Origin of the sequence: Actinacidiphila glaucinigra, from assembly GCF_035918135.1 — a bacterium.
GTDB lineage: Bacteria > Actinomycetota > Actinomycetes > Streptomycetales > Streptomycetaceae > Actinacidiphila > Actinacidiphila glaucinigra.
The window spans coordinates 4305750-4360794 of the sequence record NZ_CP109144.1 but is presented as its reverse complement, the minus strand read 5'-3'; the positions used below and the strand labels follow the sequence as shown (position 1 = coordinate 4360794).

The 55045-nt window shown below is 71.7% G+C and carries 60 protein-coding genes (1 of these 60 running past the window's edge); 32 read left to right on the top strand and 28 right to left on the bottom strand.

Annotated features, from left to right (window positions below; translation table 11 throughout):
• The first annotated feature begins 25 nt into the window (after positions 1 to 25).
• The gene (locus OIE69_RS19435; protein ID WP_326573196.1) at positions 26 to 535 is read left to right on the top strand and encodes a GNAT family N-acetyltransferase; all 510 of its coding nucleotides are present in this window, start codon (positions 26 to 28) and stop codon (positions 533 to 535) included.
• A 10-nt stretch (positions 536 to 545) separates the two neighbouring features.
• Here the strand turns inward: OIE69_RS19435 and OIE69_RS19430 are convergent, their stop codons facing one another.
• From OIE69_RS19430 to OIE69_RS19405, 6 genes are all read right to left on the bottom strand, one after another.
• On the bottom strand, positions 546 to 2117 hold the full coding sequence (locus OIE69_RS19430; protein WP_326573194.1) for a type IV secretory system conjugative DNA transfer family protein: 1572 nt from the start codon (positions 2115 to 2117) through the stop codon (positions 546 to 548).
• Between the two features lie 14 nt (positions 2118 to 2131).
• Positions 2132 to 3511 (bottom strand): ATP-binding protein, encoded by a 1380-nt coding sequence (locus OIE69_RS19425; RefSeq protein WP_326581273.1) that lies wholly within the window; start codon positions 3509 to 3511, stop codon positions 2132 to 2134.
• 157 nt (positions 3512 to 3668) lie between these two features.
• The gene (locus OIE69_RS19420) at positions 3669 to 5219 is read right to left on the bottom strand and encodes an SCO6880 family protein (RefSeq protein WP_326573192.1); all 1551 of its coding nucleotides are present in this window, start codon (positions 5217 to 5219) and stop codon (positions 3669 to 3671) included.
• Complete coding sequence (locus tag OIE69_RS19415) at positions 5216 to 6496, bottom strand: hypothetical protein (RefSeq protein ID WP_326573190.1); 1281 nt, start codon at positions 6494 to 6496, stop codon at positions 5216 to 5218. Before OIE69_RS19415 ends, OIE69_RS19420 begins: the two co-directional genes overlap by 4 nt.
• Entirely contained in the window at positions 6486 to 7304 is an 819-nt protein-coding gene (locus OIE69_RS19410; RefSeq protein WP_326573188.1) for a hypothetical protein, read from the bottom strand. The genes OIE69_RS19415 and OIE69_RS19410 overlap by 11 nt, the downstream gene beginning before the upstream one ends.
• Positions 7305 to 7434: 130 nt before the next feature.
• On the bottom strand, positions 7435 to 7743 hold the full coding sequence (locus tag OIE69_RS19405) for a hypothetical protein (protein ID WP_018559685.1): 309 nt from the start codon (positions 7741 to 7743) through the stop codon (positions 7435 to 7437).
• Between the two features lie 391 nt (positions 7744 to 8134).
• Here OIE69_RS19405 and OIE69_RS19400 point away from each other — a divergent pair, with 391 nt between their 5' ends.
• The gene (locus OIE69_RS19400; protein WP_326581271.1) at positions 8135 to 9073 is read left to right on the top strand and encodes a C40 family peptidase; all 939 of its coding nucleotides are present in this window, start codon (positions 8135 to 8137) and stop codon (positions 9071 to 9073) included.
• 200 nt (positions 9074 to 9273) lie between these two features.
• Positions 9274 to 9966 carry a phosphatase PAP2 family protein gene (locus OIE69_RS19395; RefSeq protein WP_326573186.1) on the top strand — a complete coding sequence of 231 codons (693 nt, stop codon included), beginning with the start codon at positions 9274 to 9276 and terminating at the stop codon, positions 9964 to 9966.
• 25 nt (positions 9967 to 9991) lie between these two features.
• On the opposite strand, the gene OIE69_RS19390 is transcribed toward OIE69_RS19395, so the two are convergent.
• On the bottom strand, positions 9992 to 11551 hold the full coding sequence (locus OIE69_RS19390) for an FAD-binding oxidoreductase (protein ID WP_326573184.1): 1560 nt from the start codon (positions 11549 to 11551) through the stop codon (positions 9992 to 9994).
• Positions 11552 to 11654: 103 nt separating this feature from the next.
• The gene (locus tag OIE69_RS19385; protein WP_018559680.1) at positions 11655 to 11810 is read right to left on the bottom strand and encodes a hypothetical protein; all 156 of its coding nucleotides are present in this window, start codon (positions 11808 to 11810) and stop codon (positions 11655 to 11657) included.
• A gap of 91 nt (positions 11811 to 11901) precedes the next feature.
• Here OIE69_RS19385 and OIE69_RS19380 point away from each other — a divergent pair, with 91 nt between their 5' ends.
• Positions 11902 to 12756: a hypothetical protein gene (locus OIE69_RS19380; RefSeq protein ID WP_326581269.1), complete on the top strand. Its 855-nt coding sequence runs from the start codon at positions 11902 to 11904 to the stop codon at positions 12754 to 12756.
• A 71-nt stretch (positions 12757 to 12827) separates the two neighbouring features.
• Entirely contained in the window at positions 12828 to 13034 is a 207-nt protein-coding gene (locus OIE69_RS19375; protein ID WP_089229420.1) for a hypothetical protein, read from the top strand.
• On the opposite strand, the gene OIE69_RS19370 is transcribed toward OIE69_RS19375, so the two are convergent.
• Entirely contained in the window at positions 13031 to 13417 is a 387-nt protein-coding gene (locus OIE69_RS19370; RefSeq protein WP_089229419.1) for a metal-sensitive transcriptional regulator, read from the bottom strand. The genes OIE69_RS19375 and OIE69_RS19370 overlap by 4 nt on opposite strands.
• A gap of 194 nt (positions 13418 to 13611) precedes the next feature.
• Here OIE69_RS19370 and OIE69_RS19365 point away from each other — a divergent pair, with 194 nt between their 5' ends.
• Both OIE69_RS19365 and OIE69_RS19360 read left to right on the top strand, forming a co-directional pair.
• On the top strand, positions 13612 to 14232 hold the full coding sequence (locus OIE69_RS19365; RefSeq protein ID WP_026251102.1) for a DUF47 domain-containing protein: 621 nt from the start codon (positions 13612 to 13614) through the stop codon (positions 14230 to 14232).
• Between the two features lie 5 nt (positions 14233 to 14237).
• Positions 14238 to 15236 carry an inorganic phosphate transporter gene (locus OIE69_RS19360; RefSeq protein ID WP_326573178.1) on the top strand — a complete coding sequence of 333 codons (999 nt, stop codon included), beginning with the start codon at positions 14238 to 14240 and terminating at the stop codon, positions 15234 to 15236.
• Between the two features lie 204 nt (positions 15237 to 15440).
• On the opposite strand, the gene pstB is transcribed toward OIE69_RS19360, so the two are convergent.
• From pstB to OIE69_RS19315, 9 genes are all read right to left on the bottom strand, one after another.
• Complete coding sequence (pstB, locus tag OIE69_RS19355; RefSeq protein ID WP_089229416.1) at positions 15441 to 16217, bottom strand: phosphate ABC transporter ATP-binding protein PstB; 777 nt, start codon at positions 16215 to 16217, stop codon at positions 15441 to 15443.
• 43 nt (positions 16218 to 16260) lie between these two features.
• On the bottom strand, positions 16261 to 17334 hold the full coding sequence (gene pstA / locus OIE69_RS19350) for a phosphate ABC transporter permease PstA (protein WP_326573175.1): 1074 nt from the start codon (positions 17332 to 17334) through the stop codon (positions 16261 to 16263).
• The gene (pstC, locus tag OIE69_RS19345; protein ID WP_326573173.1) at positions 17331 to 18320 is read right to left on the bottom strand and encodes a phosphate ABC transporter permease subunit PstC; all 990 of its coding nucleotides are present in this window, start codon (positions 18318 to 18320) and stop codon (positions 17331 to 17333) included. The genes pstA and pstC overlap by 4 nt, the downstream gene beginning before the upstream one ends.
• A 101-nt stretch (positions 18321 to 18421) precedes the next feature.
• Positions 18422 to 19567, bottom strand: a complete 1146-nt coding sequence (pstS, locus tag OIE69_RS19340; RefSeq protein WP_326573171.1) for a phosphate ABC transporter substrate-binding protein PstS — start codon at positions 19565 to 19567, stop codon at positions 18422 to 18424.
• 213 nt (positions 19568 to 19780) lie between these two features.
• Positions 19781 to 20158, bottom strand: a complete 378-nt coding sequence (locus tag OIE69_RS19335; RefSeq protein ID WP_326573169.1) for an NUDIX hydrolase — start codon at positions 20156 to 20158, stop codon at positions 19781 to 19783.
• A gap of 112 nt (positions 20159 to 20270) precedes the next feature.
• Positions 20271 to 21482 carry a CHAD domain-containing protein gene (locus OIE69_RS19330; protein WP_326573167.1) on the bottom strand — a complete coding sequence of 404 codons (1212 nt, stop codon included), beginning with the start codon at positions 21480 to 21482 and terminating at the stop codon, positions 20271 to 20273.
• A complete protein-coding gene (locus OIE69_RS19325) occupies positions 21445 to 23757 on the bottom strand; it encodes an RNA degradosome polyphosphate kinase (protein WP_326573164.1) in 2313 nt (770 codons plus the stop codon). Before OIE69_RS19325 ends, OIE69_RS19330 begins: the two co-directional genes overlap by 38 nt.
• A gap of 285 nt (positions 23758 to 24042) precedes the next feature.
• A complete protein-coding gene (gene mshD / locus OIE69_RS19320; RefSeq protein ID WP_326573162.1) occupies positions 24043 to 24987 on the bottom strand; it encodes a mycothiol synthase in 945 nt (314 codons plus the stop codon).
• Positions 24984 to 26180, bottom strand: a complete 1197-nt coding sequence (locus OIE69_RS19315) for an MFS transporter (protein ID WP_326573160.1) — start codon at positions 26178 to 26180, stop codon at positions 24984 to 24986. The genes mshD and OIE69_RS19315 overlap by 4 nt, the downstream gene beginning before the upstream one ends.
• A gap of 220 nt (positions 26181 to 26400) precedes the next feature.
• On the opposite strand from OIE69_RS19315, the gene OIE69_RS19310 reads away from it, so the two are divergent.
• From OIE69_RS19310 to OIE69_RS19295, 4 genes are all read left to right on the top strand, one after another.
• On the top strand, positions 26401 to 28200 hold the full coding sequence (locus OIE69_RS19310; RefSeq protein ID WP_326573158.1) for a bifunctional metallophosphatase/5'-nucleotidase: 1800 nt from the start codon (positions 26401 to 26403) through the stop codon (positions 28198 to 28200).
• A gap of 145 nt (positions 28201 to 28345) precedes the next feature.
• Positions 28346 to 28642, top strand: a complete 297-nt coding sequence (locus tag OIE69_RS19305) for a hypothetical protein (RefSeq protein WP_326573156.1) — start codon at positions 28346 to 28348, stop codon at positions 28640 to 28642.
• Positions 28642 to 29826: a glutathionylspermidine synthase family protein gene (locus OIE69_RS19300; RefSeq protein ID WP_326573154.1), complete on the top strand. Its 1185-nt coding sequence runs from the start codon at positions 28642 to 28644 to the stop codon at positions 29824 to 29826. Before OIE69_RS19305 ends, OIE69_RS19300 begins: the two co-directional genes overlap by 1 nt.
• Before the next feature lie 181 nt (positions 29827 to 30007).
• Positions 30008 to 31657 (top strand): ricin-type beta-trefoil lectin domain protein, encoded by a 1650-nt coding sequence (locus tag OIE69_RS19295; RefSeq protein ID WP_326573152.1) that lies wholly within the window; start codon positions 30008 to 30010, stop codon positions 31655 to 31657.
• 13 nt (positions 31658 to 31670) lie between these two features.
• On the opposite strand, the gene OIE69_RS19290 is transcribed toward OIE69_RS19295, so the two are convergent.
• The 6 genes from OIE69_RS19290 to OIE69_RS19265 form a co-directional block, all read right to left on the bottom strand.
• On the bottom strand, positions 31671 to 33122 hold the full coding sequence (locus OIE69_RS19290) for a sensor histidine kinase (protein ID WP_326573150.1): 1452 nt from the start codon (positions 33120 to 33122) through the stop codon (positions 31671 to 31673).
• The gene (locus OIE69_RS19285) at positions 33122 to 33859 is read right to left on the bottom strand and encodes a response regulator transcription factor (RefSeq protein ID WP_326573148.1); all 738 of its coding nucleotides are present in this window, start codon (positions 33857 to 33859) and stop codon (positions 33122 to 33124) included. The genes OIE69_RS19290 and OIE69_RS19285 overlap by 1 nt, the downstream gene beginning before the upstream one ends.
• A gap of 72 nt (positions 33860 to 33931) precedes the next feature.
• A complete protein-coding gene (locus tag OIE69_RS19280; RefSeq protein ID WP_089227694.1) occupies positions 33932 to 34117 on the bottom strand; it encodes a hypothetical protein in 186 nt (61 codons plus the stop codon).
• Positions 34118 to 34146: 29 nt separating this feature from the next.
• Positions 34147 to 35181 (bottom strand): S1C family serine protease, encoded by a 1035-nt coding sequence (locus OIE69_RS19275; RefSeq protein WP_326573145.1) that lies wholly within the window; start codon positions 35179 to 35181, stop codon positions 34147 to 34149.
• 179 nt (positions 35182 to 35360) lie between these two features.
• Complete coding sequence (locus OIE69_RS19270) at positions 35361 to 36383, bottom strand: LacI family DNA-binding transcriptional regulator (RefSeq protein WP_089227692.1); 1023 nt, start codon at positions 36381 to 36383, stop codon at positions 35361 to 35363.
• Between the two features lie 66 nt (positions 36384 to 36449).
• The gene (locus tag OIE69_RS19265) at positions 36450 to 37214 is read right to left on the bottom strand and encodes a response regulator transcription factor (RefSeq protein ID WP_326573143.1); all 765 of its coding nucleotides are present in this window, start codon (positions 37212 to 37214) and stop codon (positions 36450 to 36452) included.
• Between the two features lie 177 nt (positions 37215 to 37391).
• Between OIE69_RS19265 and OIE69_RS19260 the strand changes: the two genes are divergently transcribed.
• The 8 genes from OIE69_RS19260 to OIE69_RS19230 all read left to right on the top strand — a co-directional run bounded on the left by OIE69_RS19260 (position 37392) and on the right by OIE69_RS19230 (position 42152).
• Positions 37392 to 38234: an alpha/beta hydrolase gene (locus OIE69_RS19260; RefSeq protein WP_392567530.1), complete on the top strand. Its 843-nt coding sequence runs from the start codon at positions 37392 to 37394 to the stop codon at positions 38232 to 38234.
• 99 nt (positions 38235 to 38333) lie between these two features.
• The gene (locus tag OIE69_RS19255) at positions 38334 to 38597 is read left to right on the top strand and encodes a MoaD/ThiS family protein (protein WP_018559654.1); all 264 of its coding nucleotides are present in this window, start codon (positions 38334 to 38336) and stop codon (positions 38595 to 38597) included.
• Positions 38598 to 38601: 4 nt separating this feature from the next.
• A complete protein-coding gene (locus OIE69_RS19250) occupies positions 38602 to 39483 on the top strand; it encodes a hypothetical protein (RefSeq protein ID WP_326573140.1) in 882 nt (293 codons plus the stop codon).
• 43 nt (positions 39484 to 39526) lie between these two features.
• Positions 39527 to 40240 carry an LmeA family phospholipid-binding protein gene (locus tag OIE69_RS19245; RefSeq protein WP_326573138.1) on the top strand — a complete coding sequence of 238 codons (714 nt, stop codon included), beginning with the start codon at positions 39527 to 39529 and terminating at the stop codon, positions 40238 to 40240.
• Positions 40241 to 40400: 160 nt separating this feature from the next.
• Complete coding sequence (locus OIE69_RS44760) at positions 40401 to 40481, top strand: putative leader peptide (protein ID WP_354797803.1); 81 nt, start codon at positions 40401 to 40403, stop codon at positions 40479 to 40481.
• A gap of 145 nt (positions 40482 to 40626) precedes the next feature.
• Entirely contained in the window at positions 40627 to 41472 is an 846-nt protein-coding gene (locus OIE69_RS19240) for a sulfurtransferase (protein ID WP_326570145.1), read from the top strand.
• Between the two features lie 34 nt (positions 41473 to 41506).
• On the top strand, positions 41507 to 41797 hold the full coding sequence (locus OIE69_RS19235; protein WP_326573135.1) for a DUF1416 domain-containing protein: 291 nt from the start codon (positions 41507 to 41509) through the stop codon (positions 41795 to 41797).
• A gap of 85 nt (positions 41798 to 41882) precedes the next feature.
• Positions 41883 to 42152: a DUF3099 domain-containing protein gene (locus OIE69_RS19230; RefSeq protein WP_326573133.1), complete on the top strand. Its 270-nt coding sequence runs from the start codon at positions 41883 to 41885 to the stop codon at positions 42150 to 42152.
• A gap of 38 nt (positions 42153 to 42190) precedes the next feature.
• Here the strand turns inward: OIE69_RS19230 and OIE69_RS19225 are convergent, their stop codons facing one another.
• A complete protein-coding gene (locus OIE69_RS19225) occupies positions 42191 to 42553 on the bottom strand; it encodes a DsrE family protein (RefSeq protein ID WP_326573130.1) in 363 nt (120 codons plus the stop codon).
• Between the two features lie 341 nt (positions 42554 to 42894).
• Here OIE69_RS19225 and OIE69_RS19220 point away from each other — a divergent pair, with 341 nt between their 5' ends.
• From OIE69_RS19220 to ygfZ, 7 genes are all read left to right on the top strand, one after another.
• Positions 42895 to 43425, top strand: a complete 531-nt coding sequence (locus tag OIE69_RS19220; RefSeq protein ID WP_326573128.1) for a hypothetical protein — start codon at positions 42895 to 42897, stop codon at positions 43423 to 43425.
• Positions 43426 to 43504: 79 nt separating this feature from the next.
• The gene (locus OIE69_RS19215) at positions 43505 to 44293 is read left to right on the top strand and encodes a hypothetical protein (protein WP_326573126.1); all 789 of its coding nucleotides are present in this window, start codon (positions 43505 to 43507) and stop codon (positions 44291 to 44293) included.
• Positions 44290 to 45234: a hypothetical protein gene (locus tag OIE69_RS19210; RefSeq protein WP_326573124.1), complete on the top strand. Its 945-nt coding sequence runs from the start codon at positions 44290 to 44292 to the stop codon at positions 45232 to 45234. Before OIE69_RS19215 ends, OIE69_RS19210 begins: the two co-directional genes overlap by 4 nt.
• Entirely contained in the window at positions 45231 to 46244 is a 1014-nt protein-coding gene (locus OIE69_RS19205) for a hypothetical protein (RefSeq protein ID WP_326573122.1), read from the top strand. Before OIE69_RS19210 ends, OIE69_RS19205 begins: the two co-directional genes overlap by 4 nt.
• A 260-nt stretch (positions 46245 to 46504) precedes the next feature.
• Positions 46505 to 47068, top strand: a complete 564-nt coding sequence (locus tag OIE69_RS19200; RefSeq protein ID WP_326573120.1) for an FABP family protein — start codon at positions 46505 to 46507, stop codon at positions 47066 to 47068.
• Positions 47069 to 47172: 104 nt separating this feature from the next.
• Positions 47173 to 47625, top strand: coding sequence for a Fur family transcriptional regulator (locus tag OIE69_RS19195; RefSeq protein WP_326573118.1), 453 nt, complete (start codon positions 47173 to 47175; stop codon positions 47623 to 47625).
• A gap of 10 nt (positions 47626 to 47635) precedes the next feature.
• The gene (gene ygfZ / locus OIE69_RS19190) at positions 47636 to 48616 is read left to right on the top strand and encodes a CAF17-like 4Fe-4S cluster assembly/insertion protein YgfZ (protein WP_326573117.1); all 981 of its coding nucleotides are present in this window, start codon (positions 47636 to 47638) and stop codon (positions 48614 to 48616) included.
• A 5-nt stretch (positions 48617 to 48621) separates the two neighbouring features.
• Here the strand turns inward: ygfZ and dtd are convergent, their stop codons facing one another.
• Positions 48622 to 49047, bottom strand: coding sequence for a D-aminoacyl-tRNA deacylase (dtd, locus tag OIE69_RS19185; RefSeq protein WP_326573114.1), 426 nt, complete (start codon positions 49045 to 49047; stop codon positions 48622 to 48624).
• Positions 49048 to 49260: 213 nt separating this feature from the next.
• Between dtd and OIE69_RS19180 the strand changes: the two genes are divergently transcribed.
• Positions 49261 to 49791, top strand: coding sequence for an RsiG family protein (locus OIE69_RS19180; RefSeq protein WP_037731813.1), 531 nt, complete (start codon positions 49261 to 49263; stop codon positions 49789 to 49791).
• Positions 49792 to 49849: 58 nt separating this feature from the next.
• Positions 49850 to 51091: a GNAT family N-acetyltransferase gene (locus OIE69_RS19175; protein ID WP_326573112.1), complete on the top strand. Its 1242-nt coding sequence runs from the start codon at positions 49850 to 49852 to the stop codon at positions 51089 to 51091.
• A gap of 6 nt (positions 51092 to 51097) precedes the next feature.
• Here OIE69_RS19175 and OIE69_RS19170 read toward each other — a convergent pair whose 3' ends face one another.
• The gene (locus OIE69_RS19170; protein WP_326573110.1) at positions 51098 to 51277 is read right to left on the bottom strand and encodes a hypothetical protein; all 180 of its coding nucleotides are present in this window, start codon (positions 51275 to 51277) and stop codon (positions 51098 to 51100) included.
• 58 nt (positions 51278 to 51335) lie between these two features.
• Entirely contained in the window at positions 51336 to 51503 is a 168-nt protein-coding gene (locus OIE69_RS19165; protein ID WP_179280085.1) for a hypothetical protein, read from the bottom strand.
• Positions 51504 to 51839: 336 nt separating this feature from the next.
• Here OIE69_RS19165 and OIE69_RS19160 point away from each other — a divergent pair, with 336 nt between their 5' ends.
• The 4 genes from OIE69_RS19160 to OIE69_RS19145 form a co-directional block, all read left to right on the top strand.
• Positions 51840 to 52700 (top strand): GntR family transcriptional regulator, encoded by an 861-nt coding sequence (locus OIE69_RS19160; RefSeq protein ID WP_326573107.1) that lies wholly within the window; start codon positions 51840 to 51842, stop codon positions 52698 to 52700.
• A 10-nt stretch (positions 52701 to 52710) separates the two neighbouring features.
• Entirely contained in the window at positions 52711 to 53460 is a 750-nt protein-coding gene (locus OIE69_RS19155) for an HAD family hydrolase (RefSeq protein ID WP_326573105.1), read from the top strand.
• A gap of 302 nt (positions 53461 to 53762) precedes the next feature.
• Positions 53763 to 54839, top strand: a complete 1077-nt coding sequence (locus tag OIE69_RS19150; protein ID WP_326573102.1) for a phosphotransferase — start codon at positions 53763 to 53765, stop codon at positions 54837 to 54839.
• A gap of 19 nt (positions 54840 to 54858) precedes the next feature.
• On the top strand, positions 54859 to 55045 hold the beginning of the coding sequence (locus OIE69_RS19145) for an HAD family hydrolase (protein WP_326573100.1). The gene runs 497 nt beyond the window's last position; the window shows 187 of its 684 coding nt (coding positions 1-187); the start codon lies at positions 54859 to 54861; its stop codon lies off the right edge, out of view.

Sequence of the window (55045 nt, the reverse complement as noted above, 5' to 3'; positions counted from 1 at the left end):
GGGCTTTTTTGCGTACGATCGCGGTATGAGCAGCTACACGATACGCACGTCCCGCCCCGACGAATGGCGTGCGCAGCGGGCCCTGCGGCTGGAGGCGCTCAAGGATCCTGCCGCAGCCCTCGCCTTCGTCAACACCCATGACACCGAGGCGGCGTTCGGCGACGAGGTGTGGCAGCAGCGGGCGCGGACCCAGTCGTTCATCGCGGAGGACGAGGCCGGCGAGCGCGTCGCCAATGTGTCCGTACTCGTCGAGACGGGCGAGGAGTTCGACGTCCCGCAGACGCATCTGGTCGGCGTGTACGTGCGGCCGGAGTTCCGGGGTGGCGGACTGGCCGCGGAGTTGCTGGGTGCGGCGATCGCGTGGTCGTGGGAACTGCCCGAGCAGGTGCGGCGGGTGCGGTTGTGGGTGCACGAGGACAACCACCGCGCGCAGGTCTTCTACAAGCGGCTCGGTTTCGTCAGGACGGGGAGGACGATGGCGTTCCCGCTGGACGAGTCGCAGACCGAGTACGAGATGGAGCTGGGGCGGCCGTAGGGCGTGGCCGCTAGGGCAAGCGCACGGCGTCCGGGACCTCGTCGAGCAGGGCCGGGGGCTGGGTGCCGAGGACGAGGCGGGTGTCGGCGCGGTGCCAGAGCGGGCCGCGCCAGTGGTCGCGGGCCTGTTCGGGGGATCGCAGCACGGCCAGGGTCGGCAGGCCCGCGGCCGTGCCGGTGGCCAGGAGGTCGGGGAGTTCCGGGATCGGCGCGAGGGCGGCGATGTCGTCCAGCACGAGGGTCATTGGTGGGTCGAGCCGACCGGAGGATGACCCTGCGGCCATGCGCCGGCCGTGCTCGACCACGCTGGAGACGAGTGCGGTGAGCAGCGGCATCGCACCCGGGTGGGTCCGCGGGTCCTCGTTGGGCTCGCCCACCACATAGAGCGTGCCCAGATCCTTGAGGAATGACTCCAGCTCGAGGCCGTCGGCGCGTCCCGGATTGCAGGCGTCCCGGATGTGGACGGAGTTGAGGGACTCCAGGGCGCGGTGGACGAGGGCCTGGGCGGCGTCGCGGCGGTGGGTGTGGGCGTGGAGGACGGACTCGAGTTCACCGCTCCAGCCCGAGGCGGCCTTGGGATGCGTGCGCAGGATGCGGACGGCGTCCTGGCCCGAGCTTCCGCCCGCCCAGCGGTGGACCTGGCGGAACGGCTGGCCGTCGACGGCGGCCGCGTGCAGCCAGCAGCGCAGGAGGGTCTCGGCTGCGTCGAACATCGCGGCGTCGACCGCGGCGCGCGGCCGCACCGGGAAGAGCAGGGCGCGGGCGCGCGTGACGGCGGTGGGGACGTCCGCGCACCCGGAGTGCGGTGCCCAGCGGAGCCGGGCCGGGGTGTCGACCAGGTGGGCCGGGTCGTAGACGTGGACCGGGCCGAGCTTGGCGCGGTTGCCGACGGTCTGGTGGAAGGTGTCCGGATCGGCGGTCGTGACGAGGACCGGGCCCGCCGCGTTGAGGACGGCCGGCTGAACGAGGCGCTTGCCCTTGTCGCTGCGGAGGGCGGCGAAGGCCGCGTAGGTGCGGGTGAGTTCGTGGTCGGTGGTGACGGAGGGTCCTGCCGGACCGGCCGTGGGCGCGGCGGCGGCCGGGCCCACCGGTACGGGTTCGGGTTCGGGAGTGACAACCGCCGCGGGGGCCTCCACGGGCCGCTGCGGGGCCTGGCGGGGCCGGACCGGGGTCTCGGGCTCAAGGGCCGCCTCCGCGGCCTTCAGGGCGGCCGTACGGCGCGCCGCGTGGCGCAGCCGGGTGCGGGCGATGACGCCCATCACGAAGACCGTGAGGACGAAGAGCACCATCAACTGCCCGATGAACACGCCCCAGAACAGCCCGGAGCCGGGCAGCCCCTCCGGCGGGGCGGGGCGCCAGGCCCCGGCGATGTCGTGGGGCTCGGCGATGAGGTGGCGCATGGCCACGGGGGTGCGGGTGAAGTGGACCTCGGCGGGCCACGCCCCGTGGGAGACGAGACCGGCTATCCCGGTGCCCGTCCACACCAGGACGGTCATCCCGAGCAGGAAGCCCATGACGCCGAGGATCAGCCCGTCGGGGATCCCGCCCTCGCGCTCCTGCCCGTGGTGCTGCGCTCTCGCCATGGTCAGGTCCCCGTTCAGGCCACCGCGTCGTCGGCCAGTTGCTTGTCGAGGGAGACCCGCGGCTCGTCGTACCCGTCCGTGCCGTCGTCGTCCGAGGCCTCGGTCATGGCGCGGTCGGTGTAGACCAGCGGCCGCTCGCTCTCGGTGATGAGGTGCTTGACGACCTGCACGTTGCCGTTGACGTCCCAGACGGCGATGCCGGGGGTGAGGGTGGGGATGATCTCCACCGCCCACCGGGGGAGGCCGAGCACGCGGCCGGTGGCGCGCGCCTCGTCGGCCTTCTGGGCGTAGACGGTGCGCGTGGAGGCCATCTTGAGGATCGCCGCGGCCTCCTTTGCGGCGGCTCCGTCCACGACGTCGGACAGGTGGTGGACGACGGCGACGAAGGACAGGCCGAGACGGCGGCCGAACTTCAGGAGGCGCTGGAAGAGCTGGGCGACGAAAGGGCTGTTGATGATGTGCCAGGCCTCCTCGACCAGGAAGATGCGCTTCTTCCGGTCGGGGCGGATCCAGGTGTGCTCCAGCCAGACGCCGACGATCGCCATGAGGATCGGCATGGCGATGGAGTTGCGGTCGATGTGGGACAGGTCGAAGACGATCAGCGGGGCGTCGAGGTCGATGCCGGCGGTCGTCGGGCCGTCGAACATGCCGCGCAGGTCGCCGTCGACGAGCCGGTCCAGGACGAGTGCGACGTCCAGGCCCCAGGCGCGGACGTCCTCCAGGTCGACGTTCATCGACTCGGCGGAGTCGGCCATGGGGTGCCGCAGCCGGTCCACGATGTCGGTGAGGATCGGCTGGCGGTCGTCGACCGTCTCGTGGACGTACGCGTGGGCCACCTTGAGCGCGAAGCCGGAGCGCTCGTCCAGGCCGCGGCCCATCGCGACCTCGATGATCGTGCGGAGCAGCGCGAGCTGGCCCGTGGTGGTGATCGCCGGGTCGAGCGGGTTGAGCTTGATGCCCCCGTCGAGGGCCGCCATCGGGTCCAGGCGGATGGGAGTTATTCCGAGGGCCTTGGCGATGAGGTTCCACTCGCCGACGCCGTCCTCGCCCTGCGCGTCCAGGACGACGACCTGGCGGTCGCGGAAACGCAGCTGCCGCAGGACATAGGTCTTCTCCAGGGCGGACTTGCCGTTGCCGGACTCGCCCAGGACCAGCCAGTGGGGGGCGGGGAGTTGCTGCCCGTACAGCTGGAACGGGTCGTAGATGTAGCCCTTGCCGGAGTAGACCTCGCGGCCGATGATCACGCCCGAGTCGCCGAGGCCCGGTGCGGCGGTCGGCATGTAGACGGCCTGGGCCTGGCCCGTGGAGGTGCGGACGGGGAGCCGGGTGGTCTCCACCTTGCCGAAGAGGAAGCTGGTGAAGGCGTCGGTGATCGCTGCGAGGGGGTCCAGCATGGGCATGGGTGGAGCGCCTCCTCGGCGTCAGCGGTCGTCGCGCCCGGGGCGCAGGCTCCGGCGTGGCATCGTTGTCCCTGTCGTCCTTCCCATTAGCGCCGTCCCTGGAGACGGAGCGTCAAGTGCGCACAGGCGCATGGTGCTACCTCCCGGTCCCTCAGCGGCGGATGCCGGTCGCGAACGGGAGCGTGTTGACGAACGCCCGGTGGTGCTCCCGGTCGCACCACTCCAGCTTGAGGTACGACTTGCCCGCCGAGGCGCGGATCGTGCGCTTGTCGCGGGCGAGGGCCTCCGGGGAGCGGGAGGAGACCGTGATGTAGCCGACCAGGTTCACGCCCGCCGCGCCGGAGGCGAGGTCCTCGCCGCGCTGGTCGATGCGGGAGTGGTGGGCGATGTCGCGGGGGTCGACGACGCGGTTCATCTTGGCGGCGCGGCTGGCCTCGGCGTCGTCGTTGGTCTTCTCGGTGAGCATGCGCTCGATGGCGACGTCGGTCGGCTCGAGGTCCATGCAGACCGCGACGGTGCGGATCACGTCCGGGGTGTGGACCAGCAGCGGTGCCATGAAGTTGACGCCGACGGGGGTCAGCGGCCACTCCTTGACCCAGGCCGTGGAGTGGCACCAGGGGGCGCGGGTGGCCGATTCTCGGGTCTTGGCCTGGAGGAAGGTCGGCTCGGTGGCGTCCAGTTCCGCGGGCCAGGCGTTGCGGCGGGTCATCGCCTGGATGTGGTCGATCGGGTGGTCCGGGTCGTACATGGAGTGGATGAGCGACGACAGCCGCGCCTGGCCGAGCGGCTGGCGGACCCGGATGTCGGCCTCGGTGAGGCGGGCGCAGATGTCGGTGAGCTCGCGGGCCATGACGGCGGCGATGCCGGCGTCCTTGTCGAGGGTCTTGCGGCCGCCGCCCGCGGCGCGGGCGATGGCGCTGCCCTCGGCGGCGAGTTCGCGGCTGTAGTGCATGCACGCGACGAGGTAGGCGCGGTGCTGCTCGGACGAGGTCGACACCATCGACTGCAGCTGGTCGTAGGAGTCCTTGAGCCACTGCTCGGCGCGGTCGTCGCCGCGCTGGGTGACGTCCTTGGCGTGGGCGTCGGGGTCGGCGGGCAGGGTGCGGGCGAGCATCTGCAGCCGGGTGACGAAGCCGTCCCCGTTGGCGACGTGCTTGAGCAGGGTGCCGAAGCGCTCGACGAGGGCCTCCTGGTCCTCGCTGTCGCGCAGGCCGACGCCGGGGCCCTCGATCTCGATGGCGGCGGTCACGGTGCGCCGGTCCACGTGCAGCAGCACGGCGATCTCGTCCGGGCCGAAGGGCGCCGACAGCCAGGTGATGCGGCCGATGCCGGGCGGCGACCCGATCTCCACCTCGCGGCCCTCCAGCCGGGTGCCGGCCTCCGCGGCGGCGGAGCGGTACGTCGCGGCGGAGCGCAGCGTGCGGCGGTAGCTGCGGTTGATCTCGAACCAGCGGTAGAAGGTGCGGCGGCGGTACGGCATGTAGACGGCGGCGAAGGCGAGCAGCGGCCAGCCCGTCAGGCCGAGGATGCGCAGCGGCAGTACGGGGATCAGCAGGCCGCACATCATGCCGAGAAACGCGCCGGCGATGATCAGGGTGATCTCGCCGGTCTCGCGGTTCTTGCCGACGATGGCGTTGGGACGCGCCTTGCCGATCAGGTACGTACGGCGTTGCTGCGGTGGGGCGTAGGGCTGGGACGTCACCGGCTTTCGCCTCCTGCTGTCTTGCTGGGCCCGCCGCCGTTGCCGCGGTCAGGGTTCGTGCGCGGCGCGGGGGCCGGTGCCGGGGCGGTGCCGTTGCGGCTGCTGTGCGCGGCGATGCCGCTGGGTACGGCGTTGGCGGGCTGTGCGCCGCCGCCCGTGGCCTGCTCCTGGGGGCCGCCGCGGGTGCTGTGCGTCTTGATGCCCTGCTTCACCAGCGCGGCCGGGGAGGAGATGACGGCGGCGGCCTGGGACTCGGCACTCGCCTTGCGGTTGCTGCGGAGGCTGGCCACGTCGTCGCCGAAGCCGGGGACGAAGCGGTAGATCATCGCGCTGGCGAAGATGGCCAGCAGGATGATGGCCAGACCCGACACGACCGCGCCGAACGCGGTGGGCCCGTCGGAACCGCTGAGCGCGCCCGCGAGGCCCAGCACGACCACGATCACCGGCTTGACCAGGATCACCGCGATCATGATCCCGGCCCAACGGCGCACGTGGTGCCACATGTTCTTGTCGACCAGGCCCGAGTACACGGCGGTGCCGAGCAGGGCGCCGACGTACAGCAGCGCGGCGCGGATGACGAGTTCGAGCCACAGGACGCCGGCGGCGAGCACGGACACCAGGGAGACCACGATCAGCATGATCGGGCCGCCGCCGATGTCGGAGTCCTTGGTCAACGCGTCCTGGAACGAGCCGAAGAAGGTGTCCGTACTGGCGGACGTGCCGGAGGCGATGACCTCCGTGATGCCGTCGGTCGCCGACACGACGGTGTAGAGGATCAGCGGCGTGAAGGCGGAGGCGATCACGGTGAGCCAGAGGAAGCCGACCGCCTCGGTCAGGGCCTCCGTGAGCGGCACCCCGCGCACGGCGCGCTTGGCGACGGCCAGCAGCCACAGGAGGAGCGTGAGGAAGGTGGAGGCGGCGAAGACGACGGCGTACTGGGTGAGGAACGCCTTGTTGGTGAAGTCCACGGCGGCGGTCTTGTTGACCGCTTCGGAGAGGCCGTCGATGACCCAGGCGGCGGCGTCGGCGCAGCCGCGCGCGAGCGAGTCCAGGGGGTCGAGGGAGTCCGCGACGGACGGGGTGTGGCCGGAGCCGTTGCCGCTTTCGCAGTAGTCGCGTGCGGGGCCGACGATGAGTTCGCACTCGTCCTTGCCGCCCGACGGGGAGGGGGTCGGGGACGGAGCCGCGAAGGCCCGTGCCGACAGGAGTACCGCCGCCGTCTGCAGGGTGACCAGGGCGGCGCCGATCGTGGTGGCACGGCGCTGGCTACCGGGCATAAGTGAACCCCCCGTACTGCTTCACGGCGTTGGCGATCTCGTCGGCGGTCGATGCGGTGCGGTCGCTGTTGACCGGCGCGGGGCCGTCCTTCTGGGAGAAGCTTTCGACCTTCCAGTCATTGTCCGCCCAGCGCAGCTTGAGCGTCATCGTGAACCAGTCGTTGACGACCGGGTTCGTGGAGCCCTCGCCTGCGGTCCCGAACACTCCCGTGCACCAGACCTCCACTGTCGCGGTGTCGCCGCGGAAGTCGGTGGTCGTGGTCCCCACGGGGACGGTCCGCGAGACGTAGACCATGCCCTCGGCCGCGTTGCCGTTCTCGTCGAGGCCGAGCTTCGCGAGGAAGTCCGTCGAGTAGGCGTTGTCGAGCTTGGCCTGCAGTTCGTTCACCGTGCCGTCGGTGAAGAGCCGCTGCACGATCTGGTGCCGTCGGTCCGGGTTGAGGATGTCGGCGGACACCAGGGCCACCGCGTAGTTGGCCCCCGCGGATTCCGCGCCCTGGTCGGTGCGGGCGTAACCCGTCGGGATGCCCGCGTTCTTGCCGTCCACCGGCTTCGTGCCGGTGGGGGACGTGGGCTGGGAGCGGGCGCCGTTGGAGGTGCCGCCCTGGGCGCCGCTGCCGGGGGAGTCGGAGGGGGAGCCGCCGCCGCGGTTGGCGAAGGCGATGGCGGCGATGAGGAGCACGACGACACCGACGACCGTGACGAGGCTGCGGCTGGAGCGCTGCGGGCGGCGGGCGGGGCCGCCCGTGCCGGGCGGGGGCTCGGGGAGACGGGTACGGGTCGGGGGGCCGTCCTGGCCGAGGCTCATCGGGGGCTCGCCCCCTCGGGGGTCATCGGGTGAGTGGGCATCAGCAGACAGCCTCGGGTGGGGTGCGGGGCCGGGACGGGCCCCTTGGGGACAGTGCGCGGGGGATGGTGCGGAGTCCGACGCGTGGTCGCTAGACCGCCATCCCGTAGACGATGGTGAAGAGCGTGCCGAGGGAGCCGATGATGAACACGCCGGTCAGGCCGGCGATGATCAGTCCCTTGCCCTGCTCCGCACTGAAGGTGTCGCGGAGCGCCGTCGCTCCGATGCGCTGTTTCGCCGCGCCCCAGATCGCGATGGCCAGGCAGAGCAGGATCGCCACTGCCATGACCACCTCGATCATGACGCGTGCTTCGTTCCCCAGGGAACCGAAAGGCCCCCAGTCCGGGGCGATACCACCGATGATGGTGTTGATGTCGCCCTTCTCGGCTGCCAGGAACATGAGAACTCACCACCACGCTAGATCAGTTGACGTCCTCGCCGGGGCGCAAGGAGCCAAGGTCTATCTTGGCGGAGGATGTCGCCGTCGTATGTCGACTCGGCGACTTTCTCAGCCGATTCCCCAATGTGATCCGGGCCGCAACCGTCAGACTGGACACACTGGCGTGCGATCCGGTGTTCGATGAGACTTTGTTGACTACTCTGTGTATCACGGTGGTGAGCGGAGGGCAACGATTGGCGGCGCTGCGGGTGGGGATGCTCCCCAGGGCCTGGCGCACCGTCACCTTCCGCGCCGGGCAGGGTGATGTGACGAAGGGGTGGGGCGGGTGACGGCGGCTTCGCGGACCGCGCGGAAGGCCTGGCTGGTGTCGGGGGTCGTGGGCGGCCTCTTCATGTCGTTCGTCATGCTGCTCGTCGTCGGCACGTACCTGGTGGCGGCGAAGCTGACGGGCGGGGGCGGGGCGGTGACGCTCGCCAGGGGGGCGGTGCCGGCGGCGTACCAGGACCTGGTGCAGAAGTGGGGGAACCTCTGCGACGCCATCGACCCGGCGCTGCTGGCGGCCCAGCTCTACCAGGAGAGCGGCTGGAACCCGAGGGCGCAGAGCACCGCGCAGGCGCAGGGGATAGCGCAGTTCATCCCCGGCACGTGGGCGACGCACGGCGTGGACGGCGACGGTGACGGCGACCGCGACGTGTGGGACCCGGCGGACGCCATCCCCTCGGCGGCCTCGTACGACTGCGAGCTGGCCCGCTACGTCAAGGATGTCCCGGGGAACCCGACGGAGAACATGCTCGCCGCCTACAACGCGGGCGCGTACCGGGTCATCCGGTCCGGCGGGGTGCCGAGGATCCGCGAGACGCAGAACTACGTCCGGATCATCACGACGCTGCAGAAGAGCTTCGCGGCGCCCGTGGGCCCGGTCGGGCCGTCGCGGCAGGCGGCGGGCGCGATCTACTACGCCCAGCAGAAGCTGGGGACGAAGTACCTGTGGGGCGGGAACGGCACGCCGGAGCAGGGCGGCCGGTTCGACTGCTCGGGCCTGACGAAGGCGGCGTACCACTCGGTGGGGATCGAGCTGCCGCGCGTGGCCAACGACCAGTGGAACGCCGGACCGCACCCGAAGCGGGAGGAGCTGCTCCCGGGCGACCTGGTCTTCTTCGCGTACGACCTGACCGACCCGCGGTCCATCCACCACGTGGGGATCTACGTCGGCGGCGGCTACATGATCAACGCCCCCTACACGGGCGCGGTGATCCGCTTCGACAAGATCGACACCCCGGACTACATCGGGGCGACGCGTGTGACGGCGGCGAGCGCCGCGGCGGTGTGACCGTCGCGCGCCCGCCGCGGCGTCGCTGTGGGTGAACATCCCGCCCCGGCATGCGGGAACGTGTCTCCCTTCGATAACACCTTGGTGATCATCCGGTGGAGACCGGAACGCGACGTACCGTGCCGCCCGTTGGACGGGGGAGAATCGGCTCCCGCACGGACGTGCACGGGGGTGCGGCGGAAGACAGATAGGGGACACCGGTGGCAGAGCTCTCGCTTGACGGCTCGAACCCCGACGTCAGCCTGCTCCGCGACATCAACGGGCTCGCCAGGGACGCCCCGCGCTGGCTGGACCGCGTGATGGAGGCCGTCGGCGAGTACGGCCTGATCCTGCTCATGGTGCTGATCGCCGGCTGGTGCTGGTGGCGCGTGGCGCGCCGCAGCGGTGCCGAGGCGCCGACGGCCGTGGCGGGCGTGATCTGGTCCGGGCTGGCGGCGGCCGTCGCGCTGGTGCTCAACATCCCGCTGCGGAACTTCGTGGACCGGCCGCGGCCCTTCCTGGAGCACAAGGGCATCCACGTCCTGGTGGAGGGGAAGACCGACTTCTCCTTCGTCAGCGACCACGCCACCTTGACGATGGCCGTCGCGATGGGCGTGTTCATGGTCAGCCGCACGTGGGGCCTGGCCGCCGTCGCCGTCGCTCTCGCCGAGGGCTTCTGCCGCGTCTACATGGGCGTGCACTACCCGACCGACGTGCTGGGCGGCTTCGCCCTGGGCACGGCCGTCGCGCTGCTGCTCGCCCCGGCGGCGCTGGCCCTGCTCACCCCGCTGACGAAGGCCGTGGCCGACTCCCGCCTGGGCGTGCTCGTGCAGGCGGCGCCGGGCCGGCCGGAGGCCCGCCGGGGCGAGCCGTACCCGGAGCCAACGGCGGTCGACAAGGACCTGGCCGCCTGACGGCCGCCGCCGGCGTGCGGGCGGCCTAGAGCGCCTGCTGGAAGGCAAACAGCCGCGTGGGGTCGTAGCGGGCCTTCAGCCGGGTCAGCTTGTCGGCGGCCGAGCCGTAGTAGGCGGTGCGCCAGTCGGTCAGCGTGGCGTCGGTGTAGTTCTGGTAGGCGGCGCCGGAGGCGTGACGGCGCATGGCCGTGTGGAGCCCGGCGAGCCAGTTCGTGGTGCCGGGTGCCTCTATGTACTGGGCCAGGAAGCGCGAGCGCCGGTGCACGAAGGCGGTGGCCGTGGGCGAGACGCGGTTGACGGCGCCGCCGAGCGCGGTGAGCGAGACGCTGCCGGAGCCGGAGCGGAGCCCCTCCACCTGTGACAGGAGGGTCTGGATGCCGGCGGCGGAGAGCGAGCGGTCGTAGAAGTCGGAGCGTGCCGCGTAGGTCTCCCGGCCGAGCCGGCCGGAGGGGCTGCGGCCCGGCGTGGTGCCGGGCAGGTGGCACTGGGCGGTGCTCAGGTTCGAGCAGCCCGCGTAGGCGAGGGCCGCGTCGAGGTACGAGCGCGGGTGCAGGGAGACGGTGGTCGCGGAGGCCCCGATGCGGTCGGCGAGCCGGTCGACGGCGTTCGCGAGCCCGTCGCGCGAGGTGATGCCCACGGTGGCGATGCTGATCTGCGGGGACCCGGTGCCCGACTTGTCCAGGTGCAGGGCGGACCAGATCTCGTCGGGCTGGGTGGGCCCCCACTCCTGCCAGGCGCGCAGGACGGCGGCGGCCTTGCTCCAGGGCCAGCTCAGGTAGCCGGTGACGACCTGCGGGGAGGCCTGTGTGTCGAACGTCAGCCGGGTGACCACGCCGAACTGGCCGCCGCCCGCGCCGCGCAGCGCCCAGAACAGCTCCGGGTTCTCGCCGGCGCTGCAGCGCAGCACGCGGCCGCCCGCCGTGACGATCTCGGCGCCGGTGAGGCTGTCGCAGGTCAGCCCGTACGCGCGGCTGAGCACTCCGTGACCGCCGCCGAGGGTGAGGCCGGATATGCCGACCGTCGGGCACGAGCCGGCCGGCAGCGTGCGCCCGCTCGCCCCGAGCCGGGTGTAGACGTCGATGAGCTTCGCCCCGGCACCGATGGTCGCCGTGCCGCCGGAGAGGCCCACCGAGGCCATGGAGGAGACGTCGAGGACGAGCCGGCCCTTGCCGCCGGAGTAGCCGGCGTAGGAGTGCCCGCCGTTGCGGACCGAGACGGGTACGCCGGTGCGGCGGGCGAAGTCCAGGCACTCGCGGATGTCCTCGGTGCCGGAGACGTACGCCACGGCGGCGGGGCGCTGTCCGTCGAAGCGGGTGTTGTACAGCAGGCGGGCGGTGCCGTAGTCCGCGTCGTCGGGCAGGACGAGGCGGCCGTCCAGGGTGTGGCCGAGAGCCTTCCAGTCGGGGCGGACGGTCGGCGAGGCGCTGGGTGAGGGCGTTCCGCCGGGCGTCGTGGCGGCGCCGGGAGTGCCGGGCGCGGGGCTGCCCGCGTGGGCGGGGCGGCCGCTCTCCGGGGTGCAGGCCGCGGTCAGCCAGCCCGCCGCGGCGACGCCTGCGCCGCCGCGGATCAAAGTTCGTCGGTTCAAGGTGGGGCCTCCCGCTCCGCTTCCCCCGTGTGGTCGTCCGTGAGGACGGTGGGGAACAGGTGACCGGTTGCGGGTGGGGAGTGTGACGTGCGCCGGGCCGGCGTCAGCCCCGCTCGTGTTCGGAGGCGTCGCGGCGGGCGCGGTCGCGGGCGCGGCGGGCCGGGCCCCGCCAGCCGCAGACGCAGGTCGCGTGGGAGAAGGCGCCCTTGTCGGAGGTGGTCGCCCGGTGGGCGGGCGGGGCCGGGTCGCTGGGAGGCACGGAACAAAGCTACCGGCCGTGACGCGGTGCCCTGCACCTCGTTATGCCCCACGACGTCCGAGGCGCGGCATGGTGCGGGGGGTTGGCGGAGATGGGGCAGCTCGGCCGGGCGACTGCGGCAGCCGTGGGTCTCGGGTTGTGCGTACTGGCGGTGGCGGGGTGTTCGGCCAGTGGCGAGGCCGCCGACGTGGACAACCTCCCGGTCGGCGCCGGGGAGACACTGCGACAGGCGGTGGACTCGCTGGTCGCCGAGGGCAGCTCGAAGGTCGCCACGTCGATGGAGATGGCCAGCGGCGGAACGAAGATCGCCATTAGGGGCAGCGGATCCTTCGACTACGCCGAGCGGCGCGGCAGGCTGAAGGTCGTCCTGCCGCCGGACGCGGCCGGGGCCGTGGAGCACGAGCCGGTCACGGAGCTGCTGACGCCTGGCGCCCTCTACATGAAGAACCGCGGCGAGGGCGTGCCCGCCGACAAGTGGGTGCGGGTCGACACGACCCGGCTGCCGGACGGCAACCTCGTCACGGGCGGCGCGACCGATCCCTTGGTGGCCGCGGAGCTGCTGCGGGCGGCGCGGGACGTGCGGCAGACCGGGGCGGAGACCCTGGACGGGGTGCGGGTGCGCCACTACCAGGGGGTCACGGACATCGCGGACGCCGCACGCGTCGCCTCCCCGCTGGTACGGGCGGAGCTCGCGGCCGCGGCGGAGGGCTTCACCGTGACCCGGGTGCCGTTCGACGCCTGGCTCGACGAGGAGGGCCGGCTGCGCAAGGTGCGGCAGCGCTTCACCTTCAGCAACGGCGGCGGCGCCGGCGTACGGAGCGCGCCGGCGCAGGTCACGGTGGTCTCGACGACCGGCATGTATGGTTTCGGGGCGCCGGTGCGGGTCACGCTGCCCCGGGCGACCGACATCTACACGGGGAAGATCGTTTCTGCGACCGGCCCCTGAGGGCTTGCCGAAATGGTCCGTCCGTGTCATGCACGGACCGTGCACCAGTCCCTACGCTGGGCGGGGAGGAGGTGGTGCACGTGGCGGTGTGGCTCCTGGACCAGGACGACCAGGTCCACGTGGCCCTCGCGGAGATCGAGCTGTGCTGCGAACTGATGATCGCGGCGTCGGCGACGACCGAGGAACGGCTGAGTTCCGAGCGCATCGACGAGGTGCTGAACGTGGGCCCCCGCGTGCCCGCGCAGGGGACCCGGCGGCCGGCAGGGGCCGGCCGCTAGCTCCGGAGCAGCCGGGCTATGGCGGCGGTGGCCTCGGCCACCTTGTCGTCGGCCTCGGGCCCGCCCTTCGCCGCGGCGTCCGCGACGCAGTGCCGCAGGTGCTCCTCCAGCAACTGCAGAGCGAAGGACTGCAGAGCCTTCGTGCCGGCCGACACCTGGGTGAGGATGTCGATGCAGTACACGTCCTGCTCGACCATGCGCTGCAGACCGCGGATCTGCCCCTCGATACGGCGCAGCCGCTTGAGGTGCTGGTCCTTTTGTTTGGCGTAGCCGTGCTGGTGCGCCTCGTGCCCGTGGGTGTCCCCGGCGGTGTCGGCGTGCCCGGCGTCGTCCGTGGGCGACTGCGTCTGCTCCTCGGCGCCGCCGGTCTCGGTGACCGTCATGATGTCCCTCCTGCCCCCTATACCCCGGCCGGGTATATGGTACCGAATTCGCCCCAATGTGCGAGGGTGCGCGGAGAACCCCTGCTGGGGCGCACCCGCGGCGATGAGCGACACTGTAGGACGCCGGTTAGCTGTTGCCGGATGATGCGCCTAGCATCAATGCGACCGAAACCGATGTATTCCGAGGACTTCACGTGCGCTTTCGTCTGACCCCCAGGGAGACGAGCTTCTACGACATGTTCGCCGCATCCGCGGACAACATCGTCACAGGGTCGAAGCTCCTCATGGAACTGCTCGGGGCCGATTCGGCCACCCGCTCGGAGATCGCCGAAAGGATGCGTGCCGCGGAGCACGCGGGGGACGACGCTACGCACGCGATCTTCCACCAGCTGAACTCCTCCTTCATCACGCCCTTCGACCGCGAGGACATCTACTCCCTGGCGTCGTCCCTCGACGACATCATGGACTTCATGGAGGAGGCCGTCGACCTGGTCGTGCTGTACCAGGTCGAGGAACTGCCCCGCGGGGTCGAACAGCAGATCGAGGTGCTGGCGCGGGCGGCCGAGCTGACCGCCGAGGCGATGCCGCACCTGCGCACCATGGACAACCTCACCGAGTACTGGATCGAGGTCAACCGGCTGGAGAACCAGGCGGACCAGATCCACCGCAAGCTGCTGGCCCACCTCTTCAACGGCAAGTACGACGCCATCGAGGTGCTCAAGCTGAAGCAGATCGTGGACGTCCTGGAGGAGGCGGCGGACGCCTTCGAGCACGTGGCCAACACCGTGGAGACCATCGCGGTCAAGGAGTCCTGACCCCGGTGGAGACCTTCTCTCTGGTCGTGACCATCGGCGTCGCGCTCTTCTTCACGTACACCAACGGCTTCCACGACTCCGCGAACGCCATCGCCACCTCCGTGTCCACCCGGGCGCTGACCCCGCGGGCCGCGCTGGCGATGGCCGCGGTGATGAACCTCGCCGGCGCCTTCCTCGGCACCGGGATCGCCCAGACCGTCAGCGAGGGCCTGATCGAGACGCCGCACGGGCAGACCGGCATGGCGATCCTCTTCGCCGGGCTGGTCGGGGCGATCGTCTGGAACCTCATCACCTGGTACTACGGCCTGCCCTCCTCGAGCAGCCACGCGCTGTTCGGCGGTCTGGTGGGGGCGGCGCTGGCCGGCGGCACCGGGGTCATCTGGTCCGGGGTGGTGGAAAAGATCATCCTGCCGATGTTCCTGTCGCCGATCGTCGGCCTGGTCGTCGGCTACCTGGTGATGCTGGCCATCCTGTGGATCTTCCGCAAGGCCAACCCGCACAAGGCCAAGCGCGGCTTCCGTATCGCGCAGACCGTCTCGGCGGCGGGTATGGCGCTCGGCCACGGCCTGCAGGACGCGCAGAAGACGATGGGCGTCGTGGTGCTCGCGCTGACCATCGCCGACGTGCAGGAGGAGGGTGACGGCATCCCGCTGTGGGTGAAGTTCGCCTGCGCGGCGATGCTCTCGCTCGGAACGTACGCGGGCGGCTGGCGCATCATGCGCACCCTCGGCCGCAAGATCATCGAGCTGGACCCGCCGCAGGGCTTCGCCGCGGAGACCACGGCGGCGTCGATCCTCTACACGACCGCCTACATCTTCAAGGCGCCGATCTCCACGACCCACATCATCACCTCGGCGATCATGGGCGTGGGTGCGACGAAGCGGGTCAACGCGGTCCGCTGGGGCGTCGCCAAGAACATCGTGACCGGCTGGTTCATCACGATGCCGGCCGCGGCGCTGGTGGCGGCGCTGGTCTACGCCGTGGTGCACGCGGCCTTCGGCTGAGCCGTTCACAGCCCCGCGAACACGGCGGGCACCGCGGGAGAGACACGAGGAGGAGGCGGCGGCCGGACATCGGCCGCCGCCTCCGGCCTTTCCCCGGCCGGGACGCAAATGGGCCCGCCCCCCGGAACGGGGGGCGGGCCTTCGCCTTGCGGTGGCACCGCCATGCAGCACCGCAGGACGGCTGGGGGGCGGCTGCGGGACCTGTCAGCCGAAGCGGCCGGAGATGTAGTCCTCGGTCGCCTGGACGGACGGGTTGGAGAAGATCCGCTCCGTGTCGTCGATCTCGATGAGCTTGCCGGGCTGGCCGACCGCCGAGAGGTTGAAGAAGGCGGTGCGGTCGGAGACACGCGCGGCCTGCTGCATGTTGTGGGTCACGATGACGATGGTGAAGCGCTCCTTGAGCTCACCGATCAGGTCCTCGATGGCGAGGGTGGAGATCGGGTCGAGCGCGGAGCAGGGCTCGTCCATCAGCAGGACCTGGGGCTCGACCGCGATGGCGCGGGCGATGCACAGACGCTGCTGCTGACCGCCGGACAGGCCCGAGCCGGGCTTGTTGAGGCGGTCCTTGACCTCGTTCCACAGGTTGGCGCCGCGCAGCGACTTCTCGACGATCGTGTCGAGGTCGCTCTTCTTCTTGACGCCGTTGAGCTTCAGGCCGGCCGCGACGTTGTCGTAGACCGACATCGTCGGGAACGGGTTGGGGCGCTGGAAGACCATGCCGACCGTGCGGCGCACGGAGACCGGGTCCACGCCGGGGCCGTAGAGGTTCTCGTCGTCCAGGAGCACCTTGCCCTCGACGCGGCCGCCGGGGGTGACCTCGTGCATGCGGTTGAGGGTGCGCAGGAAGGTGGACTTGCCGCAGCCGGACGGGCCGATGAAGGCCGTCACCGTGCGCGGCTCGATGTTCATCGAGATGTCGTCGATCGCCCTGAAGCCGCCGTAGTACGCGGAGAGCCCGCTGACGTCGATTCGCTTGGCCATGGTGGTGATGCTCGCAATCCTTGGGTCGCTGATGTTGGCCGCGTCAGCGACCGGTCTTCGGGGCCTTCCAGCGCGCGATGCCGCGCGCCATCAGGTTGAGGATCATGACGAAGGCGATCAGTACGAGTGCCGCCGCCCACGCCCGGTCATAGCTCGCGTCGTTGCCGTTCTGGTACTGCTGGTAGATGTAGAACGGCAGCGAGGCCTGGGGGCCGTTGAACGGGTCGTTGTTGATCAGGTTGTTGCCGAAGACCAACAGCGCGATGGGGGCGCTCTCGCCGGCGATGCGGGCGACCGCGAGCATGACGCCCGTGGTGATGCCGCCGATCGCGGTCGGGATGACCACCTTCACGATGGTGCGCCACTTGGGGACACCGAGCGCCAGCGAGGCCTCGCGCAGCTCGTTCGGGACGAGCTTGAGCATCTCCTCGGTGGAGCGGACGACGACCGGCATCATCAGGATGGCCAGGGCCATGGCGCCGGCGAAGCCCGAGGGGCCGAAGCCCAGCAGCAGGTTCCAGGTCGACAGGATGAACAGACCGGCGACGATCGACGGGATGCCCGTCATGACGTCGACGAAGAAGGTCACCGCAAGGGCGAGCCGGCCCTTGCCGTATTCGACCAGGTAGACGGCGGTCAGCATGCCGATCGGGGCCGCGATGGCGGTGGCGATGCCGACCTGCTCCAGGGTGCCGATGATGGCGTGGTAGACACCGCCGCCCTCGCCGATGGTCAGCACGCCGTTCATGGAGTGCGACAGGAAGGCGCCGTCGAGGATCTTGACGCCCTTGCTGACCGTGGTCTGGATCAGCGAGTACAGCGGGAGCGCGGCGAGGACGAAGGACGCCCAGATGACGCTGGTGGCGACCCGGTCCTTGGCCTGGCGGCGGCCCTCGACCGCCGTGGCGATCGCGTAGGTGCCGAGCACGAACAGCAGGACGGCGATCAGGCCCCACTGGAGCTTGCTGTCCAGGCCGGCACCGAGGCCGATGCCGACGGCGAGCGCGATCGCGCCGGCCGCGATGCCCGCGGGGGCCCATTTCGGGAGCCGGCGCTGGGCCAGGGCCCGCTGCGGCACCACGGGCGCGGAGCGCTTGTCTGCGACTGCGTGGCTCATGCGTTGGCCCCCGAGTATTCCTTGCGCTTGGCGATGATCGCGCGGGCGGCGCCGTTGACGAGCAGGGTGATGACGAAGAGCACCAGACCGGAGGCGATCAGCGCGTCACGGCCGAACTCGTTGGCCTCGCCGAACTTGGCGACGATGTTCTGGGAGAAGGTCCCGCCGACCGGGTCCAGGACGTGCACCGACAGGATGGGCGCGGCGGACAGCACCGTGGCGACGGCCATCGTCTCGCCGAGCGCGCGGCCGAGGCCGAGCATCGAGGCGCTGATGATGCCGGACCGGGCGAAGGGGAGCACCGACATGCGGATGGTCTCCCAGCGGGTCGCGCCGAGGGCCAGGGCGGCCTCCTCGTGCATCCGCGGCACCTGCCGGAAGACCTCACGGCTGACGTTGGTGATGATCGGGAGGATCATGATCGCCAGCAGGATGCCGACGGTGAAGATCGAGCGGGCCGCGCCCTGCGGGTCTTCCTTCTCGAAGACGACGGTCCAGCCGAGGTACTCGTCCAGCCACATGTTGAGGCCGGTCAGGTGCGGGACCAGGAAGAGCGCGCCCCACAGGCCGTAGATGATGCTGGGCACGGCGGCGAGCAGGTCGACGATGTACGAGAGCGGGGAGGCCACGCGGCGCGGCGCGTAGTGCGAGATGAACAGCGCGATGCCGACCGCGATGGGGACCGCGATGACCATCGCGATGATCGAGCTGACGATCGTGCCGTAGGCCAGCACCGCGATGCCGAAGACCGGCGGGTTGGCGTTGGCGTTCCACTCGAAGGTGGTCAGGAAGTTGCCGTGGTCCTTGGAGATCGCGTTGATCGCGCGGATCGTCAGGAAGACCGCGATCGAGGCCATGACCAGCAGAAGCAGGATGCCGGAACCACGGGAGAGGCCCGAGAAGATCTTGTCGCCAGGGCGCGTGACGTTCGCCCCGGCGTGCTTCGCGGCCGTTGGCGGGGTGGGGTTCTGTGTAGTTATAGCCATCGGTTTTTTTCTCCGGTCTGGTGGGGGATCGCTCCCCCGGCGGCGGTGCACCGGAAGTGCGGCCGGCCCCGCGACGTGCGTCGCGGGGCCGGCCGACTGGGTCAGGACAGGGCGTCCACGGTGGAGCGGACCTTCGTGGCGATCTCGGCCGGGAGCGGCGCGTAGCCGGCCTCGGACAGGATCGACTGGCCCTCCTCGGAGGCGGTGTAGCCCAGGAAGGACTTGACCAGCGGCAGGGTCTCGGCCTTGTTGCCCTTGTCGCAGGCGATCTCGTAGGTCACCAGGACGATCGGGTAGGCGTTGTCGGCCTTGGTGGTGTACGCGGCGGACATGTCCAGGGACAGGTCGGCACCGGTGCCCACGACCTTCGCCTGCGCGATGCCGGCGGAGGCGTTGTCGGCGGTGGCCTCGACCGGGGCGGAGGCGCCGGTGTCGATCTTCACCGTCTTGATGCTGTTGGCGGTCGCGTAGGAGAGCTCGAAGTAACCGATCGAGCCGTTGACCTGCTTGACCTGGGCCGCGACACCGGCGGACTTGGCGGCGGACTGGCCACCCTTGCCCATCCACGGCTTGGCGTGCTCGTACGGCCACGCGTCCTTGGCCGCACCGTTGAAGTACTTGGTGAGGTTGTCCGTGGTGCCGGACTCGTCCTGACGGTGGAACGTCTGGATCTTGGAGCTGGGGAGCTTGGCGTCCGGGTTCAGCTTCTTGATGGCCGCGTCGTCCCAGTTGGTGATCTTCGAGTCGAAGATCTTGGCCAGGGTGGGGGCGTCCAGGACCAGGTTGTCCACGCCGGAGACGTTGTAACCGATGGCGATCGGGCCGCCGACCATCGGGATGCTGATGCCGCTGCCGGTGGCGCAGATCTTCTTGGAGGCCTCGACCTCTTCGGGCTTCAGCGGCGAGTCGGAGCCGGCGAAGCCGTCCGTGCCGTTGTTGAAGTCGATGATGCCCTCGCCCGAGGACGACGCCTTGTAGTTGATCTGGGCGCCGGAGCAGGCCTGCTGGTAGTTCTTGACCCAAGCGTCCATGGCGTTCTGCTGCGCCGAGGAGCCGGAGGCCAGGAGCTGGCCGCCCTTGTCCGCGCACTTGATGCTGCTGGACGAGGTGGGGGCCTTGCTGCTGTCGCCGCCCGCGCTGGTGTTGTCGTCCGAACCGCACGCAGTGAGCATGAGGGCACCGGAAACTGCGACCGCGCCGACGGCCAGCGCGCGGAGCCCGCTCTTACGCTGAAGCTGAAGCTTCACCTTTGGTGATTCCTTCCTGAAGCCCGCCGGTGGACGGCGAAGCAGAGGTATGGATTTCTGCATCCACCCGGCGGCTGCTCGCTCACCGGTAAGGCCGAAATTAGGCAGATCAGGTGAAGTGGTCGACGGCCGAGGGTGAACGCAAGGTGAACCTCGCATATCAGTGCGGTGCTGTAGCCCACACCGAGTGGCGTACGTCTCAGCGTGCCAGCGTCAGGGGCGCGTTCCGCGGAGGAACGCGTCGAGTACGGCACGGTCCCGCTCATGGGTGAGCCGGTTGCGCGCGGCGATCGGCGGCAGCCAGATCAAGCGGTCGACCTCGCGGTTCGGGGCGAAGGAGCCCTCGCGTGCCTCGGCGGCCCAGTAGCGCACGATCTTCGTACGCCCCTCGACGACGTACGTGGAGGAGGGCAGCACCCGGCCGGGCACGCAGTCGAGGCCGGTCTCCTCCTTGACCTCGCGGAGCGCGCCGTCCAGCGCGCTCTCCCCGCGTTTCAACTTGCCCTTGGGGAGTGACCAGTCGTCGTACTTGGGGCGGTGGATCAGCGCGATCTCCAGGCCACAGTCGACCGGGGAGCGGCGCCACAGCACCGCTCCGGCGGCGAGGATCGGGGTGTCGGCGGTGCCGGTGGAGGCGATGGCGGTGCTCCTTTCCGGGCTGCGGATCGCCGGTCGGGCCGCCTGCGCGGACGGGCCGGAGGGGTCAGCGCGTCCACAGGTGGGCGAAGGCGTACCGGGCCGCCTCGGCCTCCAGGCGCTGGTCGGCGTGGAGCACACCCAGAGCGTAGGCGGTGGCGGGGGCGATGCGCGGGGTGCGGGCGGCGGCGGTGACGGCGGCAGCGGCCTCCGCGGCCTCCCGGTGCTGCTCCAGCACCCGCGCCGCGGCGGCCAGCCGGGTGGCGGACTCCCGGTCGTCGTACGCGAGGACCTCCTGGGCGTAGCGGCGCAGCCGCAGCAGGACGCGGACCCGGTTCCACGCGGCGTCCTGCCGTTCGGCGGGCAGTTCGCCGGTGAGCGCGGCATGGAGCGTCTCGCCGTTGTACGGGTGCCGTGCGCGCGTCAGCGGCAGCGCGGCCGCGGCCTCGGTGAGCCGGGCGTGGGCCTGCTCCGCCAGCAGCGGCAGCACGGTGGCGGCGGGCTTGCGCGCGGCCGGGGACAGCGGCACCTCGGAGGCGAGCACCGCCACCGCGTCGACCACCGCGTGGAAGCGCGAGGAGCCCATGGCCTGCAGGGCGGCGGAGTGCGCCCGGGTCCGGGCGAGGGTGAGCTGACGCTCCAGCAGGGCACCGGCACGGGCGGCGCCCACGGCGAGCGGGCCGCTGCCGGCGCCGCCGCGTTCGCCGGCCTGCAGCGGGGCGGGGGAGTGACGGGTCCCCGCGGCGTGGGCCGCCGCGGTCACCGGTTCCGGGAGCTCGGCGGGGGCCGCGGGCGCGGCCGGGTCCGGTGCGGCGGGCACCGGCAGCCACAGGCCGAGGTCGTCGTCGGCGGGAAGGGGAGCGGCGGGGATGCCGGCAGTGTCCTCGGCGGAGGCCAGCCGCTGGAGTGCGCCGATCAGCCGGCCGAGCCGGGCGGCGTGGCGGTGCTCGCGGCCGAGGGTGTCGGTGAGCCAGCCGAGCTCGCCCCGCAGGGGGTCGGCCCAGCCGGGGTCGGTGAGCGACCCGAAGGTGTGCAGGGTGCCGGCGATGCGGCGGGCCGAGCGGCGCATCTGCCGGCCGGTCTCGGCGGTGTCGTCCTGGGGCCGGCGGGGCTCGCCCTCGCGTGGTGCCAGTGCGCGGAGAAAGGCCGTGGCCTCCTCCCGCAGGTACTGTCCGAGGACCGCACCGGCCTCACGGTCGGGGAGCCCGCCGGTCGTCAAACCGGCGGGCGTCGCTGCCGTGTCAGGGTGTCGCTGGGCCACGCCGGCGCCTCCGCGCATCGATGAGCATCTCCTGGATGTGGGGCAGCGGACGCCCTTCGGCGTCGGTGCTGTGCCGGATCCAGTCCCCGTCCGGGCCGAGCCACCAGGACGAGGTGGAGTCCGAGGTCCCGGTCTCCAGGAATCGGTTCAGGGAGGCCCGGTGCGCCGGATCGGCGACCCGGACCAGTGCCTCGATCCGGCGGTCGAGGTTGCGGTGCATCATGTCGGCGCTGCCGAACCACACCTCGGGGTCGCCTCCGTTGCCGAAGACGAAGACCCGGGAGTGCTCCAGGAAGCGGCCGAGCACGCTGCGCACCCGGATGTTCTCCGACAGGCCCGGCACGCCCGGGCGCAGCGCGCAGATGCCGCGCACCCAGACGTCGACGGGCACGCCGGCCATGGAGGCCCGGTACAGCGCGTCGATGATCGCCTCGTCGACCATCGAGTTGGCCTTGATCCGGATGTACGCGGGCCGGCCCTCGCGGTGGTGGGCGATCTCTGCGAGGATCCGCGAGACCAGCCCGTCGCGCAGGCTGCGCGGGGCCACCAGCAGCCGGTTGTAGGTCTCGCGGCGCGAGTAGCCGGAGAGCCGGTTGAACAGGTGCGACAGGTCGGCGCCGACCTGCGGGTCGGCGGTCAGCAGCCCGAGGTCCTCGTAGAGCCGGGCGGTCTTCGGGTGGTAGTTGCCGGTGCCGACGTGGCTGTAGCGGCGCAGGGTGTCGCCCTCCTGGCGGACCACCAGCGACAGCTTGCAGTGCGTCTTCAGCCCGACCAGGCCGTAGACGACGTGGCAGCCCGCCTCCTCCAGCTTGCGGGCCCACTTGATGTTGGCCTGCTCGTCGAAGCGCGCCTTGATCTCGACCAGCACCAGCACCTGCTTGCCGGCCTCGGCGGCGTCGATCAGCGCGTCCACGATCGGCGAGTCGCCGGAGGTGCGGTACAGGGTCTGCTTGATGGCCAGGACGTCCGGGTCCTGCGCGGCCTGCTCCAGGAACCGCTGCACGGAGGTGGAGAAGGAGTTGTACGGGTGGTGCAGCAGCACGTCGCGCTCGCGCAGCGCCGCGAAGACGTCGGTGGCGTGCGCGGACTCGACCTCGGCCAGGTCCGGGTGGGTGCCGCCGACGAACTTCGGGTACTTCAGCTCCGGACGGTCCTGCCCGGCGATCGCGAACAGCCCGGTCAGGTCGAGCGGCCCGGGCAGCGGGTAGACCTCGGCATCCTCTATGTTCAGCTCCTGGGCCAGGGTGTCCAGGGCCTGCGGGGCGATCGACTCCTCGACCTCCAGGCGGACCGGGGGGCCGAAGCGGCGCCGCAGCAGCTCCTTCTCCAGGGCCTGGAGCAGGTTCTCCGCGTCGTCCTCCTCCACCTCCAGGTCCTCGTTCCGGGTCACCCGGAACATGTGGCTGTCCAGCACCTCCATGCCGGGGAAGAGCTCCTCCAGGTGCGCGGCGATGACGTCCTCCAGCGGGACGAAGCGCTGCGGGCCGGCCTCGAGGAAGCGGGACAGGATCGGCGGGACCTTCACCCGGGCGAAGTGGTCGTGCCCGGACACCGGGTTGCGCACGGTGACGGCCAGGTTCAGGGACAGGCCGGAGATGTACGGGAACGGGTGCGCCGGGTCGACGGCCAGCGGGGTCAGGACCGGGAAGATCTTGTTCCGGAAGAGGGTGAAGAGCCGGGCCTGCTCCTTCTCGGTGAGGTCGTTCCACCGGATGATGTGGATGTCCTCCTCGGCGAGCGCCGGGGCCACGTCGTTCTGGAAGCAGGCGGCGTGCCGGGCCATGAGCTCGCGGGCGCGGCTGAGGATGTTCTCCAGCACCTTGGTGGGCGGCAGGCCGGAGGCCGAGCGCTGCGCGACGCCGGTGGTGATGCGGCGCTTCAGGCCGGCGACGCGGACCATGAAGAACTCGTCCAGGTTGCTGGCGAAGATCGCGAGGAAGTTGGCCCGTTCGAGGAGCGGGGTGGCCGTGTCCTCGGCCAGTTCCAGCACGCGCTCGTTGAAGGCCAGCCAGCTCTGCTCGCGGTCCAGGAAGCGGTTCAGCGGGAGCTCTTCCTCGTCCGCGACCTCGTCCTCCGCGGCGTCGGCCGGACGTGCCTCGCCGCTCTGCTCCGCGGGACGCGGCACCGTCGAGAGTCCGTCCAGGCGCTTCAGTTCGGGGTGCAGGGGCGGGACGACGTGCGGGCGGCCGTAGGCCGGTGACTGCTCGGCCGGGGCCTCGGTCCCGGACTCGGCCGGATCACCGGAGCCGGACCGTTCGGTCCGGGCGTTCGTCGGGAAATTCATCGAGGCCATGGGTGCGAGCCCTCCTCCGGATCCGGCACGTCGTTCACGTGGACGGCGGCGTGCGGAACCCGGCCGCCGACCATGCCTCCATTGTCCCCGGCGCGCCGGGATACCGGCAGGTCGACAGGGGGGAGGTGGGGCGCGGCGGGCGTCTGCATTCACAGATGCTCGCAAGCGAGTTTGAATCGCCGGTAACGGGCAGGTGGCGGTCAGGAAATCGCCGTACGTACCGGCCGTGTCCGGGCGGTCACCCGACGGCCCCTCCGGGGGCAGTACCGCCCGTCCGCATCGGGCTCAGGTCTCCGTCCGGTACATCAGGTCGACCTCGTGCGTGGTGAAGCCGAGACGCTCGTACACGGCGAGGGCGGGGGCGTTGTCCGCGTCGACGTAGAGCATCGCGGTGGGCAGGCCGCGGTCGTGCACGAGGTGCCGCAAGCCGATCAGGGTGAGGGCCCGGCCCAGGCCGCCGCCCTGCTCGTCGGGGTGGATGCCCAGCACGTAGACCTCGCCGAGGCGCTCGCGCTCGTGCACCTTCGTCCAGTGGAAGCCCGCCAGCCGGTCGCCGCGGAAGGCGAGGAAGAAGCCGGCCGGGTCGAACCACGACTCGGCCTTGCGGTCGTCCAGGTCGCGCTGGGTGAGGCTGCCCTGCTCGGGGTGGTGCGCGAAGGCGGCGGCGTTGACAGCCAGCCAGGCGGCGTCGTCCTGACCGGGGACGAAGGTGCGCACGGTGACGTCGGTGGGGAGCACGGGCTCGCCCAGCGGGGGCGCGCCGGCCCCCTCCTCCAGCGGGCGGCGCAGCTGCCGCAGCTCGCGGAAGAGGGCGAGTCCGAGCAGCCCGGCCAGGTGGCGGGCGGCGGGGTGGCCGCCGTGCGCCCACACCCGCAGCCGCTTGCCGGAGGCGGCGAGCAGGGCGTGGCCGAGGGCGCGGCCGTGGCCCTGCGCGCGGTGCGCGGGGTGGATGACCATCTCGGCCGCGGGGGCCTCGACCGGGTCGGTGTCCTCAAGTTGGGCGTACCCGACGAGCACGTCGTCGCTCTCGACCAGCAGGTGCCGTACGCCGTCACGGGCGCCGCCGCGCAGGTTCAGCCGGCCCTGCTCGGAGACCGCGGCCTGGCCGTCGATCTCCGCGGCCGCCCCGATCAGGGCGAGGACCCCGTCGGCCCGGCCGGAGTCCAGCTCGTCGAGGGTCTCGATCCGGCGGGGGCCCACGGCGGTCTGCTGCGCTGCTGCGTCGGTCATGGGACCGAGCTTACGACCGCGGGGGTGCGGGAGGTGTCCATAGGCACGAGTGCCGCCGCACCGCAGGCCACGAACGCCGCGGCGGCGAGAGCGGGCCAGTAGCCCGTGGCCGAGATGAGGGCGGCGCTCAGGGGCGGGACGACAGCGGCGGTCAGGTTCTGGCCGGTGTTGTGGACTCCGAGGGCGCGTCCGGACCAGGACGGGCCCGCGCGCTCGGCCGTGGCGGTGAAGGACAGGCCGTTGGTACTGGCGGTGACCCCGACGGACAGGACGAGGGCGGCCGCGGTCAGGGGCGAGGGGAAGGCCGCGGTCGTGGCCGCCGCGGCGACCACCACGGCGGTGGCGACGGCCAGTTGGCGCATCGGCCGCAGCCGGCTGCCGACCCGGTCGGACCAGAGCCCCGCGGCGATCCGGAAGGAGGCCCCCAGCACCTGCGCGACGGCGATCAGCCGCCCGGCGCCGACCGCGGACCAGCCCCGGGTGTCCACCAGCAGCACCAGGGCGAAGGCGCCCGCCGTGAACTGCGGTACGACCAGCAGCGCGCCCGCGCCGTGGATCCGCCACAAGGTGGCCGAGCCCCGGTAGGGGTTGGCGGCCGGGGACGCCCCGGGAGCGGCCTGCGGGCGTGCCGGGTCGGCGGCGAACAGCGCGACCAGACAGGCGACCACCCCGCACACCGCGGCCAGGAAGCCGAAGGCGCCGCGCACCCCGTACGCGGCCGCGAGCGGGGGCATGGTCAGCGCGGCCACGCCCATGCCGAGCGGGGTGGCGGTCTGCCGGATGCCCATGGCCAGCCCGCGCTCCCCGGCGGAGAACCAGCCCATGACGAGGCGTCCGCTCGCGGAGTACACCGAGGCACCCGCGGCTCCGGCCAGGGCGAGCAGCGCGCCCAGCGCCGTCGTCCCGCCGCCGGCGCCCACCGGGCCGGCCGCGACGGCGAGCAGCGCGGCGGCGCCGCCCAGCCCGGCGGCGATGACGACGCGTTCGCCGTACCGGTCCGCCGCGGCGCCCCAGGCGACGAGGGCGGCGACCAGACCGGCGGTGGGGCAGGCGATGAGGAGCCCGATCTGCGGCAGGGTCAGGTGCGCCGTGTCCCGCAACGCGGCGGCCAGGTAGGGGACTCCGTAGACGAAGGCGCAGGCGGCGGTCTGTGCCCCGGTGCCCAGGGCGAGCATCAGCCAGCGGCGGCGCATGGCGTGCACCTCCTCGGTGGGTGGTGGATCCAACTATGCCCGCGGCTTGAATGGCGAGACAGATCCTTCCACTCCTTGAGACGGAATCCCGTGGCGGCCCGGCATGTACCGATCAGTCGAAATCTGCCCGTAACCGCAAAGCCACTGACAACTACGCGCGTTGACAATAGGCTGCGGCAGTCCTCCGCCTCTCATCCATCGCCCACGTCCAAGGGGACCCATGTCAGTGACCCACCCGCGTCGCCGCGGAGCCCGCCGCGTCGCCGCCGCGACCGCCGGTCTGGCCGCGGTCGGTGCGCTCGTCATAGCGAGCCCGACCGCCCAGGCCCACGAGACCCACCACGGGGGTCACGGCCACGGCAGCCGTACCGTCGACCTCCAGCTGCTCGCCGTCAACGACTTCCACGGCAACCTGGAGCCCCCGGCCGGTTCCTCCGGCCGCGTCACCGAGCTCCAGGCGGACGGCACCACCAAGACGATCGACGCCGGCGGCGTCGAGTACCTGGCCTCCAGCCTGCGCACCGCCCGCAAGGGACAGGAGCGTTCGCTGACCGTGGCCGCCGGCGACATCGTGGGCGCCAGCCCGCTGCTGTCCGGCCTGTTCCACGACGAGCCCACCGTCGAGGCCATGAACGAGCTGGGCCTGGACGTCACCGGCGTCGGCAACCACGAGTTCGACGAGGGCAAGGACGAGCTGCTCCGTCTGCAGAACGGCGGCTGCCACCCGGTCGAGGGCTGCTACGAGAAGGGCCGCAAGTTCAAGGGCGCGGACTACCCGATCCTCTCGGCGAACGTCGTCAACGAGAAGACCGGCCGCCCGCTGCTCAAGCCCTACACCATCGAGAACGTCAAGGGCGTCCGCGTCGGCTTCATCGGCGTCACGCTCGAGGGCACCCCGAACATCGTCACCGCCGAGGGCGTCAAGGGCCTGAAGTTCCTCGACGAGGTCGAGACGATCAACAAGTACACCAAGGAGCTCAAGCGCAAGGGCGTCAACGCCGTCGTCGCGCTCGTGCACGAGGGCGGCTTCCCCGCCTCCTCCGCGTACAACTACGACTGCGACGCCGGCGGCTCGGGCACCGGTCTGTCCGGCCCGATCGTCGACATCGCCAAGCACACCTCGGCGGACGTCGACGCGCTGGTCACCGGCCACACCCACAACGCGTACGTCTGCACCATCCCCGACCCCAAGGGCAACGACCGCCTGGTCACCAGCGCGGCGTCCTTCGGCCGGCTCTTCACCGAGCTGGACATGAAGTACGACACGCGCACGCACGACATCGTGCGCGCCTCGGTCCGGGGCTCCAACCACGTCGTGGACCGCACCCAGAACAAGGCCGCGGACATGACCTCGCTGATCAGCCGCTGGCAGACGCTGGCCGCCCCGGTCGCCGGCCGCACCGTCGGCTGGATCTCGCAGGACATCACCCGGGCCGGCAACGAGTCCGCCCTCGGCGACCTCATCGCCGACGCGCAGCTCGCGTACGCCAAGACCCTCGACCCCTCGGCCACGATCGCGCTGATGAACCCCGGCGGCATCCGCACCGACCTGGTGCACAAGGCCTCCGGCAGCGAGGGCGACGGCGTCGTCACCTACGGCGAGGGCTTCGCCGTCCAGCCGTTCAGCAACACGGTCAACCTGCGGACGCTGACCGGCGCCCAGCTGGTCACCGCGCTCCAGCAGCAGGTCAGCGGCAGCAACGAGGCCGCCCCGAAGATCCTCCAGATCTCGGCCGGCCTGACCTACACGCTGGACCTCACCAAGTCCGGCGCCGCCCGCGTCGTGACCGACTCGATCCGCCTGAACGGCGCCCCGATCGACCCGGCCGCGAACTACCGCGTCGCGATGAACTCCTTCCTCTCCGGCGGCGGTGACGGCTTCGGCGAGCTGGCCAAGGGCAGCGGCGAGCTCGTCGGCGGCGACGACCTGGCCGCGCTGAACGCCTACCTGACCGCCAACTCCTCGGCCTCCGCGCCGCTGGCGGCCCCGGCGGCCGACCGCATCACGATCGTCCGGTAGTACGCGGCGGGAGCGGGCAGGTCCCGCGACCGGGCACCGCACCGGGGGCGGCCGTCGACACCGACGGCCGCCCCCGTCGTTTCGCGGCGGTCCGCCCCGCCACCCCGCCCTCCGGACGCCCGCCCGCGCTGCCTACGCTGTGGACATGACGACTACGGGGCGACGGCGGTTCAGGTCCGGCACGGTGATCCTGGGCGGTATGGGCGTGCTGGCCGCCGCGCTGACCGCGTGCGGCTCCGAACCGGACAAGCGCTGCGTGGACCCGGACAGCTACCGGACGCTCCCGCCTGAGAAGTGCGACGACGGCAGCGGCCAGGGCCGCTACTACTACGGCGGCAGCGTCAGCCACGGGAGGGCCGAGGGCGGCAGCTTCGACAAGTCGTCGGTCAAGACCGGGGGCTTCGGCGGTCACGGCTCGGGCCACGGGTCCGGCGGCGGCTGATGCGCCGGCACGCCGTCGAGCCGCGCCCCGGCTGGCAGCGGATCGTGGAGGAGCAGGGGGTCGTCTACCCGCTGACCCGCTATCCCGACGATTCCCTGCGGCCGTACTGGGACGAGAGCGGGTACTACGAGTTCTCGCTCCCGGAGGTCGAGGCCCTGGAGGAGACCGTCGGGGAGCTGCACACGATGTGCCTCGCCGCCGCGGAGCACATCGTGGCCGAGGACCGCTTCGCCGAACTGGGCGTCGACGACCGGCGCCTGGCCGGCCGGATCGCCGAGTCCTGGCGGCGGCGGGCGGAACTCCCCTCCCTCTACGGGCGCTTCGACCTGCGCTACGACGGGACCGGCCCGGCGAAGCTGCTGGAGTACAACGCCGACACCCCCACCTCGCTGGTGGAGGCGGCCAGTGCCCAGTGGTTCTGGATGGAGGACCGCTTCCCCGGCGCCGACCAGTGGAACTCCCTGCACGAGCGCCTCGTCGACGCGTGGCGACGCCAGGCCCCGCTGCTGCCGCCCGGCCCGGTGCACTTCGCGCACACCGAGACCGACGAGCTCGGCGAGGACCTGATGACGGTGGCCTACCTGCGGGAGACGGCGGAACAGGCAGGGCTCGACACGCACGCCCTGTCCGTGGAGGCGATCGGCTGGGACGGGCTCTCCGGCCGTTTCGTCGACGACCGGCTGCGCTTCATCCGCAGCTGCTTCAAGCTCTACCCGTGGGAATGGCTGGCCGGTGACCCCTTCGGCGGTCACGTCCTGGACACCCTCGACAACGGCGGCGGCACCGGCACCACCTGCTGGATCGAGCCCGCCTGGAAGATGCTGCTCTCCAACAAGGCGCTCCTGGCCGTCCTGTGGGAGCTCTACCCGGGCCATCCCAACCTCCTCGCCGCCCACCTCGACGGACCGCGCGAGCTCGCCAGGACCACCGGCTGGGTCGCCAAGCCGCTGCTCGGCCGCGAGGGCGCCGGCGTCACCGTGCACCGCGCGGGCGAGGCCGCGGCGCCACGCGCCGGCGAGCCCTGCTGCTACCAGGAACTGGCCCCGCTTCCCGCGTTCGACGGCAACCACGTGGTGCTCGGCGCGTGGGTCGTGGCGGACGAGGCGGCCGGGCTCGGCATCCGCGAGTCGGCGGGCCTGGTCACCGACACCTACGCGCGCTTCCTGCCGCACGTCATCCGCTGAGCGGCGGAGGGCGGGCCGCCTGCGCAGGGTGACCCGCCGGCCGCAGTGCGTGCGATGAAGGCGCTTACCCCTTGCGTCGCGGGGGAGTTACCAGCGGAAACACTTTCCTCGGCGGTAACTTGTGCCTCACCATGGGCAGCCCTGTCCCTCCAGACCCATCGATGTGTCCGGGTGGTCCGCTGTGTCCAAGACCCACCAAGCGCCCGTTGACGACGAGTTGTCCGACGCCGCTCTCACCGAGCGGGTACGGGCGGGCGCGCCGACCGCCTACCCGGCGACCGAGGAACTGCGCCGTCGCCACCTGCCGGCGGTCGCCTGCTACGCACGGCTGTGCACCCTCGACCGGGCCGCCGCCGACCAACTCGCAGCGCAGGCCTTCGCGCTGGCCTGGCAGGAGGTGCACCGGGGCATCGACCCCCGCGGCCCGTGGCGGCACCGGCTGCTGATGCTCGTCCACCAGGCCGCCGCCGTGTGGGCGGCCGGCACCCGCCGCGAGCGGCTCGGCGGCGACTACGCCGCCTTCATCGACGACATCCGCGGCGCCGAGCAGCGCCTTCCCGGCCTCCCGGGCCTGCCTGTCCACCCGCGGCTCCACCTGGCCGAACGCTCGGTGCTGGTCGGCGGCTTCGCCGCCCTGCCGCAGCACACCCAGGGCGTGCTGTGGCACGCCGTCGTCGAGCGGGAGAGCACCCCCGACGTCGCCCGCTGGACCGGCGACCGGACCTCGGAGGTCCCGGACCTGACCGCCAGGGCCCGGGACGCGCTGCGCGAGGCCTACCTGCGGACGTACCTGGACCGCAGCGAGGATTCCCGGTGCAAGGGCTTCGGCCGGCTCCTGGACGCCGCCGCCCGCCGCGACGACGCCCGGCAGAACGAGGACGTGGATCGGCATCTCGCGCACTGCCAGGGCTGTTCCGGCGCGCTGGAGACGCTGATCGCCCTCGAACACGACCCCCGGCCGCTGCTCGCCGCGGCCCTGCTCGGCTGGGCCGGGCCCGCCTACCTGGCGGCCCGCTCCGCCCCCGCGCTGCCCGCCGCCGCACCCGCCCCGCCCGCGGCACCCGTCATGTCCCGCCGGCGCCGGCGGCCCGGCCCGCTGGAGCGGCTGCTGAGCCTGCGCACCCGCTACCCCTCGCCCCTGGTCTCCCTGCTGCTCGTCACCGTCGCCGGCCTCGCGGCCACCGGTCTGGTGTACGCGACGGGCGACGACCCCGCCCCGACGGGCGACGACGGAGCGCTGCCCCGGCCGCCGGCGGGCTCGGTCACGGTCACCGCGACCGCCACGCAGACCGTCACCCCGAGCCCCACCGCGACCCGCGGTCCCTCCGGCACGCCCAGCGCCTCCGCCACCGCGAGCACACCGGCGACCCGCTCACCCGCGCGGCCGACGCGCACGCCCGGCACCGGCCCGCCGCGCAGGGTGCCGGGCGGCGACTGGGCCCAGGTCGTCAACGACGTGTCGGGCCTCTGCCTGGACGTACGGGACGAGGAGTTCGACAAGGGCGACGACGTCATCGTCGCCGGCTGCGACTCCGGCTCGGCCTCCCAGCAGTGGCGGGTGGACTCCCGCGGCCTGCTGGTCAACGGCGCGGACTCCTCCTTCTGCCTGGACTCGCGCGGCGACACCGACCGCGGCCTGGGCATCTGGGCCTGCTCGTCGGTCGAGGGCAGGAACGCGGCGAACCTGCAGTTCCTGGTCGACTCCCTGGGCCGGGTCCGCCCGCAGACCGACCTCGGCACCGCGATGCAGCCGGACGGCACCGCCCCCGGCTCCACCCTCTCCTTCGCCACCACCGGCACCGGCGACGCGCAGCGCTGGCACGCCGGGTAGCCGGCAGGCCCGGTCAGGTCTCCGGCGCCTCGGGCGGCGGGGTCTGCGCCCCGGGCAGCCGGACGACCGCCACCGTGCCGCCGCCCTGCGCGGGGTGTACCGCGACGGTGCCGCCGACCTGCTGCACCGTACGGGCCACGATCGACAGGCCGAGGCCCGAGCCGGGCAGACTGCGCGCGGAGGCCGAACGCCAGAAGCGCTCGAAGACGTGCGGCAGATCTTCCGGCGGGATGCCGGGACCGTGGTCCCTGACCGTCAGCTCGCCGCCGTGCAGGTCCACCTCGACCGTGCCGGCCGGCGGACTGAACTTCACGGCGTTGTCCAGGAGGTTGATCACCGCACGTTCCAGGGCGGACGGCTCGGCCCGCAGGTACCAGGGCGCCAGCTCGGCGGTGATCTTCAGATCGGGTCCGGTACGCCGTCGGGCCCGCTCCAGCGCGGCCTCCACGACCTCGTGGAACGCCACGGTCTGCGAGGGCGCGCCGCCGTGCGCCACGTCCGGCCGGGACAGCTCCTGCAGATCGCCGATCAGCGCCGCCAGTTCACCCATCTGCGCCTTCACCGACAGCATCAGCTCCCGGCGGTCCTCCGGGGGCAGCTCCCGGCCGGTCAGCTCGCTGCGTTCCAGCAGCTCGATGTTGGTGCGCAGGGAGGTGAGCGGGGTGCGCAGCTCGTGCCCGGCGTCCGCGATCAGCTGCTGCTGCAGCTCGCGGGAGGAGGACAGCGCGGCCGTCATGGAGTTGAAGGACGCCGACAGCCGGGCGATCTCGTCGCGGCCCTCGACCGGGATGCGGACGCTCAGGTCCTCGGTGCGCGCGACGTGCTCCACGGTGTCGGTGAGCCGGTCCACCGGCTTCAGCCCCGCGCGGGCCACCCCGAGGCCGGCCGCGCTCGCGCCCAGCACCCCTATGCCGCTGACCGCCAGGAGGACCAGGGCGAGGGTGTTCAGCGGCCCGGTCACCTCGCTGAGCGGCAGCGCGGTGGAGATGGCGACCGGCACCTTCTGGTCGCGGGACGTGATGGTGGCCTGCTGCGTCAGCACCCGCATCTCGGTGCCGTCGGCCGCGGTCACGGTCTGCAGCGACTTCGGGCTCTCCCGCCGCAGGACGGCCAGATCGGCCTTGGTCACCGGGAGCGTCCGGTCGCCGAGCACCCAGCACGACGTGCCGTTGACGGTGATGAGCTGCATGGACGCGCGGTAGGGATTGGCGACGACCCGCCAGTCGTCGGTGTTGCTGTCCGGCTCGCTCAGGCAGCCCCGTAGCCGCAGCACCTCGGTGGCCGCGTGTCCCCCGCCGGTCGAGGCATCGTGCAGTGAGTCGTCCAGACGCTGGTTCAGCTGCGCCCGCACGATGAACCAGCAGGCCAGCGCGCACCCGGCCACGGCGACCGCCACGGCGGCCGCGGTGAGGATCGCCAGCCGGGAGCGCAGCGGCAGGGAACGGAAGCGCGGGATGCGCGGCATCAGCCCTTGCCTTCCGCGGAGCGCAGCACGTAGCCGACGCCCCGCACGGTGTGGACCAGCCGGGGCATGCCGCCGGCCTCGGTCTTGCGCCGCAGGTACATCACGTACACGTCCAGGGAGTTGGAGCTCGGCTCGAAGTCGAAGCCCCAGACCGCCTTGAGGATCTGCTCGCGGGTGAGCACCTGGCGCGGGTGCGCGAGGAACATCTCCAGCAGGGTGTACTCGGTGCGGGTCAGCTCGACTGGCACGCCGGCCCGGGTGACCTCGCGGGTCGAGGTGTCCATCCGCAGGTCCGCGAAGGACAGCGCGCTCACCTCGCCGATGTCGACGCCCGGCACCGCCGCGTACGCGCTGCGCCGCAGCAGCGCCCGCAGCCGGGCCAGCAGTTCGTCCAGCTCGAAGGGCTTGACGAGGTAGTCGTCGGCGCCGGCGTCGAGACCGGTGACCCGGTCGCCTACCGTGTCGCGGGCAGTGAGCATGAGGATCGGGGTGGTGGTGCCGCCGGACCGGAGCCTGCGGGCGGCGGTGAGGCCGTCCATGCGCGGCATGAGGACGTCGAGGACGATCGCGTCGGGCCGGTAGGAGGCGACCTGGTCCAGGGCGGCCAGGCCGTCCTCCGCCAGCTCGGTCTCGTATCCCTCGAAGGCGAGGCTGCGCCTGAGTGCTTCGCGGACCGCGGGCTCGTCGTCCACGATCAGGATGCGGGCGGGGGCCTCGTCGTTCTCGCCGGGGCTCATGGTCTTCCACCTCGCGGGATGAGGGTCGGGGGCGGTGGGTGCCGCCGGGGGTGCGGCGGGGTGCTCCGGTACTTAGCCTCGCACGGCGGCGAGGCGGTGGGCCGCAATCGCCCGGCGGGCGTAGCGGCGCGCGTACCGGCGGGTGGTCGCGATCTCGGGCTCGCGGGCGGCCGGCTCCCGGTACGGGATCAGCGCGCGGTCGGCGGGGCCGGACGGGACGGTCGCGGGGTGGAGGGAGGTGCTGAGGAAGACGTTCATGGTGGCCACATCCCTTCGATGCGGTGCGGTCAGCTGTCGCTGCCGCCGTTGCGCAGCGTGTCGAGGTCTGCCTTGAGGGTGTTGACCGGGATGGCGAAGCCGAGACCGACGCTGCCCGCCTGGCCGGAGGAGGAGGAAGCGGCGGAGTACATGGCCGAGTTGATGCCGATGATCTCGCCGCTCATGTTGATCAGGGCGCCACCGGAGTTGCCGGGGTTGAGCGAGGCGTCGGTCTGGATCGCCTTGTACGTGGTCGTGGACGAGCCGACGTCGCCGTTGTACTGGCCGCCGCCGAACTCGAACGGCCACCGGCCGGGCCCGCCGCCGGGCCGCTGCCCCTGGCTCTGGCCGGTGGAGACGGTGACGTCGCGGTCGAGCGCGGAGACGATCCCGCTGGTGACGGTGCCGGTCAGGCCCTCGGGGGAGCCGATGGCGACGACCTGGTCGCCGACCGTGACCCGGCTGGAGTCGCCCAGCGACGCGACCGGCAGGCCGCTCACGCCCTCGGCCTTCACCAGCGCGAGGTCCTTGCCGCCGTCGGTGCCGACGACACTGCCGGTGACCGTCTTGCCGGAGCTGAAGGTCACCTTGACCGAGTCGGCCCCGGAGACGACGTGGTTGTTGGTGACGATCTCACCGTCGCCGGTGACGACCACACCCGAACCGGTCGACTCCCCGGCGCCGGACGTCGCGCTGATCTCCACGATGCTCGGGCTGACGGCGGCGGCCACGGCCGCGACACCGGTGTCGCCCGAACTGCTGGTGCCGATCACCTTCGTCGAGGTGCCCGCCGCGGCCGGCGCGGTGGTCGCCCGCCCCACCAGGGCGGCCGTCCCACCTCCGATCAGCGCGGACACCAGCGCCACGGAGGCGACGAGGGCCACGGGGCGCCGCGTACGGGGCTGCGCCTGCGCCGCCGGCTGGGGGTGCGAGGCGTAGGGCGCCGGGTGGCCGTACGGGGGGTGCGGCTCGTACGGCGGCCGGGGCGGGTACCCGCCGGCGCCGTGGGACTGCTGCGGCTGCTGCGGGTCGTGGGCGTCGTTGCGACGGGCGTCTTCGTTCATGCCTATGACTGTGCTCACCGAACATGAGAGCTTCCTGAGCACGGCCTGAGAACCGGGGCAGAGTTCCGTATGCCCGATATAAAGAACGAAGCCGCAGGTCAGGGTCGAGGCTTACACGGCCCGTAGCCGGGCCGCCGGCCGCGGCGGGCGGGCCCCGCCCGCCACGGCCGGCGCGGTCGTCAGTGGCAGCCGCAGCTGCGCCGCACGACCAGCCGGGACGGGAACTGCCGCAGCCGCTCGCGCCGCGAGCCGGAGACCCGCAGCCCGTCGTCCAGCACCAGGTCCACCGCCGCACGGGCCATCGCCTCGCGGTCCGAGGCCACCGTCGTCAGCGGCGGGTCGGTGAGCGCCGCCTCCTTGACGTCGTCGAAGCCGGCCACGGCCAGCTCGCCGGGCACGTCGATCCGCAGTTCGCGGGCCGCCCGCAGCACGCCGATGGCCTGGTCGTCGGTGGCGCACACGATCGCCGTCGGCCGGTCGGGGTGGGACAGCAGCTCGAGGCCGACCCGGTAGGCGTCGTAGCGGTTGTACGGGGTGGAGAACAGACGCCCCTCGACGGAGCGACCGGCCTCGTGCATCGCCCGGCGCCAGCCCTCGACGTGGTCGGTGACCGGGTCGCCGGACTTCGGGGTGGCCTCGGTGCCGCCGAGGCAGGCCACGTACTCGTGCCCGTGCTCCAGCAGATGCCGGGTGGCGAGCTGGGCGCCGCCGACGTCGTCCGTCACGACCGCGACGTCGTCGATCGCCTCGGGCCGCCGGTGCATCAGCACGACCCGCGCGTCCCAGGCGTCTATCTCCGTCGCGGCGTGCTCGCTGAGGCCCTGGCTGATGAGGATCAGCCCGGAGACCCGCATGCCGAGGAAGGCGCGCAGGTAGTGCACCTCGCGCTCGTCGAGGTAGTCCGAGTTGCCGACCAGCACCATCTTGCCGCGCTCGGCGGCCGCCCTCTCGACGGCGTGCGCCATCTCCGCGAAGAACGGCTGCCGGGCGTCCGGCACGATCAGCCCTATGAGGTCCGTGCGGCGGCTCGCCATCGCCTGGGCCACCCGGTCGGGGCGGTAGCCCAGCTGTTTGATCGCCGCGAGCACGCGTTCGCGGGTGGCCGGTGCGACCGGCCGGGGTCCGTTGTTGATGACGTAGCTGACGACTGCGGTCGAGGTCCCCGCAAGCCTTGCCACATCGTCACGCGTCACCTTTGCCACGGGCCGAGTCTACGCGGGTACACCCGCGCATCCCACCGTCTGTCCACAGGCGTGACCACCGTGTGATCAGCCGTTCCGGGAGGTGGTCACGGCCGCCCCCTCCGCCGGTGCCTGCCCGGTCCGCGCGGGCCCCGTCTCCTCGGCCGCCGGCCGTTCGCCCTTCTCCGGGGTGACGAAGCGGTAGCCGACGTTGCGGACGGTGCCGATCAGGGACTCGTGCTCGGGCCCGAGCTTGGCGCGCAGCCGCCGTACGTGCACGTCGACGGTGCGCGTGCCGCCGAAGTAGTCGTAGCCCCAGACCTCCTGCAGCAGCTGGGCGCGGGTGAAGACCCGGCCCGGGTGCTGCGCGAGGTACTTCAGCAGCTCGAACTCCTTGAAGGTCAGGTCCAGGACCCTTCCCTTGAGCTTCGCGCTGTACGTGGCCTCGTCCACCGACAGGTCGCCGTTGCGGATCTCCATCGGGCTGTCGTCGACGGCGATCTGCTGGCGGCCCATCGCCAGCCGCAGCCGCGCCTCGACCTCGGCCGGCCCGGCGGTGTCCAGCAGGACGTCGTCGATGCCCCAGTCCGCGGTGACGGCCGCGAGGCCGCCCTCGGTGACCACCAGGACCAGCGGGCAGCCGGGCCCGGTCGAGCGCAGCAGCTGGCACAGCGAGCGGACCTGCGGCAGGTCGCGCCGTCCGTCGACGAGGATCACGTCGGCGCCGGGGGTGTCCACCAGCGCGGGGCCCTCGGCCGGGGCCACCCGTACGTTGTGCAGCAGCAGCCCGAGTGCGGGGAGCACCTCGGTGGAGGGCTGGAGCGCGTTCGTCAGGAGGAGGAGAGAGCTCACAGGCCGCTCCCGTCGTTCATCGTCCGGTCATGCGTGTTCCGCTTGCCCATTGCGACCCTCCTCGGTCCTGCGAGGACGTGTGCGTGCGCCGACGTGTGCGCTCCGGTGGCCCGGAAAGCACGAAAGGACCCGGGGGCGACGCTGCCCGGATCCTCTTGACCAAAGAGAATAGCCCACATGGAGTCCGTGAGTGAGCCCACCGTCGCGCGGTCGTGCGTTCCGTCGATCGTCTCCGGTGGGATGCGGGCCGTGCTGACGGCCGAGGACCGGGTGCCGATCGACGCCGCCTACCTGCCCGGATCGACGCCGGGAGGGCTCGCGATCGTGGTCGCGCACGGCTTCACCGGCGCCCTGGAGCGGCCGGCCGTGCGCCGCGCGGCGGAGATCTTCGCCGGGGCGGCCGGTGTCGGCGGTGTGGTGACCTTCTCCTTTCGGGGCCACGGCCGCTCGGGCGGACGCTCCACGGTCGGCGACCGCGAGGTGCTGGACCTGGACGCCGCGGTCCGCTGGGCGCGGCGGCTCGGCCACCCCGCGGTGGCCTCGGTGGGCTTCTCCATGGGCGGTTCCGTCGTCCTGCGGCACGCGGGGCGCAAAACGGCGCACGAGGGGGCGCACGTTGATGCAGTCGTCTCGGTGAGTGCGCCCGCGCGCTGGTACTACCGAGGTACGGCGCCGATGCGCCGGGTCCACTGGGCGATCACCCAGCCCGTGGGACGCCTGGTCTCCCGGGGACTGCTGCACACCCGCATCCACGACAAGGACTGGGACCCCGTGCCCGTGGCCCCGGTCGAGGCGGTGCGGTCCATCGCGCCCACCCCGCTGCTCGTCGTGCACGGCGACCGCGACGGCTACTTCCCGCTCGACCACCCGCTCTCCCTCGCCGACGCCGCGGGCGGCGCGGCCGAACTCTGGATCGAGCCCGGATTCGGCCACGCCGAGAACGCCGCGGCGCCCGAGCTCCTGCGCCGCATCGCCGGGTGGACGGCCGAACGGGCCCGCCCCGCCGGCGCACCCGCCTGACCCCGAGGCCCGCACCACCGGGCCCGGCCGCCGCGCGCCGCCCGCGCTGCGCCATCATGGACCGCGGCAGGACCCGCACGGGCGAACGGAAGGACCGCTATGGCGGCACACGGAACCATCCGGTACTGGGCCGCGGCCAAGGCCGCCGCCGGCGCAGCGGAGGAGCCGTACCGGGAGGGCACCCTCGCCGAGGCGCTGGACGCGGCGCGCGAGCGCCACGCGTCCCGCCCCGAGTTCGCCCGCGTACTGGCGAACTGTTCGTTCCTGGTCGACGGGAACCCCGTCGGCACCCGGGACCACGCCGGGGTCCGGTTGGCGGACGGCGGCACCGTCGAGGTGCTCCCGCCGTTCGCGGGAGGATGAGCACGTGACCGACAACCACCACTGGTACGACCGCGGCGCCGGCCCGATGCCGGCGCACGACACCACCGCCGTCCTCCCGCCCGTGGACGGCGCCCCGGAGCCGCCCCCCGGCGGCGGCCGCGCCGCCCGGCGCCGCCAGGCGTCCCGCACCGGCTCGCCGATCATCGCCCCCGGCATGCAGCCCGCCCTCGTCACGGCAGCGCTGGCGCTGCTGCTGGCCGGCGGGGCGCTGCTGGGCCGCCCCGCGCTCGCCGCGGCGGGCGTGGTGCTGCAGGCGGTCACCGCGGCCGGGTGGTTCCGGCTGAACGGCATGTGGCCGGCCCGGCAGGGCATCGTGCTGGCCTTCCTGGCGGGCGTCACCGCCGAGGCCGCCGTGCTGGTCGACGGGGTGGACAACGCCCCGGCGGTGATCATCGGCACCCTCGGCGTCTGGCTGCTGCTCGTCCTCGTCCTGCAGCTGCGCCACCGCGGCAGCCCCGAGGAGCGGCTCTCCTCGCTCACCGCGACCGCCGCCTCGACGCTCGTCACGATCCTGGCCACCGGCTTCCTGGCGACCACGGCCGACCCGCGGGGCACCGACGCCGTCGTGACCGCGGTGATCGCCGTCGCCGTCGCGACGCTCGCCCGGGCGATCCCGCTGCCCGGCGTGGTCTCGGTCCTGGTCGCGCTCGCCGCCGCCACCGGCAGCGGCATCGCCCTCGGGCAGCTGGAGACCTCCGACGCGGCGCTGGTCGCGCTGGCCGCCGGGGTCTGCGCGCTGATCGGCCTCCGGGTGGCCAGCTACGACTTCCCGTCCCGGTTCGTCCACTTCACGGCGGGTGTGGCGCTGCCGCTGACCGCCGCGGCCCCGGCCGTCTACGTCATGGCCCGAGCACTGCTGGGCTGAGACGCACTAGGGTCGGTCCGAACACCGACTCGGGGGTTGACTGATGCGTGCCGTCCGGATTTTGCTCGTTCTCGTCGTGGTCCTCGGCGGCCTGTTCGTCGCGGCGGACCGGATCGCCGTGCACTTCGCGGAGTCCGAGGCGGCGGACCGGGCGCAGCAGACGCTCGGTCTGACCTCCCCACCCGGGATCGACATCAAGGGCTTCCCGTTCCTCACGCAGGTGCTGGCCGAGAAGCTGGACGACGTCGAGGTGACGGCGGACGGCGTGCAGGCAACCGGCACCGGCGGCCAGACGCTGCGCGTCGCCCGCTTCCAGGCCGATCTGCACGGGGTGAAACTGGGCAGCGGCTTCAGCAGCGCGGTCGCCGACACGGCCGAGGGCACCGCCCTCGTCAGCTACGAAGACCTCGCCAAGGCCGCTCCGAGCGGTGTGACCATCGGCTACGGGGGCACCTCGGAGAACGGCAAGGGCCAGGTCAAGGTGGGTGTGGAGGTCTCCACGCCGGTCGGCACGATCAAGCGCAGCGTGGTGAGCGAGGTCAGCGTGGCGGGCAAGGGCGGCATCAAGCTGACCGCGGGCAAGATACCGGGACTGGAGTCGCTGCCCCCTGTCGTGGAGGACCTGATCCGCGAGCGGGTCGACTTCACCCGCGCGCTGTCGGGCCTGCCGGAGGGCATCGAGCTCAGCTCGGTGACCGCGACCGCCGACGGCATCAGCATCGCGGCGACCGGCAGCAAGGTCGTTCTCGCCCAGTGAGACGGGGGCGTCCGCTCCGCAGTCGATGCGGAGGAGTGCGGGCGCCGAGCCGCAGGGCGGCTCCTCGGGACCCGCTGTTCATCTCGAAGTACGGACAATCTTTTCTCGGTATGCGGACCGGCGGTGACACCGGCCGGTCCCCTTCCCTACGATCGAGCCCATGAAGCGACAGGCGGACCTCACGAAGCGGCGGGCAGTCGACCTGTGCCGTGTCGCCGCCATGCTCTGTCGCGTCCCCTAGGGGCCCCCGCGCCGTCTTCCGGCGCCGCACGCCGCCCCGTCCTTCCCCGCGCAAACGCCGTGACGCGCCCGTGCAGCGCAGCCCGGCACCCGTGCGCACCCGTCCGTGCGCCGAGACATCCGCAACTGCCCCGGAGGAGACAGCAATGAGCCGCAGTGACGTCCTGGTGGACGCCGACTGGGTCCAGGCCCGGATCGACGACCCGAAGGTGGTCATCGTCGAGGTCGACGAGGACACGTCGGCGTACGACAAGAACCACATCAAGAACGCCGTCCGGATCGACTGGAAGCAGGACCTCCAGGACCCGGTGCGCCGTGACTTCGTCGACCAGGCCGGCTTCGAGAAGCTGCTGTCGGAGAAGGGCATCGGCAACGACGACACCGTCGTCCTCTACGGCGGCAACAACAACTGGTTCGCGTCCTACGCGTACTGGTACTTCAAGCTCTACGGCCACCAGGACGTCAAGCTCCTCGACGGCGGCCGCAAGAAGTGGGAGCTGGACTCCCGCGACCTGGTCGACGGTTCCGAGGTTCCGGCCCGCCCGGCCACCGAGTACCGGGCCCAGGCCCAGGACGTCTCGATCCGCGCCTTCCGCGACGACGTCGTGGCCGCCATCGGCAGCCTCAACCTGGTCGACGTCCGCTCGCCCGACGAGTTCTCCGGCAAGCTGCTCGCCCCGGCCCACCTCCCGCAGGAGCAGTCCCAGCGCCCGGGCCACATCCCGACCGCCCGGAACATCCCGTGGTCGAAGTCGGCCAACGACGACGGCACCTTCAAGTCGGACGACGAGCTGAAGGAGCTGTACGAGGGCGAGGGCGTGGACCTGGCCAAGGACACCATCGCCTACTGCCGCATCGGCGAGCGCTCCGCGCACAGCTGGTTCGTGCTGCACGAGCTGCTCGGCCAGCCCAACGTCAAGAACTACGACGGTTCCTGGACCGAGTACGGCTCCCTCGTCGGCGTGCCGATCGAGCTCGGCGCAGCCAAGTAAGCCCCCGAGACCCCGACCCGGAGGAATCAGCACCATGTGTGGAGCGAAGGCAGGCGGCCCGGACCTGGCCGGCATCGACGTGGCGACCGAGACGATCATCCAGGGTTCCGTGACCCGCGACGGCGAGCCGGTGACCGGCTACGTCCGGCTGCTGGACGGCGGCGGCGAGTTCACGGCCGAGGTCCCGACCTCGGCGACCGGCCAGTTCCGCTTCTTCGCGGCCCCCGGTTCGTGGACCCTGCGCGCCCTCGTGCCCGGCGCCATGGTGGACCGTGCCGTCGTCGCCCAGCGGGGCAACCTCACCGAGGTCGCCATCGCCGTCTGACCCGACGGCCCCCCATACACGAAGGGCCGCATTTCCACCGGGCCACCGAGTGGGAGTGCGGCCCTTCGGGTCGTACGGTGGAAGGGTGTCCACGAGGCGTCGTCGTCGCTGGTATTACGCCATGATGGGCAGTTGCGTTCTGCTCTTCGTCCTGGCGTGGAGTCTCGTGCGCCTGTGGTCGGTGCCGGTGGCCGTCGGGATGTGCGTGGTGGCCATGGTCATCCCGCCGATCGCCGCCGTCGTGGCCAACCGCAGGGGCCCGGACGAGCGCTGGTGGGACGAGACCGGCGACCCGACCTCCGACGAGTGGTGGCGCGAGCTGGACCGCCGCGACGACCATCGCGACCAGCGCTGACGCCCGGTGAGACACCTCAGCGTCCCCTGCGGCTGCTCTCAGTAGACGAGCGCCTGCGTGCCGTCGGCCATGGCCTCGCTGACGAAGACCTGCGCACCGGCGATCCGGACGCCCTCCAGCACGTCCTTCTCCGCGATGTCGCGGCGCGCCGCGCACTGCGTGCACAGCGTGATCCGCCCGCCCGCCAGGATCCCCTCGATCAGGTCGGGCAGCGGCGCGGCGTGCGGCAGCTCGAACTCCGCGGCCCGTCCCGGCAGCGCGAACCAGGACGACTCACCGGTCAGCCAGAGCGACACCTCCACGCCGCTGGCGACCGCCACCGCCGCCACGGTGAACGCCTGGGAGCAGCGTTCGGGGGCGTCCGCACCTGCGGTTACCTTGATCACGAGCTTCTTCGCCATGGCTCATACCTTAGGGTGGCCCGTCTCACAGGAAAAACAGTGGGAGCGTTTACCGACGCTCGACATAATGCGTTCGCCGCGTGGGCGCGATCAGCGCGCCGGCCGCGGATTTCTGCCCGGGGGGGCTTGTGGAAGCGCGTTCCGATTCGCGTACCGGCGTCGTGATCGTCACGATCGTCGGACTTGTTGTGCTTGCGACATTGACCGCGGGGGCCGTCGTGGCGTTCGGCTCCTCGTCCTCGTCGCCGTCCGCGTCCGGGCTCCCCGGTGGGGCCGCGCCGAGCAGTACGGGTCCGGGGACGACCGACCCGGCGCCGCCGTCACAGTCCCCGAGCCCCGCCGTGACGGCCGCACCCTCGCCCACCCACACCCTCAAGGGCACCGTGGACGACGGCAGGCACCGCGGCGACCTGCGCTTCTTCCTGCTCGCCCCGCCGGCGGACGCCGAGATCTACGGGGACGAGGAGGGCACGGAGCTCTCCCGTTCCGAGGTCGCGGACTCCGCCGACGTGAAGCAGGCCCTGGCCGCCCACGGCTTCAAGGCGGCGGCCCAGCGGACCTATCTCACCGGTGACGGCGACTACGAGGTCTCCGCGCAGCTCGTCCGCTTCGCGAGCGAGGGCTCCGCCACCGCCTACTACAACGACTTCTACTACCAGGGCACCCGGATCACGCTGCCCTCGTCGGGCAGCCCCGCCAAGGCCTACCGGCTGTCGTCCTCCTCCGCGGAGAGCACCGGCTCGGTGATCGTCCTGTCCCATCAGGGCGACGTGCACATCACGCTCTCCGTCACCGGGGCGAAGACCCCCGGCAAGGACCTGCTCGCCCGGCTCCTCGACAAGCAGTACCGGCGTCTGAAGACCGGCCGCTGAGCCGCACGGCACCCCGGACGCACGGACCGGCCCGCGCGCCGTCCGCACCCACCCACGAACACCCCCAGTGGAGAACCCCTTGTCCCAGGACACCCCCGTCCCGGAACAGGCCGCCCCTGTTCCGGACGGGCCCCCCGTCCGCCCGCCGCGCAGACGCGGCCGGACCACCCTGCTGATCGCCTGCGCGGCGGTCCTCGGCGTCCTCGCGGGCGCCGGCGCCGGCTACCGGATCCAGTACGACCGCCCCGAGACCCCGCTGCCGCCGCTGGCCCAGCACAAGCTCGTGCAGCCCAAGGGCGCCGCCCCCGCGGCGAAGCCGCTGACGGCCGCCGAGGACACCCTGGTCACGTACGACGGGGACCTGCGCAAGCTGCTGGTCAAGCGGCCGAAGGGCGCCAAGGACTGGGCCCTCCCGTACGGCGAGGACGGCTGGGTCTCGCTCTACGACTACGCCGACACCTTCAAGGACCCGGTCTGGGTCTTCGGGGACCTCTTGAACGGCGACTTCAGGCGGCTGGCCGCGGCAAGTTGGAAGACCGGCTCGGGGCCCTCCACGACGACGACCGAGATCCGCCTGGTGCAGTTCCGCGACGAGTACATGGCGGTCGCACCCCGGAAGCTCGAGGATCAGCAGGACTACATGCCGGACAAGGAGTACGCGGGCGACCTGGGTTCCGCCATCCCGGGCACGTCCGACGGCAGGGTCTGGGTCTACACCCATGAAAAGGCCGGCTACCTGCCGGTCCACACGGCACGCGCCCTGGCCCGCAAGGGCAACGTCATGATCGACATCTGGATGTACTCGGGACGGCCGATCCGCGAGTCCACGATCAAGGCCCTGGCCGAACGGCAGTGGGAGCGCATGTGAACGACGAGACCATCCCTCCCGCCGAGACCGAGCCGACGACGGCACCGGCGGAGACGGGGAACGAGACGCCGGCCGGGACCGTGACCGAGGGCGCAACCGGGACGGCCGCCGAGACGCAGAGCGGGACGGCACCCGGCTCCGAGAACGTCGACGAGCCGGCGACCGCCGCCGTCCCCACCGTGGAGGAGAACGCCCCGGCGCCCCGCAGGAGCCGTCGCGGTCTCGCCATGGGTGTGGCCGCCGCGCTGGTGGCCGTCGTCGCGGGCGGCGGCATCGGCTTCGCCGTGCTCCAGCACCAGAAGGACGACGGCAAGCAGGCGAGCGGGCAGACCTGGAAGGCCCCGGAGCCGAAGGAGACCGGCGAGTACGGCACCCAGTCCGGCGGCAGCCACTACGGCCCGCTCGGCAAGCTGCTGCTCCCGATGCCCGACGGCTACTCCCTGGGACCGGACATCGCCGAGTTCGGCAACGACGCCGAGCTCCCGGCAGAGCGGGCCGAGGAACTGATGCGCGGCGACCTGGACGGCGTGCCCAAGAAGCAGCGCGACCTGGTGCGCAAGGCAGTCGCGCGGCTCCACATCCAGGGCATGGGCATGCGCACCTACGGCGAGGACCAGGACAGGTTCTTCGCCGAGACCCAGATCGTCCAGATGAAGAACAAGCGCTCCGCGCGTGCCGACACCGAGTTCTTCACCGCCTTCACCAAGGCCCTCGGCGTCTTTCGCAACGGCCCGAAGATCGCGGGCCACGCCGGGGCGCGCTGCGTCCTGCCGCCCAAGGAGCCGGGCCAGAAGCTCGACAGCATGGTGTGCCAGGCCACCGAGGGCGACCTGTTGATCCGCATGTCGGTGACGGGCACGTCGCCGCTGCGGAAGACCGAGGCGGCCGACCTGTTCAAGCAGCAGCTCGACCGCGTACAGGACCCGGGAGAGGCCGCATGAGCGAGCAGACGCAGAGTGACGACGTGAAGATCCCGGCGCAGGCGGCCGCCCCGGCGCAGGAGACCCTCACGAACGCCGGCCCCGTCGAGGCCGCGGCCGGGAACGCTTCCGGCGAGACGGCGGCCGGGCCCGAGCCCGAGTCCGGGCCCGCGGACGCGGCGGCGGTGACGGACGCCGCGGACGACACGGTGCAGCCCGCCGAGGCCACATCCCCGATGTCCGTCGTGCCCGGCCCGCGGAAGCGGCTGCGTGACCGGCGCGGCCTGCGGGCCGCCGCTCGCTGGACCGCCGCCGTCGTGGTGTTCGCGGTCCTCGGCGGGGCCACGGCGTACGCCGTCACACAGCCTGAGCGGAGCGAGATCCCGGGCCTGGAGACCCCCGACGACGGCCGCTGGACGTACCCGGCGCTGAAACTGCCCAGGCTGCCTGCCGGTGCGCCCCGTGCCCTGGACGAGAAGCGCAACACCGGGGGCCGCCATCACGCCGACCTGCGGACGCTCCTGCTCCCCGTCCCCAGTGGCGCGAAGAGGGACACATCGTTCCCGGACCGCGGCGGCTGGCTGCCGACGGCCGATTTCGTGGGGATCTACCCGGAGGGGGACCGCAGGAAGGACCGCGCGCTGCTGGAGGACAACACGCTCCGCCACATCGCGGCACGGGCCTGGACCATGCCCGACGGCACCCGCACCGAGGTCTATCTGCTCCAGTTCATCACCTCGCCGTACACGACCCGGGTGAGGAACGAGCTGATCATCCCCGCCGGCTTCGCGCAGGCCCCACAACCGCAGACGGACACCACGTGGAGCGAGGGCGACGCCGACTCGGCTGTTCCCGAGGGGGAGATGGTCAATGTCTACGACGAGGCCGCGCCGCGCGGCGCCACACACCTGCGCGCCGCGTACATCACCGCGGGCGACACCCTCGCCGTGATCCACATGGAGAAGCCGAAGACCCAGTCGGCCGTCCCCTTCCACCAGACCGTGCTGCTCCAGGCGCAGCTGCTCGGCTGACCCGGGCCGCCGGCGGGACGAGGGCGGGACACCGGGGCGGGCGCGGCGCGTGGGGCGGACCTCACGCGGCCGCGCCCGTACCCGCCCACTAGACTCGTACCTGGCCCCACCGGGCCGCCGACCGTCCGCGCCTGCCCGAGGAGCACGCTCGTGAGTGCCATCGAGTTCTTCTTCGACACCCTGCTCGTCCTGGTCTGCCTGGGCGTCATCGCGTTCTCCGCTCTGGCTGTGAAGAAGCTCTACCAGGGACAGCGCTGAACATGATCGAGATCCCCTCCGACCTGCATCCCGACCTCGTCCCCCTCGCCTTCCTCCTGGGCACCTGGGAGGGCGCGGGCGTCTTCGACTTCCCGGGCGCCGAGAAGTGCAACTTCGGGCAGGAAGTGATCTTCGGCCACGACGGCCGGTCGTTCCTGGAGTACACCTCCAAGACCTGGGTGCTGGACGCCGAGGGCAAGCCGGTGAAGCCGCTGGAGAGCGAGTCCGGCTTCTGGCGCATCGGCAAGGACCGCAAGGTCGAGATCACCATGACCCGCGACGACGGCGTCATCGAGATCTGGTACGGCGAGCTCGCCGAGGCCAAGCCGCAGATCGACCTCGTCACCGACGCCGTGGCCCGGCTCGGCGACGCGCCCCCGTACAGCGGCGGCAAGCGCCTGTACGGCTACGTCAAGAGCGACCTGATGTGGGTCGGCGAGAAGGCCACCCCCGAGGTGCCGCTCCGCCCCTACATGTCGGCGCACCTGAAGAAGGTCGTCAACCCCAGCGAGTGGGCGAAGGACCTCAAGGACCTCCCCGACGACGGCATCGCCTTCTTCCGCTGAGCCTTGCGCCCGGCCCGCCGCCGAGCGCGCCCCGCGGCGCCGTACGGCCGCCCGAGGGGGATCACGACTCCGTGATCCCCCTTTTCCCTGCCTAGACTGTCCTCGTGGTCACCACGGACTGGAAGAGCGATCTGAGGCAGCGCGGCTACCGACTGACGCCGCAGCGGCAGCTTGTCCTGGAGGCGGTCGACGCGCTGGAGCACGCCACGCCCGACGACATCCTGACCGAGGTGCGCAAGACCGCCTCCGGCGTCAACATCTCCACGGTCTACCGCACCCTGGAGCTCCTCGAGGAGCTGGGCCTGGTCAGCCACGCCCACCTCGGGCACGGCGCCCCCACCTACCACCTCGCGGACCGGCACCACCACATCCACCTGGTGTGCCGGGACTGCGAGTCGGTCATCGAGGCCGACGTGTCCGTCGCCGAGCCGCTGACCGCGCGGCTGCGCGAGACGTACGGCTTCGAGACCGACATGAAGCACTTCGCGATCTTCGGTCGCTGCGCGGACTGCGCGGGGAAGCCCCGAACGCCTGAGGGTTCAAGTAACCGGACGTAGGGTGGTGGGCATGCAGCGCCAAACAACGACCAGTCCCCTGCTGTCGCTCCCCGGTGCCGTCCCCGCGGAAGGCCCCGACGAGGGAGTCGCCGCGCACTACGGAGACCTCTTTCGCGAGCAGCGCGCACTGGCGGACGGCAAGGGATTCGTCGACCTCTCCCACCGGGGCGTCGTCGCCGTCACCGGCCAGGACCGCCTCGCGTGGCTCCACCTGCTGCTGACCCAGCACGTCAGCGACCTCCCGCCCGGCCGGGCCACCGAGGCGCTGATCCTCTCCGCGCACGGCCACATCGAGCACGCCCTCTACCTCGTCGACGACGGCACGACCACCTGGATGCACGTCGAGCCCGGCACGCAGGGCGAGCTCATCGCGTACCTGGAGAGCATGAAGTTCTTCTACCAGGTCGACGTCTCGGACCGGACCGGCGAGTACGCCGTCGTGCACCTGCCCGCGGGCAGCATCGCCGCCGTCCCCGGGGACTGGCCGGTGCGCGAGGTCCCGTACGGCCGCGACGTGTTCGTGCCGCGCGGCGAACTGGAGGACCTGGCGCGGGAGGTCGGTACCCCGGTCGGCGTGCTCGCCCTGGAGGCGCTGCGGATCGAGGCGCACCGGCCGCGGGTCGGCCTGGAGACCGACCACCGCACGATCCCGCACGAGCTGGGCTGGCTGGACACCGCCGTCCACCTCGACAAGGGCTGCTACCGCGGCCAGGAGACCGTCGCCCGGGTGCACAACCTCGGCCGGCCGCCGCGCCGCCTGGTCTTCCTCCACCTCGACGGCAGCGAGGTCAAGCTGCCCGGCCACGGCACCCCCGTACGGCTCGACGCCGACGGGCCGGACGGCCGCCCCGTCGGCACCGTCACCTCCTCCGCCCGGCACTGGGAGCTGGGCCCGATCGCCCTCGCCGTGATCAAGCGCAACACGCCCGTGGACGCCGCGCTGCTGGCGGACGGGACGGCGGCGAGCCAGGAGACCGTCGTCGAGCCGTAGGCGCCCTACATCTCCAGCACGACCGTGAACGGGCCGTCGTTCGTGAGCGAGACCTTCATCTCCGCTCCGAACCGGCCCGTCTCCACGTGCGCGCCCAGCGAGCGCAGTTGCGCCACGACCTCGTCCACCAGCGGCTCGGCGACCGGGCCGGGCGCCGCCGCGTTCCAGGTGGGGCGGCGCCCCTTGCGGGCGTCACCGTAGAGGGTGAACTGGGAGATCACGAGCAGTGGCGCGGCGATGTCCGAGCAGGACTTCTCCCCGGGCAGGATGCGCAGCCCCCACAGCTTCCGGGCCAGTTGGGCCGCCTTCTCCTCCGTGTCGTCGTGCGTCACCCCCACCAGCACGCACAGGCCGGGACCGGCGATCTCCCCGACCGTCTCGCCGTCCACCACGACACTCGCTTCGCTCACCCGCTGGGCCACCGCACGCATGCCGTCATTGTCCCGGCTCGGCGGGGGCGCGCGGCACCCGGGCCGTACGCCCGCTTGGACTCACGTACAACTGTCCGGAGCCGCCGTTCGGGTGCAGGTGCCTGCGCGACGCAGCTACTCGGTGGCACGATCGATATCTGCCCGACGTGGGGGACGAGGGGACGGACAGCGATGAAGAACAGCATCACGACCGGCACGGCGGAAGGCGATCGCATGCTCAAGGCACCGGGCCCGCGCTCCCCCCTCACCGCCGGCACCCCCCAGCCCGACTTCGCCGGCCTCACCCTCGAAGGTCTGCGCACCGCGCGCCGAGAGGCCCAGCTGGAGGAGGCCGACCTCTCCTATCTGCGACGGCTCCTCCAGGGCCGGATCGACATCCTCCGCGCCGAACTCGCCCGGCGCACCGCCCCGGACGCCCCCGTGCTCGACCGGCTCTCCGAGATCCTCACGGACACCCCGTCCCGCCACCGCTCCTCCGCCCGCCACGTCACCCTGGGCACCCCGCACAGCGAGCGCTACCGGCAGCTCGCCGAGGAGATGCTCGCCGAGGTCCAGCTCTCCGACCTCGAGGCCCGCACCGACCAGGAACTCCACGACGCGATGGGCCGGCTGGTCCGCAACGAGCAGCAGGTCTCGCGCTGCCGGCAGTCCCTGCAGCGGACGGTCGACGGCTGCAGCACCGAGATCGCCCGCCGCTACCGCGAGGGTGAGGCCCGGGTCGACGACCTGCTGGCGGGCGACTGACGGCAGCATCGCGAAAACGGGATGCGGCCGGGGCCGAGGTCCGCCTACCGTGCGGGGCATGAGCCTTGAGGTCCGTACGATCGGCGAGTCCGACTTCCCCGGCTGGCTGCGCGCCGTCAACACCGGCTTCCACCGGCCGCCGTCGGTGACCGAGGAGGAGATCGCGCTCCGCCGCTCGCAGACGGACCTGGAGCGGACCCAGGGCGCCTTCGACGAGGGCCGCTGCGTGGCCACGTTCCGCAGCATGCCGCGCGAACTCACCGTGCCCGGCGGCGCGGTGCTGCCCGCCTCGGCGATCACCAACGTCACGGTCACCGCCACGCACCGCCGCCGCGGCCTTGCCTCCCGCATGATGGCCGCAGAACTCGACGCCTCCGTGCGACGCGGAGAGCCGGTGGCGATCCTCGTCGCCGCGGAGTACCGGATCTACGGCCGCTTCGGCTTCGGCCCCGCCGCCGGGGTCACCGAATGGGAGGTCGACACCGCGCGCGCCGGCCGCCCCCAGGGAGCGCCGTCAGGCAGCGGACGCGTCGACGTCGCGGACCCGTCCGAGGTCCTCAAGCTCGGGCCCCAGCTCCACGACCGGGTGCGGCTGCGGCATCCCGGCGCGATCAACCGCACCGAGCGCAACTGGGAGTACGCCACGGGGACGGTGGTCAACCCCGCCTTCCCCTGGAAGGAGCCGACCTTCGTCCTTTACCGCGACGCCTCCGGACGCGTCGACGGCCTGGCCGCGTACACGGCCGAGGACACCTGGCACGGGATGTTCCCGAAGGTCCCGCTCACCGTGCGGGAGTTGATCGCCGCCACCCCCGAGGCCGAGCGCGCCCTGTGGCGCTACCTGCTCGCCATCGACTGGGTCGCCACCGTACGCACCGGTTTCCGCGGCCCGGACGACGTCCTGCCGCTGCTGCTCGACGACCCGCGCGCGGCCCACGTCCACTCCACCAGCGACTTCCTGTGGCTGCGGCTGCTCGACGTCCCCCGCGCCCTGTCCGCCCGCACCTACGCGGCCCCGGGCTCGGTCGTCCTCGACGTCACCGACCCCGACGGGTACGCCGCCAGCCGCTTCCGCCTCGAAGCCGCCGCCGACGGCACCGCCACCGCCGAGGCGGCCCCCTCCGCCGCCCCGGACGTCTCCCTCACAGCGGCCGCACTCGCCGCCCTGTACCTCGGCGACGAGTCCGCGGCGCGCCTGACGGTCACGGGCGGCGTCACGGAATCCCGCCCGGGCGGCGTGGCCCGCGTCGACGCGCTGTTCCGTACGGCGCGCAAGCCGTGGCCGATCGACACGTTCTAGCCGTCGCTACCGGTGCCCGTAGGACACCAGCACCAGGAGGACGAGTACCCCGCCGATGCACATCGCGTAGCTGGAACGCGCCCTGAGCCCGGCGGCCACCAGCAGTACGCCCAGCCCCATCAACGGCCCGTACTGCCACGCCAGGTACTGCTCCAGAAGCGCGGCCACGACATGGCTCCACAGCATGACCCACCCCCTTCCAAGGCGACCGACCGAAAGGCGCGGGTCCGCTGCCGACCTGGCCCTACTGGGCCAGGAGCAGCGCGATCACCGCGAGTCCGACGCACGTGAACGTCGTGTTGCGGGCCTTGTGGCCCACCGTGAACAGTCCGACGGCGAAGGCGCCGGCCGCGCCGTACCGCCACTGGACGAGCTGCTCGAACGCGAAGGCGCACAGAGCGAGAGCGGGCATAGCGATTCACTCCTTCGGGGCGCGCGGGATCGTTCCCTCCGCGCGTAGAGCGCGGAGGGGGCAGATTGACCCGTGAGTCTGCAAGTGACTGAGCGGAAGCGTGTTGCTGCTGATGCGTGCAAGGCGTCGTGGCGCTGCACTCTCAGCCGCGGTCATCCCCGGCGCGTCGTCGGGACGGAGAGGCTGCGGCCCCCGATGGCGTCAACTGGACCAACTTGACTGTCGGCCAGACCAGTTGACTGCATTCCTCTACGGTCATGTTGCCGCTGACTGCAGATCACTAAACTCCATGCAGTCAACTCCACTTGCCTGGCGTGAAGCTGTAGTGTGGGTCACGTGAGCAACGACCGCACCGTCGGTGGCGCCAGGCGCGAATACGAGCGTGTGGCCGATGCGTTGCGTCACGAAATCGAGGGCGGCGCGATCGCGGTGGGTGCGCGACTCCCCACGCACGCCGAGTTGGTGGATCGCTTCGATGTCTCCCGTGCCACCGTCCAGAAGGCGATCAAGGCGCTGGAGGGCAAGGGCTACGTGGAGTCGGCCCAGGGCAAGGGCGTCTTTGCCCTTGACTGGCGGGAGTCTGCCGTCGCCACCCACGTGAACGGCGTTGCCACGGCAGCAGTCGAGGCCGGCAGCGTCGAGCTGGACGACGCCATCGCGGAGGCGTTCGAGGCGGATCACGTCACAATCGACGCGTACTGCCTGACCGCGGAGTCGCTCAACGCGGCGATAGTGCCGCAGGCGCGGCGCATCCTCCGAGGTGAGCTCGAGCCCTCGTCGATCCATGTCCGGCTTCTGCTGGCCCGACCCGGTGCGCACTTGGCGATCCCCCGCATCGTCGGAGACCCCGACGACACACGGCCGCTCGACCGGCTGTCCGAGCTGATCGAGCGTCATGCGTTCACCCTGCGCAACCTGCTGGAGGATTTCGGCAGGCGGGGCGTCGAGGTGAGCGTCGAAGTCCGGACCCTGCCCATCACGCCGGTCGCGAAGCACTACCTGATCAATCGCGACTTGGCGCTCATGGGGTACTACAAGGTCGAGGCCAACAGCGTCGAACTCCCGGACGGTGACACCGCCGAGATCTACGATGTCATGGGTCTCGGGGCGAGGCTGTATCCCCAGGGGCCCGAGCAACGCGCGGAGTGCCAGGAGTGGTTCGACTCTCTGTGGACCACAATCGCCGAATCGGTGTGACACTCACTGAATGGCTTCGACAGACCCTGAGTGGCTCCTGAGTCGAGTGCGAGGCGTCAAGGTCGTCCTCTTCGACTTCGATGGACCGCTTTGTGACCTCTTCGCCGAGTACAGCGCCGAGATGGTGGCCGAGCACATGAAGGGCTATCTCGACAGCGAGGGATGGCTGCTGCCGAAATTCTCCTTGTACACGGATACGCATCAACTGTTGTACGACGTCGCGGAGCATGGCGTACCCGAACGCATACTCCGGGGTCTCGACGCGGTGCTGGTCGAGGCCGAGCGGCAAGCCGCCAAGGTGGCGCATCCCACGGCAGGAGCGGCCGAACTTATAGGACTCCTGGCCGCCGCTGATCGGCCGATTGCGATCACGACCAATAATTCTGCTGCGTCGGTGCAGGTCTACCTCAAAGAACAGGGGTTGGATCGGTCGTTCAACGGGAGAATCTTCGGTCGCGGCGATTCCCCGCAACTCATGAAGCCGCACCCCAGTTGTCTCTGGGAAGCCATGCGGGCGGTCGGCTGGGAAAATGCACCAGACAATTGCCTCATGGTCGGCGATTCCACGCGCGATCTCGTGGCGGCGCACAGGGCAGGGGTTAGGTTCCTGGCATATGCGGGTCGCGGAGAGCGTTATCGGGCGCGCGGAGAGGCGCTTCTCGCTGCCGGTGCGGATTTCCTGGTCAGGGACATGCGCGAGGTGACGGAAGCCTTCTCCCGGGCTGACCTGCGCTGTCGGAGTGCCCATGTGAGCGAGTGATGCGCTGGAAATTCGATTGACAGAACGCGGGGTTTGGATGTGCGTCCGGGAGGAAACCCGTATAGGCTCTGCGCTCATCCGCACCGTATCAAACGGTGATTCCCTGCTGGATCGATCTCAAACGGTCGGTGCAACTTATGTCTACGGCTGCGCCTGCGAGTGTCCTGGGTGACGCCCCCGCGCCCCCGCGCCACATCGTGCGCAGTCGGCTGCGTGAGCCTTTCGTGCGCTGGCACTACAACCGCCGAAGGCGGGACGGGAAGTCTCTTGTCCTGACGGGTCACCACAACTCCAACGAAGTGGTGACGCCGGACAGGCTGCTCGCCCGGCTGGCCCGCGTGGCGATCGACGAGGCCGCACACGTCAAGCTCAGGGTGCCGCTGACCACTCCGAAGGTCGTCATGCGCACGTGGTCGGACGAGGCCGACGTCCTGGCAGCGCTGAACAAGGCCGTCGCGCGTGAGCGGCACCGGCCGCCGTCCTTCGGGATCCCGCAGTGCCTGGTCACTTTCGGGCAGGCGGCCTCACTGCACCGGTTCGTTCCCGGCAGGCCGCTTTCCCAGGAGGCCCGTCCAGGGACCCCGATCGGAGAGAGGCGGCTCCGAGACATCGCGAAAGTCTTCGCCTACGCGGCGACGGTCGATCGCGAGCAGTTGCCGGCGTTGCCCGGGCACTGGCCGGCCGACGAGGACAGCGACGGGTTCCTTGCCCACTTGGTCGATTGCGCGGAGCGGGTGCATCAGGAGCACCGGCCCGAGTTCGGCACCCTGTTTGACGCCCTCCAGGTGCCGGTCGACGCACTGGAGCGTTTCCGGAGCAGGGTGCGGGACCGGGTCGGAGAGCTCCGTCGAAGGCCCTTCGCCCTGCTTCACACTGATCTGCACCGCGACAACATCGTGCTCATGAAGAGGGGGAACCTCTTCATCCTGGACTGGGAGCTCGCCACCTACGGCGACCCTCTCCACGACCTCGCCACGCATCTGGTCCGCATGGAGTACAACGAGCGGGAACGCGAGCGGATGAAGAAGTGCTGGAAAGAGGCCCTGGACCAGGAGGATTCCGCCCTGACGGACGGGATGGCCACGGACCTGCAGGTCTACGTTGACTTCGAGTACGCACAGTCGGTCTACGCCGATGTCGTACGGGCCGCCGTCCGGCTCGGCACGGTGCCCGGTAGCCCGCTGCTCGGGCCGTCCGTCAGCCAGGTCGTACGGGCTCTGGAGCGGGCGCGGGTCCCGTTCGGGCTCGAATCGGTACCGGGGGAGAAGGACGTCGAGGCGGCGCTGACCGAGTGGCACGCGCGGCGTCATCCCGAGCGACGTCCACGGAGATGGGTCTTCGCGGAGAGGCGGGCCCGCGACCAGGTCCATGCCTTCTAGCGCGCCGACCCGGGATGCCGTGGACGACGCGTCGGCCCTGCTGGAACACGCGAGCTGCGTGCTGTTCGACTTCGACGGCCCCCTCGCGGATCTCTTCGCCGGGCACCCGGCGTCCCGGATCGCCGACCGGCTCCGGCGCCGTGCGGGGCGCCTGGGTGTGCCGCCTGCGGAACTGCCGGAGACCGGTGATCCCCTGCGCATCCTTC

Excerpts from the sequence above, each read along its gene's own strand:
- OIE69_RS19170 (WP_326573110.1), bottom strand. The coding sequence starts at position 51,277 with ATGCTGTGGAGCCATGTCGTGGCCGCGCTTCTGGAGCAGTACCTGGCG.
- OIE69_RS19370 (WP_089229419.1), bottom strand. The coding sequence starts at position 13,417 with ATGACGGTCACCGAGACCGGCGGCGCCGAGGAGCAGACGCAGTCGCCC.
- OIE69_RS19425 (WP_326581273.1), bottom strand. The coding sequence starts at position 3,511 with ATGCTGGACCCCCTCGCAGCGATCACCGACGCCTTCACCAGCTTCCTC.
- OIE69_RS19155 (WP_326573105.1), top strand. The coding sequence starts at position 52,711 with ATGGCTTCGACAGACCCTGAGTGGCTCCTGAGTCGAGTGCGAGGCGTC.
- ygfZ (WP_326573117.1), top strand. The coding sequence starts at position 47,636 with ATGCAGCGCCAAACAACGACCAGTCCCCTGCTGTCGCTCCCCGGTGCC.
- OIE69_RS19180 (WP_037731813.1), top strand. The coding sequence starts at position 49,261 with ATGCTCAAGGCACCGGGCCCGCGCTCCCCCCTCACCGCCGGCACCCCC.
- OIE69_RS19300 (WP_326573154.1), top strand. The coding sequence starts at position 28,642 with ATGCGCCGGCACGCCGTCGAGCCGCGCCCCGGCTGGCAGCGGATCGTG.
- pstC (WP_326573173.1), bottom strand. The coding sequence starts at position 18,320 with ATGGCTATAACTACACAGAACCCCACCCCGCCAACGGCCGCGAAGCAC.
- OIE69_RS19225 (WP_326573130.1), bottom strand. The coding sequence starts at position 42,553 with ATGGCGAAGAAGCTCGTGATCAAGGTAACCGCAGGTGCGGACGCCCCC.
- OIE69_RS19255 (WP_018559654.1), top strand. The coding sequence starts at position 38,334 with ATGGCGGCACACGGAACCATCCGGTACTGGGCCGCGGCCAAGGCCGCC.
- OIE69_RS19285 (WP_326573148.1), bottom strand. The coding sequence starts at position 33,859 with ATGAGCCCCGGCGAGAACGACGAGGCCCCCGCCCGCATCCTGATCGTG.
- OIE69_RS19175 (WP_326573112.1), top strand. The coding sequence starts at position 49,850 with ATGAGCCTTGAGGTCCGTACGATCGGCGAGTCCGACTTCCCCGGCTGG.
- OIE69_RS19280 (WP_089227694.1), bottom strand. The coding sequence starts at position 34,117 with ATGAACGTCTTCCTCAGCACCTCCCTCCACCCCGCGACCGTCCCGTCC.
- OIE69_RS19240 (WP_326570145.1), top strand. The coding sequence starts at position 40,627 with ATGAGCCGCAGTGACGTCCTGGTGGACGCCGACTGGGTCCAGGCCCGG.
- mshD (WP_326573162.1), bottom strand. The coding sequence starts at position 24,987 with ATGACCGACGCAGCAGCGCAGCAGACCGCCGTGGGCCCCCGCCGGATC.
- OIE69_RS19400 (WP_326581271.1), top strand. The coding sequence starts at position 8,135 with ATGTCGTTCGTCATGCTGCTCGTCGTCGGCACGTACCTGGTGGCGGCG.
- OIE69_RS19315 (WP_326573160.1), bottom strand. The coding sequence starts at position 26,180 with ATGCGCCGCCGCTGGCTGATGCTCGCCCTGGGCACCGGGGCACAGACC.
- OIE69_RS19435 (WP_326573196.1), top strand. The coding sequence starts at position 26 with ATGAGCAGCTACACGATACGCACGTCCCGCCCCGACGAATGGCGTGCG.
- dtd (WP_326573114.1), bottom strand. The coding sequence starts at position 49,047 with ATGCGTGCGGTGGCCCAGCGGGTGAGCGAAGCGAGTGTCGTGGTGGAC.
- OIE69_RS19310 (WP_326573158.1), top strand. The coding sequence starts at position 26,401 with ATGTCAGTGACCCACCCGCGTCGCCGCGGAGCCCGCCGCGTCGCCGCC.
- pstA (WP_326573175.1), bottom strand. The coding sequence starts at position 17,334 with ATGAGCCACGCAGTCGCAGACAAGCGCTCCGCGCCCGTGGTGCCGCAG.
- OIE69_RS44760 (WP_354797803.1), top strand. The coding sequence starts at position 40,401 with ATGAAGCGACAGGCGGACCTCACGAAGCGGCGGGCAGTCGACCTGTGC.
- OIE69_RS19165 (WP_179280085.1), bottom strand. The coding sequence starts at position 51,503 with ATGCCCGCTCTCGCTCTGTGCGCCTTCGCGTTCGAGCAGCTCGTCCAG.
- OIE69_RS19290 (WP_326573150.1), bottom strand. The coding sequence starts at position 33,122 with ATGCCGCGCATCCCGCGCTTCCGTTCCCTGCCGCTGCGCTCCCGGCTG.
- OIE69_RS19330 (WP_326573167.1), bottom strand. The coding sequence starts at position 21,482 with ATGCGCGGAGGCGCCGGCGTGGCCCAGCGACACCCTGACACGGCAGCG.
- OIE69_RS19200 (WP_326573120.1), top strand. The coding sequence starts at position 46,505 with ATGATCGAGATCCCCTCCGACCTGCATCCCGACCTCGTCCCCCTCGCC.
- OIE69_RS19235 (WP_326573135.1), top strand. The coding sequence starts at position 41,507 with ATGTGTGGAGCGAAGGCAGGCGGCCCGGACCTGGCCGGCATCGACGTG.
- OIE69_RS19405 (WP_018559685.1), bottom strand. The coding sequence starts at position 7,743 with ATGTTCCTGGCAGCCGAGAAGGGCGACATCAACACCATCATCGGTGGT.
- pstB (WP_089229416.1), bottom strand. The coding sequence starts at position 16,217 with ATGGCCAAGCGAATCGACGTCAGCGGGCTCTCCGCGTACTACGGCGGC.
- OIE69_RS19260 (WP_392567530.1), top strand. The coding sequence starts at position 37,392 with ATGGAGTCCGTGAGTGAGCCCACCGTCGCGCGGTCGTGCGTTCCGTCG.
- OIE69_RS19410 (WP_326573188.1), bottom strand. The coding sequence starts at position 7,304 with ATGAGCCTCGGCCAGGACGGCCCCCCGACCCGTACCCGTCTCCCCGAG.
- OIE69_RS19380 (WP_326581269.1), top strand. The coding sequence starts at position 11,902 with ATGGGGCAGCTCGGCCGGGCGACTGCGGCAGCCGTGGGTCTCGGGTTG.
- OIE69_RS19205 (WP_326573122.1), top strand. The coding sequence starts at position 45,231 with ATGAGCGAGCAGACGCAGAGTGACGACGTGAAGATCCCGGCGCAGGCG.
- OIE69_RS19305 (WP_326573156.1), top strand. The coding sequence starts at position 28,346 with ATGACGACTACGGGGCGACGGCGGTTCAGGTCCGGCACGGTGATCCTG.
- OIE69_RS19430 (WP_326573194.1), bottom strand. The coding sequence starts at position 2,117 with ATGGCGAGAGCGCAGCACCACGGGCAGGAGCGCGAGGGCGGGATCCCC.
- OIE69_RS19275 (WP_326573145.1), bottom strand. The coding sequence starts at position 35,181 with ATGAACGAAGACGCCCGTCGCAACGACGCCCACGACCCGCAGCAGCCG.
- OIE69_RS19245 (WP_326573138.1), top strand. The coding sequence starts at position 39,527 with ATGCGTGCCGTCCGGATTTTGCTCGTTCTCGTCGTGGTCCTCGGCGGC.
- OIE69_RS19415 (WP_326573190.1), bottom strand. The coding sequence starts at position 6,496 with ATGCCCGGTAGCCAGCGCCGTGCCACCACGATCGGCGCCGCCCTGGTC.
- OIE69_RS19325 (WP_326573164.1), bottom strand. The coding sequence starts at position 23,757 with ATGGCCTCGATGAATTTCCCGACGAACGCCCGGACCGAACGGTCCGGC.